This is a genomic window from Mucisphaera sp., assembly GCF_965279675.1.
Taxonomy (GTDB): domain Bacteria; phylum Planctomycetota; class Phycisphaerae; order Phycisphaerales; family Phycisphaeraceae; genus Mucisphaera.
Genome location: NZ_CBDIIJ010000002.1, coordinates 629246 through 684833 on the forward strand (window position 1 = coordinate 629246; position 55588 = coordinate 684833).

At 63.2% G+C, this 55588-nt stretch carries 57 protein-coding genes and 1 pseudogene (2 of these 58 cut by a window edge); 23 read left to right on the forward strand and 35 right to left on the reverse strand.

Annotated elements, in window-relative coordinates; translation table 11 throughout:
* From secA to ACQZAB_RS02795, 3 genes are all read left to right on the forward strand, one after another.
* On the forward strand, positions 1-803 hold the 3' end of the coding sequence (secA, locus tag ACQZAB_RS02785) for a preprotein translocase subunit SecA (RefSeq protein WP_428386884.1). The gene continues 3202 nt to the left of window position 1, outside the view; the window shows 803 of its 4005 coding nt (coding positions 3203-4005); the start codon falls outside the window, past its left edge; its stop codon occupies positions 801-803.
* Between the two features lie 88 nt (positions 804-891).
* Positions 892-1047: a hypothetical protein gene (locus ACQZAB_RS02790; RefSeq protein ID WP_428386886.1), complete on the forward strand. Its 156-nt coding sequence runs from the start codon at positions 892-894 to the stop codon at positions 1045-1047.
* A 64-nt stretch (positions 1048-1111) separates the two neighbouring features.
* Entirely contained in the window at positions 1112-1711 is a 600-nt protein-coding gene (locus tag ACQZAB_RS02795) for a hypothetical protein (protein ID WP_428386888.1), read from the forward strand.
* A gap of 52 nt (positions 1712-1763) precedes the next feature.
* On the opposite strand, the gene ACQZAB_RS02800 is transcribed toward ACQZAB_RS02795, so the two are convergent.
* Positions 1764-2126 carry an FHA domain-containing protein gene (locus tag ACQZAB_RS02800; protein ID WP_428386890.1) on the reverse strand — a complete coding sequence of 121 codons (363 nt, stop codon included), beginning with the start codon at positions 2124-2126 and terminating at the stop codon, positions 1764-1766.
* Positions 2127-2174: 48 nt separating this feature from the next.
* On the opposite strand from ACQZAB_RS02800, the gene hemW reads away from it, so the two are divergent.
* Positions 2175-3338, forward strand: coding sequence for a radical SAM family heme chaperone HemW (gene hemW, locus ACQZAB_RS02805; RefSeq protein WP_428386892.1), 1164 nt, complete (start codon positions 2175-2177; stop codon positions 3336-3338).
* Between the two features lie 20 nt (positions 3339-3358).
* On the opposite strand, the gene ACQZAB_RS02810 is transcribed toward hemW, so the two are convergent.
* From ACQZAB_RS02810 to ACQZAB_RS02820, 3 genes are all read right to left on the reverse strand, one after another.
* The gene (locus tag ACQZAB_RS02810) at positions 3359-3532 is read right to left on the reverse strand and encodes a hypothetical protein (RefSeq protein WP_428386894.1); all 174 of its coding nucleotides are present in this window, start codon (positions 3530-3532) and stop codon (positions 3359-3361) included.
* A 100-nt stretch (positions 3533-3632) separates the two neighbouring features.
* A complete protein-coding gene (locus ACQZAB_RS02815; RefSeq protein ID WP_428386896.1) occupies positions 3633-4280 on the reverse strand; it encodes a hypothetical protein in 648 nt (215 codons plus the stop codon).
* On the reverse strand, positions 4277-4660 hold the full coding sequence (locus ACQZAB_RS02820; protein WP_428386898.1) for a DciA family protein: 384 nt from the start codon (positions 4658-4660) through the stop codon (positions 4277-4279). The genes ACQZAB_RS02815 and ACQZAB_RS02820 overlap by 4 nt, the downstream gene beginning before the upstream one ends.
* 61 nt (positions 4661-4721) lie before the next feature.
* Between ACQZAB_RS02820 and ACQZAB_RS02825 the strand changes: the two genes are divergently transcribed.
* Positions 4722-5249, forward strand: coding sequence for a shikimate kinase (locus ACQZAB_RS02825; protein ID WP_428386900.1), 528 nt, complete (start codon positions 4722-4724; stop codon positions 5247-5249).
* A 60-nt stretch (positions 5250-5309) separates the two neighbouring features.
* Here ACQZAB_RS02825 and ACQZAB_RS02830 read toward each other — a convergent pair whose 3' ends face one another.
* Positions 5310-7304, reverse strand: coding sequence for an L-dopachrome tautomerase-related protein (locus ACQZAB_RS02830; protein WP_428386901.1), 1995 nt, complete (start codon positions 7302-7304; stop codon positions 5310-5312).
* 238 nt (positions 7305-7542) lie between these two features.
* Here ACQZAB_RS02830 and ACQZAB_RS02835 point away from each other — a divergent pair, with 238 nt between their 5' ends.
* Both ACQZAB_RS02835 and ACQZAB_RS02840 read left to right on the forward strand, forming a co-directional pair.
* On the forward strand, positions 7543-8205 hold the full coding sequence (locus ACQZAB_RS02835) for a carbohydrate-binding family 9-like protein (protein ID WP_428386902.1): 663 nt from the start codon (positions 7543-7545) through the stop codon (positions 8203-8205).
* Positions 8206-8207: 2 nt separating this feature from the next.
* A complete protein-coding gene (locus ACQZAB_RS02840; RefSeq protein ID WP_428386903.1) occupies positions 8208-9038 on the forward strand; it encodes a class I SAM-dependent methyltransferase in 831 nt (276 codons plus the stop codon).
* Here ACQZAB_RS02840 and ACQZAB_RS02845 read toward each other — a convergent pair.
* From ACQZAB_RS02845 to ACQZAB_RS02875, 7 genes are all read right to left on the reverse strand, one after another.
* On the reverse strand, positions 9035-9940 hold the full coding sequence (locus ACQZAB_RS02845; protein WP_428390125.1) for a pseudouridine synthase: 906 nt from the start codon (positions 9938-9940) through the stop codon (positions 9035-9037). The two genes, ACQZAB_RS02840 and ACQZAB_RS02845, sit on opposite strands and share 4 nt — an antisense overlap.
* Positions 9941-9943: 3 nt before the next feature.
* Positions 9944-11917 (reverse strand): glucosamine-6-phosphate deaminase, encoded by a 1974-nt coding sequence (nagB, locus tag ACQZAB_RS02850; RefSeq protein ID WP_428390126.1) that lies wholly within the window; start codon positions 11915-11917, stop codon positions 9944-9946.
* A gap of 152 nt (positions 11918-12069) precedes the next feature.
* Positions 12070-12414, reverse strand: coding sequence for a hypothetical protein (locus ACQZAB_RS02855; protein WP_428386904.1), 345 nt, complete (start codon positions 12412-12414; stop codon positions 12070-12072).
* A 119-nt stretch (positions 12415-12533) separates the two neighbouring features.
* On the reverse strand, positions 12534-13364 hold the full coding sequence (locus ACQZAB_RS02860) for a sugar phosphate isomerase/epimerase family protein (protein WP_428386905.1): 831 nt from the start codon (positions 13362-13364) through the stop codon (positions 12534-12536).
* Between the two features lie 13 nt (positions 13365-13377).
* Positions 13378-13881, reverse strand: coding sequence for a c-type cytochrome (locus ACQZAB_RS02865; protein ID WP_428386907.1), 504 nt, complete (start codon positions 13879-13881; stop codon positions 13378-13380).
* A 20-nt stretch (positions 13882-13901) separates the two neighbouring features.
* Positions 13902-15122: an MBL fold metallo-hydrolase gene (locus ACQZAB_RS02870; protein ID WP_428386909.1), complete on the reverse strand. Its 1221-nt coding sequence runs from the start codon at positions 15120-15122 to the stop codon at positions 13902-13904.
* Between the two features lie 23 nt (positions 15123-15145).
* Positions 15146-17233, reverse strand: coding sequence for a glycoside hydrolase family 10 protein (locus tag ACQZAB_RS02875; RefSeq protein ID WP_428386911.1), 2088 nt, complete (start codon positions 17231-17233; stop codon positions 15146-15148).
* A 319-nt stretch (positions 17234-17552) separates the two neighbouring features.
* Between ACQZAB_RS02875 and ACQZAB_RS02880 the strand changes: the two genes are divergently transcribed.
* The 6 genes from ACQZAB_RS02880 (at position 17553) to galE (ending at position 23458) form a co-directional block, all read left to right on the forward strand.
* Positions 17553-18488, forward strand: a complete 936-nt coding sequence (locus ACQZAB_RS02880; protein WP_428386913.1) for a type II secretion system protein — start codon at positions 17553-17555, stop codon at positions 18486-18488.
* Between the two features lie 113 nt (positions 18489-18601).
* A complete protein-coding gene (gcvH, locus tag ACQZAB_RS02885) occupies positions 18602-18976 on the forward strand; it encodes a glycine cleavage system protein GcvH (RefSeq protein ID WP_428386915.1) in 375 nt (124 codons plus the stop codon).
* Between the two features lie 90 nt (positions 18977-19066).
* Positions 19067-19684, forward strand: a complete 618-nt coding sequence (locus ACQZAB_RS02890; RefSeq protein WP_428386917.1) for a hypothetical protein — start codon at positions 19067-19069, stop codon at positions 19682-19684.
* Between the two features lie 57 nt (positions 19685-19741).
* Positions 19742-21412, forward strand: a complete 1671-nt coding sequence (locus ACQZAB_RS02895) for an alanine/glycine:cation symporter family protein (RefSeq protein ID WP_428386919.1) — start codon at positions 19742-19744, stop codon at positions 21410-21412.
* Entirely contained in the window at positions 21396-22472 is a 1077-nt protein-coding gene (locus ACQZAB_RS02900; protein WP_428386921.1) for a DUF368 domain-containing protein, read from the forward strand. Before ACQZAB_RS02895 ends, ACQZAB_RS02900 begins: the two co-directional genes overlap by 17 nt.
* Positions 22469-23458, forward strand: coding sequence for a UDP-glucose 4-epimerase GalE (gene galE, locus ACQZAB_RS02905; protein ID WP_428386922.1), 990 nt, complete (start codon positions 22469-22471; stop codon positions 23456-23458). The genes ACQZAB_RS02900 and galE overlap by 4 nt, the downstream gene beginning before the upstream one ends.
* A gap of 191 nt (positions 23459-23649) precedes the next feature.
* Here the strand turns inward: galE and ACQZAB_RS02910 are convergent, their stop codons facing one another.
* From ACQZAB_RS02910 to ACQZAB_RS02960, 11 genes are all read right to left on the reverse strand, one after another.
* The gene (locus tag ACQZAB_RS02910) at positions 23650-24189 is read right to left on the reverse strand and encodes a hypothetical protein (RefSeq protein WP_428386924.1); all 540 of its coding nucleotides are present in this window, start codon (positions 24187-24189) and stop codon (positions 23650-23652) included.
* The gene (locus ACQZAB_RS02915; protein WP_428390127.1) at positions 24186-25073 is read right to left on the reverse strand and encodes a rod shape-determining protein MreC; all 888 of its coding nucleotides are present in this window, start codon (positions 25071-25073) and stop codon (positions 24186-24188) included. The genes ACQZAB_RS02910 and ACQZAB_RS02915 overlap by 4 nt, the downstream gene beginning before the upstream one ends.
* 71 nt (positions 25074-25144) lie before the next feature.
* The gene (locus ACQZAB_RS02920; RefSeq protein ID WP_428386926.1) at positions 25145-26215 is read right to left on the reverse strand and encodes a rod shape-determining protein; all 1071 of its coding nucleotides are present in this window, start codon (positions 26213-26215) and stop codon (positions 25145-25147) included.
* Positions 26216-26331: 116 nt separating this feature from the next.
* Positions 26332-26478 carry a hypothetical protein gene (locus ACQZAB_RS02925; RefSeq protein WP_428386927.1) on the reverse strand — a complete coding sequence of 49 codons (147 nt, stop codon included), beginning with the start codon at positions 26476-26478 and terminating at the stop codon, positions 26332-26334.
* A gap of 106 nt (positions 26479-26584) precedes the next feature.
* Positions 26585-27472 carry a hypothetical protein gene (locus ACQZAB_RS02930; RefSeq protein WP_428386928.1) on the reverse strand — a complete coding sequence of 296 codons (888 nt, stop codon included), beginning with the start codon at positions 27470-27472 and terminating at the stop codon, positions 26585-26587.
* A gap of 109 nt (positions 27473-27581) precedes the next feature.
* Positions 27582-28613, reverse strand: coding sequence for a HEAT repeat domain-containing protein (locus tag ACQZAB_RS02935; protein WP_428386929.1), 1032 nt, complete (start codon positions 28611-28613; stop codon positions 27582-27584).
* A gap of 62 nt (positions 28614-28675) precedes the next feature.
* Positions 28676-30439 (reverse strand): apolipoprotein N-acyltransferase, encoded by a 1764-nt coding sequence (lnt, locus tag ACQZAB_RS02940; protein ID WP_428386930.1) that lies wholly within the window; start codon positions 30437-30439, stop codon positions 28676-28678.
* A gap of 193 nt (positions 30440-30632) precedes the next feature.
* Positions 30633-31592, reverse strand: a complete 960-nt coding sequence (gene xerC / locus ACQZAB_RS02945) for a tyrosine recombinase XerC (RefSeq protein ID WP_428386932.1) — start codon at positions 31590-31592, stop codon at positions 30633-30635.
* 64 nt (positions 31593-31656) lie between these two features.
* Complete coding sequence (locus ACQZAB_RS02950) at positions 31657-31962, reverse strand: hypothetical protein (RefSeq protein ID WP_428386934.1); 306 nt, start codon at positions 31960-31962, stop codon at positions 31657-31659.
* A gap of 44 nt (positions 31963-32006) precedes the next feature.
* Positions 32007-32789 carry a hypothetical protein gene (locus ACQZAB_RS02955; protein WP_428386935.1) on the reverse strand — a complete coding sequence of 261 codons (783 nt, stop codon included), beginning with the start codon at positions 32787-32789 and terminating at the stop codon, positions 32007-32009.
* A 66-nt stretch (positions 32790-32855) separates the two neighbouring features.
* Positions 32856-34187: a TolB family protein gene (locus tag ACQZAB_RS02960; protein WP_428386937.1), complete on the reverse strand. Its 1332-nt coding sequence runs from the start codon at positions 34185-34187 to the stop codon at positions 32856-32858.
* 304 nt (positions 34188-34491) lie between these two features.
* Here ACQZAB_RS02960 and ACQZAB_RS02965 point away from each other — a divergent pair, with 304 nt between their 5' ends.
* Positions 34492-36072, forward strand: coding sequence for a glycosyltransferase (locus ACQZAB_RS02965; RefSeq protein WP_428386938.1), 1581 nt, complete (start codon positions 34492-34494; stop codon positions 36070-36072).
* A gap of 4 nt (positions 36073-36076) precedes the next feature.
* Here the strand turns inward: ACQZAB_RS02965 and ACQZAB_RS02970 are convergent, their stop codons facing one another.
* Together ACQZAB_RS02970 and ACQZAB_RS02975 are read right to left on the reverse strand one after the other, a co-directional pair.
* Complete coding sequence (locus ACQZAB_RS02970) at positions 36077-36565, reverse strand: helix-turn-helix domain-containing protein (RefSeq protein WP_428386940.1); 489 nt, start codon at positions 36563-36565, stop codon at positions 36077-36079.
* Between the two features lie 54 nt (positions 36566-36619).
* Entirely contained in the window at positions 36620-37396 is a 777-nt protein-coding gene (locus ACQZAB_RS02975; RefSeq protein WP_428386941.1) for a glycosyltransferase, read from the reverse strand.
* Between the two features lie 50 nt (positions 37397-37446).
* On the opposite strand from ACQZAB_RS02975, the gene ACQZAB_RS02980 reads away from it, so the two are divergent.
* Positions 37447-37884, forward strand: a complete 438-nt coding sequence (locus ACQZAB_RS02980; RefSeq protein WP_428386943.1) for a VOC family protein — start codon at positions 37447-37449, stop codon at positions 37882-37884.
* A gap of 5 nt (positions 37885-37889) precedes the next feature.
* The gene (locus tag ACQZAB_RS02985; RefSeq protein WP_428386945.1) at positions 37890-38645 is read left to right on the forward strand and encodes a pyridoxine 5'-phosphate synthase; all 756 of its coding nucleotides are present in this window, start codon (positions 37890-37892) and stop codon (positions 38643-38645) included.
* Positions 38646-38660: 15 nt separating this feature from the next.
* On the opposite strand, the gene ACQZAB_RS02990 is transcribed toward ACQZAB_RS02985, so the two are convergent.
* Entirely contained in the window at positions 38661-39062 is a 402-nt protein-coding gene (locus tag ACQZAB_RS02990) for a hypothetical protein (RefSeq protein ID WP_428386947.1), read from the reverse strand.
* Positions 39063-39074: 12 nt separating this feature from the next.
* Here ACQZAB_RS02990 and ACQZAB_RS02995 point away from each other — a divergent pair, with 12 nt between their 5' ends.
* From ACQZAB_RS02995 to ACQZAB_RS03005, 3 genes are all read left to right on the forward strand, one after another.
* Positions 39075-39854 carry a YdjY domain-containing protein gene (locus tag ACQZAB_RS02995; protein WP_428386949.1) on the forward strand — a complete coding sequence of 260 codons (780 nt, stop codon included), beginning with the start codon at positions 39075-39077 and terminating at the stop codon, positions 39852-39854.
* Between the two features lie 50 nt (positions 39855-39904).
* Complete coding sequence (locus ACQZAB_RS03000; RefSeq protein WP_428386951.1) at positions 39905-40174, forward strand: hypothetical protein; 270 nt, start codon at positions 39905-39907, stop codon at positions 40172-40174.
* A 238-nt stretch (positions 40175-40412) separates the two neighbouring features.
* Complete coding sequence (locus ACQZAB_RS03005) at positions 40413-40865, forward strand: hypothetical protein (RefSeq protein ID WP_428386953.1); 453 nt, start codon at positions 40413-40415, stop codon at positions 40863-40865.
* A gap of 23 nt (positions 40866-40888) precedes the next feature.
* On the opposite strand, the gene carB is transcribed toward ACQZAB_RS03005, so the two are convergent.
* A complete protein-coding gene (carB, locus tag ACQZAB_RS03010) occupies positions 40889-44362 on the reverse strand; it encodes a carbamoyl-phosphate synthase large subunit (protein ID WP_428386955.1) in 3474 nt (1157 codons plus the stop codon).
* A 176-nt stretch (positions 44363-44538) separates the two neighbouring features.
* On the opposite strand from carB, the gene ACQZAB_RS03015 reads away from it, so the two are divergent.
* Positions 44539-45213, forward strand: coding sequence for a hypothetical protein (locus tag ACQZAB_RS03015; protein ID WP_428386957.1), 675 nt, complete (start codon positions 44539-44541; stop codon positions 45211-45213).
* A 4-nt stretch (positions 45214-45217) separates the two neighbouring features.
* Here the strand turns inward: ACQZAB_RS03015 and ACQZAB_RS03020 are convergent, their stop codons facing one another.
* The 3 genes from ACQZAB_RS03020 to ACQZAB_RS03030 all read right to left on the reverse strand — a co-directional run bounded on the left by ACQZAB_RS03020 (position 45218) and on the right by ACQZAB_RS03030 (position 48318).
* On the reverse strand, positions 45218-46468 hold the full coding sequence (locus ACQZAB_RS03020; protein WP_428386959.1) for an EAL and HDOD domain-containing protein: 1251 nt from the start codon (positions 46466-46468) through the stop codon (positions 45218-45220).
* Entirely contained in the window at positions 46465-47658 is a 1194-nt protein-coding gene (locus tag ACQZAB_RS03025; protein WP_428386961.1) for a response regulator, read from the reverse strand. The genes ACQZAB_RS03020 and ACQZAB_RS03025 overlap by 4 nt, the downstream gene beginning before the upstream one ends.
* A gap of 153 nt (positions 47659-47811) precedes the next feature.
* The gene (locus tag ACQZAB_RS03030; protein ID WP_428386963.1) at positions 47812-48318 is read right to left on the reverse strand and encodes a metallophosphoesterase; all 507 of its coding nucleotides are present in this window, start codon (positions 48316-48318) and stop codon (positions 47812-47814) included.
* A 205-nt stretch (positions 48319-48523) separates the two neighbouring features.
* On the opposite strand from ACQZAB_RS03030, the gene ACQZAB_RS03035 reads away from it, so the two are divergent.
* Positions 48524-48778 carry a hypothetical protein gene (locus ACQZAB_RS03035; RefSeq protein ID WP_428386965.1) on the forward strand — a complete coding sequence of 85 codons (255 nt, stop codon included), beginning with the start codon at positions 48524-48526 and terminating at the stop codon, positions 48776-48778.
* 9 nt (positions 48779-48787) lie between these two features.
* Entirely contained in the window at positions 48788-49108 is a 321-nt protein-coding gene (locus ACQZAB_RS03040; RefSeq protein WP_428386967.1) for a hypothetical protein, read from the forward strand.
* Between the two features lie 172 nt (positions 49109-49280).
* Here ACQZAB_RS03040 and ACQZAB_RS03045 read toward each other — a convergent pair whose 3' ends face one another.
* From ACQZAB_RS03045 to ACQZAB_RS03060, 4 genes and pseudogenes are all read right to left on the reverse strand, one after another.
* Positions 49281-49691, reverse strand: coding sequence for a very short patch repair endonuclease (locus ACQZAB_RS03045; protein WP_428386968.1), 411 nt, complete (start codon positions 49689-49691; stop codon positions 49281-49283).
* The gene (locus ACQZAB_RS03050) at positions 49688-50893 is read right to left on the reverse strand and encodes a type II restriction endonuclease (protein ID WP_428386969.1); all 1206 of its coding nucleotides are present in this window, start codon (positions 50891-50893) and stop codon (positions 49688-49690) included. Before ACQZAB_RS03050 ends, ACQZAB_RS03045 begins: the two co-directional genes overlap by 4 nt.
* An 18-nt stretch (positions 50894-50911) precedes the next feature.
* Positions 50912-52168 (reverse strand): DNA (cytosine-5-)-methyltransferase, encoded by a 1257-nt coding sequence (gene dcm / locus ACQZAB_RS03055; protein ID WP_428390128.1) that lies wholly within the window; start codon positions 52166-52168, stop codon positions 50912-50914.
* Positions 52169-52300: 132 nt separating this feature from the next.
* A pseudogene (locus ACQZAB_RS03060) lies at positions 52301-52483 on the reverse strand (helix-turn-helix domain-containing protein); the annotation flags it as partial.
* Positions 52484-52749: 266 nt separating this feature from the next.
* On the opposite strand from ACQZAB_RS03060, the gene ACQZAB_RS03065 reads away from it, so the two are divergent.
* On the forward strand, positions 52750-54930 hold the full coding sequence (locus ACQZAB_RS03065) for a DUF7453 family protein (protein ID WP_428386971.1): 2181 nt from the start codon (positions 52750-52752) through the stop codon (positions 54928-54930).
* A gap of 116 nt (positions 54931-55046) precedes the next feature.
* Here ACQZAB_RS03065 and ACQZAB_RS03070 read toward each other — a convergent pair whose 3' ends face one another.
* Positions 55047-55588, reverse strand: partial view of an AraC family transcriptional regulator gene (locus tag ACQZAB_RS03070; protein WP_428386973.1) — the 3' portion only. It continues 463 nt past the right edge of the window; only the last 542 of its 1005 coding nucleotides appear in the window; its start codon lies beyond the right edge, outside the window; the stop codon is at positions 55047-55049.

Sequence of the window (55588 nt, forward strand, 5' to 3'; positions counted from 1 at the left end):
TCGAAGCCGTTTACCAGGGCGCTCTGCAGGACCAGCGGTGGGCGCTTGATCGTCTGCTGAACTGGGCCAACCAGCGCTACGGGCTCGACTGGACCGATGAGTCCATCGGGCAGATGACGGCCCAGCAGATCTACGACACGCTGATGGATACGGCTCAGGCCTGGCTGCGTGACGGCAAGCTCGAGTCGTATCTCGAAGAGAACGTCTCCGAGCGGCAAGGCGACCTGCCCGGCATCTGCGCGTGGGTTCGTGAGCGGTTCGCCGTGGAGGTCGTGCCAGACGAACTGGAGAAAGCCGAGAGCATCGCCGAGTTCCTCAACCCGCGTTGTCGGGAGACGCTGCGTTCGGAGCTGACGCAGCTGGAGCGCTTCGTGTTGTTGCAGATTCTGGACCAGGCGTGGAAAGATCACCTCTACGGCATGGACCAGCTCAAGGACTCGATCGGTCTGCGTGGTTACGCCGAGAAGGACCCACGGATCGAGTACAAGCGCGAGGGCGCCCGTCAGTTCCGTGAGATGCAGGCCGGCGTCCGCGACCGTGTGACCGAGTTGATCTTCCGCGCGAAGCTGACGCCGAACGTGCAATTGAAGAACGTGTATGCCTCTCAGCAGGCCTCGCATCCGACGGCTCAGCCGGCGATGGCCGCTGCGGCACAGGGCCAGGCCCAGCCGGCTCCCGTGAGTGCGGAAACAGAGGCTCGGCTGAAGGAGCGTGCCGCACAGATGCGTGATCAGCCCGGCAACGCCGAGGCGACGCCGCTGAACCGCAAGCAGCGGCGGGCGCGGGGCAAGGGTCGGCGGTAAGCGCCAGACCCGATCAACCTGACGAAGCTCAGGAGCCCCGGACCCTTCCTCCGGGGCTCCTGTCGTTTAGAACCGTTACGCTGCTGGCATGCGCCGTCGCAAACGCATCCGCTTTCGCCTGATCGCCATCGTGGCTGGGCTTGTTCTTGGCACGTATGCCGCGGGCTGTTACGAGCAGGCCCGGTGGGACGCCGTGCTGTCGTCGGATGACGGGTCCACAGCGGGGGAAGTCAGCCCAGATTAACTGGCCGAGTTGCCTTTGCTGATGCATGATGTGGCAACACTCTAGAACCATCAGGAGAAGTCCCATGACCCGCCAGATGTGTCTCGCGCTCGCCGGAACCCTCGCTCTGACCGCTTCGGCCCGGGCTGCCATTGATTCGGGCACTGCGGGCCCTGGCGATACGTTTTTGCAGATCTCCCCGCCGACGAATGTCGGCAACAACAACCAGAACACCAATGACACGCTGTTTGCTTTCGACGAGAAGCAGAAGCAGGTGCTGACGAGCGGGCTGACGCTGGACCTTCCCGCGGCCACCTCACCGACGGTGCTGCCGGCAGGGACGATCATTTCCAGTCACTATGTTTTTGTGGATCCGTCAGGGTCCAGAAACAACGTGGTCGGGACGGTGACGTTCGACAACCCGATCCTCGGGATCATCTTCGAGGACATCAACCTGGACGCCTCCAATTTCCTCGGGGCTATCGGGACGACCTACGCCAGCCCCAGCCTCCTCGGGCTAGAGGGAGGCGACCTGGTGGCCATCTCGGGCACGAACACCGTCAGCATCGATTTCACCGCGGGATCGCCCGGCGACTACATCCGCGTGATCACCGAGGACATCCCAGAGCCGGCGACGGCGTCGCTGCTGGCACTCGGACTGTTGTCGATGAGCCGTCGTCGCTAGCGGAGACCGCTCGGTAAAACCGGCTAGACCGCAGGTTCAATCATCGGCTGGATCAGTCGCCCTCAACCCGTGCGCAGTCTGCTTTGGGCAGGACCGTGATTACGGGCTCGAGGTCGGCCGGTGCGCCATCGAACAGGACCCGGAAGACGACCGGGCCCACGGCGACCTGATCGCCGGCGGCCAGGGCCACCTCATCCACACGCTCGCCGTTATGGAAGGTGCCGTTGCTCGACCCGAGGTCTCTGAGCAGCACCCCGTCGGATTCCACCTCGAACACGCAGTGTTTGCGGGAAATGCTTGCCAGCGGGATCCGTAGGCCGCAGCCGTTGGCACGGCCGACGAACACGCGCCCCTGCTCCAGCGGGAACTCCCGCTTGGTGCCATCTGCCTTGAACATGAGAAGTGAGATCTGCATACCTAAAGTCACCACACGCTGGCATCCGTACGTGACATCATACCCGCCATGAGCCCTACGCCCTCACCCCATACCGAAAACAGGCCTGAGATCGCCGGGCTCTACCTGCATGTTCCCTTCTGCTTCCATAAGTGCCATTACTGCGATTTCTACAGCCTCGCCGAGCCAGAGAACAAGACCGACCGGCACCTCCCGCTGGCTCGTGCCATCGTGCGGGAGTTCGAAGCCGTTTCCGAGAGCCACCGCCTGCGGATCGAGACCATCTTCGTCGGCGGCGGCACGCCCACGCTGCTGACTGTCGAGGCGTGGGACCACTTGCTCTACGGCCTGGACCGTGTGCTGGATCGCCAAATCCTCAAAGAATGGACCGTCGAGGCCAACCCTGAGACGGTGACGCCCCAGCTTGCCCAGACCCTCGTGGCGGGCGGGGTCGATCGTGTCTCGATCGGTGCCCAGACGTTTCAGCCGCACCTGCTCAAGGCCCTCGAACGCTGGCATGATCCCGAGAACGTTGGCAAGTCTGTAAAAGTCTTCCGCGACGCCGGGCTGAAGCGCCTCAACCTCGATCTGATCTTCGCGATTCCGGGGCAGACGCTTGACGACCTTGAGCACGATCTCGATGCGCTGCTCGCCCTCGACCCGGATCACCTGGCCTGCTACGGGCTGACGTTTGAGCCCAACACGGCCCTGACGCAGAAGCTTCGCCTCGGCCGGGTCCGTCAGATCGATGAGGACCTCGAGCGTGCGATGTACGAACTTGTCCTCAAAAGGCTGGCCGACGCCGGCTATGAGCACTACGAAATAAGCAACTGGGCAAAGCCGGGACAGCGCTGCGAGCACAACCTCAACTACTGGCTGAACCGTAACTGGCTGGGGATCGGGCCGGCGGCGGCGTCCCATGTTGATGGTCGGCGGTGGAAGAACGAGCCCCATCTCACGCGTTACCTGGAGCAGAGCCCGCACCCACCGATCACGGACGAAGAAATGCTGGCCCCGCCTCAGCGGCGCGGTGAACTGCTGATGCTCCGGCTGCGTCTGCTCGAGGGAGCCCCGCTGGGCTGGCTTGAGAACCTGCTGCCTGCTGAAGACTGGCGCTACCCGGTCATTGATGAACTGATCGCCATCGGGCTGCTCGAAAAATCCCCGACTCACCTGCGTCTATCTGAACAAGGCCTTTTTCTGGGCGATGACGTGGTCGCGCGGCTGCTGTAGTCGTTCGTTGTCCGACGGGGCTATGCCTTGGCCGTCGCCTTCTCGCCATCGGTTTCTGAAGGGGCCGGCGGCGCGGGCACGCCGACGCGCATGTTGCAGGCTTTGCAGCGCACCTTCTTGCCGCGTGCCGATTCGGGCACGGCGAGCACCGATCGGCACTTGAGATTCGGACAGATGATGCGGATCGACTTCATTCAGAAACCCTTAACCCAGCGTGGGCATAAGGTGATTATCGATCCCTTCAGCCAAGCCCTTAAGCCAATTGCATGACGGGGATTAACCCTCGGTGAAGGCTCACTTCACACGTCGAAGTCCTCTGACCTCGACATCCGGCACGAGACCGAGGACACGCGTGGTGACGCGGGACTCACGCTCCTGCAAAAGCCCCCGACCGTCATAATCGCTCCAGACCTCCACATCGACAGAAGCCAACGTCAGCCCCATCGATCGACGCTCGATGACGGTCACGCCCTCGCCCGAGCGTTCTGCCGTGACCCGGGTCTCGTATTGGCCCGAGGCTCGCAGCGACCCATCGGCCAGTCGTCTTACCACGACATCCCCGGTGCTCACCACGGGCTCCGCGCCGGCTGCACGGTCTGGGAGCAGCAGCATCCCGGGGGTGTAGACGAGCTGGACCTCGTCCTTGACATCGACTTCCGACATCAGTCGCCAGCCGCGTTCATCCCTCTCCCACACCTGTTCGGACAAGCCCACGAGCCGAACGACCCGGCGGTCGGTCTCGGTCAGTACGGCTTCGCGCTCGGTTTCGACGATCCCCTCGCGAGCCGGCGTCACCTCGAACAACGCCGAGTCATGACCCGACGAAACGAGTTGGCTCAGCGACATGGTTTCGGTTGATGATGGCGCAGCGCTGTGGCCGCGGGTCGCCGCGCACCCACTGAGAACGCAGACCATCAACCCCAGCACACAGATGAACTTCATAGGTCTTCCTCGGGCGTCGCGTCGTGCCGACTGGCCAAGACATCGACTGAAAGCTTGATCTTGCGCACGACGGCAGCGCCCCCTCTCACTCGTGCGAGCAATTCTCGCTGCGCCCCGCTACGCAGCAGCCGATCCAGTTCGTAAAGCGTCGCGCTGTCGGCCACGCCGACGCGGAGCGTTCCCCGATCGAGGCCCTGGAGACGTGTGCGTTCGGCGACTTGCGTGGGCAACACCTCCCGCCAGGCCTCGACGACCTGCTCGAGTTTCTTCCAGGGCCGTTCGATCTCGGCCCGGAAGGCCTGCTTCATGAAGCCAAGGGAGAGGTCGCGCTCGGCGCGCTTGAGACGTGCCTGTGTCCGGTCCAGTATCAGCTTGTTCACTGAGGCTCGCCGATCCATGCTGTCACCCTAGTGCAGGCCCCGAGCCTCTACAATCTGTCTCATGAAAATCGTGCTCATCGGCTATCGCGGGTCCGGCAAGTCCACCGTCGCGGCTGCGCTGGCCCAGCAACTCGGCCTCAGCCTGATCGACACCGACACGCTCGTCCGGGCGTGTTTCAACCATGCCGAGGTCAGCGAGATCTTCGAGGAGTACGGCGAGGCGCGCTTCCGGCAGGTTGAGACCGAGATCGCTCTCAAAGCCCTTCAGGGCAACGACTTCGTTGCGGCTTTCGGCGGTGGAACCCCTATCCAGCCCGCAGTCACCCAAGCCCTGACCGACTGGGCCGACGGCACCTGCGTGTATCTGGCCGCCCCTGCGGAGCTTCTCGCCGAACGCATTGCCACGGACACTGGACCGGGTGCCGACCGTCCGAGCCTGACCGGCAGCTGGTCGGCCGCGGAGGAAGTGCACCAGCTTCTGGCTGAGCGTGAACCGACCTACCAGCGCGTCGCCGACCTCACGATTCAGACCGAGCACCTGACACCGGCCCAGATCGTCGAGGCGATCATCGCGTCGGTGCATGCCTAAAGAAAGAGCGACGAGCCGATGCCCGTCGCTCTGAGATGGATGGGTTATCGTTTGTTCGAGTCAGTCGACAGGGACGGAGGCCGTGCCGACACGCGGGATGAAGCCGGGCACTTCGGCGAACTCGGCCGCGAGGGCTTCCTGAGCCGCCTGCTCGGCCAGCCGGCGTGCGAGCTGCTCCGCGGCGTCGGCGCTGTAGACCTCCTGGCTGCGGAGCTTCGCGGCCTTGGTGGCCTGCTCGGCGGCGGCCCAGGCACGCACGGCGTTGAGGCCCTGCGATGCGAGGCTCTCTTCGGAGGCACGCAGCAATTTCTCGGATTCGCGGAACACCAACTCCGCCTCGCGAAGGGCATAGGTGGCGGCCTCGGCCTCGGCCTCGGCGAGGGCGACATCGACCTCGGCGTCGTAAGCCTTCTCACGCAAGGCCAGGGCCTCGCTGGCGCGAGCCTGCGCCAGCTTCATCAGACGACCTGCGATGTCGGTGGCCTCGCGAGCGGCTTCGGTGCGAGCCTCGGCGACACGGAGTGCGGCCTGTGCGTTCACAGCGGCCTGCTCCTTGGCGACGGCCACTTCGGCGACGGATCGTGAAGCCTGCGACCGTAGCAGGTGAGCCTGATAAACCGTCTCGGCCTCGAGTTCGACGCGCTGGGCGGCACGCTCGGCAGCGGCTCGCTTGGCTTCTGCCTCGCGGAGGGTCTGCTGCGCCGCACGGCGGACACGCTCGGCGTCCAGTCGTGCTTCAGCGGCACGTTCGCGGGCCTCATCAGCCCGTCGCTTCGCCTTGGCAGCGGCCTGCACCTTGTCGAGCGAAACTCTCAGCAAGGCATAGGGCTCGGTACGTTTGGTCTTGGTGCTGTAAGGCGACGCGAGGTCGCGCATCGACGTTGTGAAGTAGAGGTAGCCGTCCGGGCCGATCGCGATCGAGTCTGGCCACTGGAGCTCGGGGCCCGCCACGACGGTCTCTACCTGGCCGTGAGGCTCACGGGCGATGATGGCGTGGTTCTCCAGCCCGGCTGCGTACAGCCGGCCCTCGCCGTCCAGCCAGAGGCCGTCGACGGCGGTGCCGAGGTCGCCAAGCGACTCGACGCGGTGCGTCAGCTGAGCGTCACCCAGGTCGGCGTTGAGCAGATCATCGGTGGCAATGCGGTAGAGCTCACGCGAGCCGAGAGGCTGGTAGTAGAGCCACTCGCGATCCTCGGTGAGCGTGAGGCCCCAGACACCCAGGCGGCCGGCGCCTGCGGCCCGGGTCCGGTCGGCGGTGAACGCCGTGCCCGGCACGGGTGCCGTCGATGGATCCCCCAGCAGACGGCTGGCGGCCCAGCGCTGTGTCAGGTCGTAAACGATGATCGCACCCGACCCGGCGTCGGCCAGGTAGGCGACACGCTTCTCGAGATCGACGCGGAAATCACTGAGGAAGCTCTTCTCGCCGAGCTGCCTCTTGTGATCGATGTAGAAGACCTGCGCAACGCTGTTGTCGGTCAGGTCGATCCGGACGAGCTTCGGCCCGGCGGTGATGATGCCATCACCCGCCTGCGGGTTGCCGGAGTCGAGGACCCAGAGGTAGTTCAGTTCGTCCACCAGAATCGCTTCGGCGGACACCAGGCTGTTCAGTGCCGAGGGGCCCGATTCGCCATCCCAGCGATTCCAGCTCAGGCGTGGAAAGGGCCGCAGGGTGCCGTCGGCGAAGACCTCGGCGAGAGCCACGTCCGGCTGCTTCGACCAGTAGGGGAAGCTGACGAACACACGGCCGTGCTCCGACACCGCGACGCCCGAAGGCTGTGACTCGGTGAAGCTGGCCACGCGCACGACGAGCTTGTCGAGATGGCTCTCGACTTCTTCCTCCGGCGCAAACGCCGTACGATCCGAGATCGGCTTGGTGCTCGATTCGGAAGCCGCTTTGGGTGTCGGCGCCACTGTTTCCGAGGGACCGGCACTGAGGCTGCCAAAAGGCAGGCCCTTCTGGCCGGTCGACGAACACCCAGCGAGAGTCAACCCAGCGGCGAGCAGACCCGCCATCGTCAGACTCCGCACCACCGTTCGCTCGTTGCGTCGCTTCATCACTCGCTCCACCTTCTTCAGGCACTCGGACAGATCACACTTTGCCCGCCGCTCCGGCGGACCTCTTAGGGACGCATCGGACCGCGCCAGCCCGGGGTTGAGTCCGGAAAGCCCGGCAACCCCAAACCCCTGAGCCAGATGCGATGGGCCGTGACTTCTGTAACAATTGGACCGATTAGGACGCTTGGCGTCCGGCAGAAGCAGCCTCCCATGAGACCGAGTCAGGACGTGCCCACCGATGGATGATCGCCCCACCTACACCGTCCAACGAGCCCCGCGAGCCCCCGAGCTCGAAGGGCACGACGACCTCTGGCACCGCGCCGAGCCCGCCGAAGTGGCCCACGCCCATCCCGAGAGCTCCGAGCACCATCCCCAAACGACCGCGAGGCTGCTGTACGACGACACCCACCTGTATCTGCGTTTCGATGTCGATGACCGGTACGTGATCGCCCGGAACACCGAGCCGAACAGCCCGGTCTATGAGGACAGCTGCGTCGAGTTCTTCTTCCAGATCCACCCCAACCGTTACATCAACCTCGAGATGAACGCCATCGGTGCCATTCTGCTGGGCAGCTGGCAGGAAGAGCCCCGCGAGGGGGGGGTGGTCGATCCGAAACACATCGAAGCGATCAAACGATGGACCTCTTTGTCGGGACCGATCGAGGAAGAAATCATCGAGCCGATCACCTGGCACGCCGCGCTGGCCTTGCCGTTGTCGGTGATCGAGGACCTCGCCGGACCTCTGAAAGAGCGCAAGCCGGCGCCTGACATCAGGTGGACGGCCAACTTCTACAAGTGCGCTGACAAGAGCTCTCACCCGCATTGGCTGACCTGGTCGCCCATCGGCGAGCGACTGTGGTTCCACCAGCCGAAGTACTTCGGTCACCTGCACTTCGCCTGAGTATGCCAGCCAACGCCAAACGCCCGCATCGACTCGCGCTCTACACCGCCGCCGTGCAGAACCCGCTGGCCGAGGTGGCTCTGATTGAGAAGGTCTGTCGGCACCACCATCTCGACGATCCGTTGCTGCTCCGCGAAGACTTCGCCGGGACCGCAGCGCTGGCGACGGCCTGGGTGGCTTCCGACCCCGAGCGCCAGGCGATCGCCCTCGACCACCACGCCCCGACCACACGCTGGGCTGCGCGTGAGGCCGGTCGGATCCTCGGCCAGCGCGTCGATGATCTGCACCTCGTCTGCGCGGACGTTCACGAGCTCAGCGCCCCGCGCACGCAGGTTACCGCTGTCCTGAACTTCAGCATCTGCGAACTTCATACGCGACCCGCGCTGCTCGGCTACCTCCGCCACGCGAGGCGCTGTCTCCAGAAAGATGGCGTCCTGATCCTCGATATTTTCGGCGGGCCCGGCAGCCAGTTGATCCAGACGCAATCACAAGAGCACGCACATCCCGCCCACTGGGCCACCGGCGAGCCAACGCCACCCTTCACCTATCACTGGGAGCAGCGCGCTTTCGACCACGCCTCGCAGCGCATCGACTGCCGGATCCATTTCGGCTTCGACGATGGCAGCACCCTGAAATCTGCATTCCGGTACGACTGGCGGCTCTGGAGCCCGGCCGAACTCCCCGAGGCGCTCGAAGAAGCAGGCTTCAGGGAAGTCACGCTCTGGTGTGATCGCTACCACGCCGGCAGGAACGAGGCGGACAACCGATTCAGGCCGACCAACGCCATCCCCAGCAGACACGACTACATCGCCTACCTCACCGCCCAACGCTAGCGGGTTGCAAAGCCCAGGCGATCCATTACGTCGAGGTAGTCGGCTGGCAGCGACGCTTCGATCCGGACGCCATCCACCTCGACCACCGCTGCATGAAGCATCGGCCGGCCACGCGTCATCAGGCGCGCTCCGTACAACTTGTCTCCGACCACAGGATGACGCTTGGCCGACATCATCGCCCGGATCTGGTGGAGGAAGCCGGTCCCCAGGTCCACCTCCACCCGGGTCGTGTGCCGACCGACCTCCAGAGACCTGTAAACCAGATCACAACGTCGACTCTCTCGATGAGGTCGCTCGGAAACCGGCTCCGCCAGCACTCGGGCCGGCTGGTGACCGGCGACGCGCAGGTCCATCTCCCACCGTCCTTCACCCTCCAGCGCCCCCTCCACCAACGCCAGGTAGCGCTTCACGATCGCTCGGGTCTTAAACGCCTCGCGCAGGAGCTCCCAGGCCTGCTGCTTCCAGGCCACCAGCAGCACGCCCGAGGTGCCGACATCCAGCCGGTGAACGATGCCCGATCGCAGGCCCGACTCGCCCACGCCCTGGACCTCCGGCCGGAGCCCGACCACCGCGTTGAGGACCGTGCCGGTCTCTCCCTCGCGCAAGGGGTGCACCGGTTGGCCGGCGCGTTTGTTGATCGCCAGCCAGCCATCTCCCTCATGCAGAATCTCGATCTCGCCGTCGTCCGGCAGGACCGGCAGCGAAGCTGAGGCCACGGGGCCCGCCACTTCGACGACTGTCCCGGCCTGAATCAACTCAGCGTTCTTCGCGACCACGCGCCCATCAACCAGCACGCGTCCAGCGGTGATCGCTCGCCGGGCTTCACCGCGCGTCACCGAAAGCCGCTCAACCAAAAACCGATCGAGCCGGACCGGCTCGCCGTCATGCCTGAGAACGTCCAGCGTTCAGCTCTTTACGTGCTGAAGCGTGACCGCCCTGCCGGAACCCACGGTGCCACCTGTTCCCGTCTTATCCGGGACCCACTGCACAAACGCCTCGATGGCTTCGTACTCGGCAAGCCCCAGGTCGTCGTACAGCTTCGCCGTACCCTTGTTCCGATCCTCGGCACGCTGCCAGAACTCACGCGGGTCGCTGCCAGGGAAGAGGGCCCGGTCCTTCTGCGACTCGTGCTTGAAGATTGCCTGCCGTTTACGGAGCAACTCCTGCGGCGAAATGGGCACCGCCATCTCGATGTGCTCCGGCTCCCACTCCTGCCAGGCACCCCGATACAGCCAGACCTGGGTGTCCTTGAACCAGGACTGCGCCTTCACCCGGTGCACGGCCTCGAAAATCGCCATCAGACACACCCGGTGCGTGCCGTGCGGGTCGGAGAGATCCCCAGCGGCATAAATCTGATGGGGCCTTACCTTCTCCAAGAGATCGACAATGATCTGGATGTCTTCTTCACCCACCGGCTTCTTCCGGATCGTGCCCGTCTCGTAGAACGGCATGTCGAGGAAGTGCAGGTGCTCATCCTTCACCCCGCAGTAGCGGCCACCGGCACGCGCCTCACCCCGACGGATCAGGCCCTTGAGCTTCTGGATCTCCGGCGAGTCCACCTGCCCCGGCTGCTTGTTACGCAGGAACTCCTCGATGTGCGCTTCAATCTGGGCGGCCTTGTCATCCTGCACCCCGAAGAGCTTGTTGAACTCAGCGGCGAAGTCTGCGAAACGGAGCGCGTCCTCATCAAACACGGCGATGTTGCCGGACACCTGATAAGCGATGTGCACCTCGTGACCCTGATCGCAGAGACGGATCAGCGTCCCGCCCATCGAGATCACATCGTCATCCGGGTGCGGCGAGAACACGATACACCGTTTCGGGAACAGGTCATCCGTCGCACGCCGCTGATCGCCCGGCCGCTGGGCACTCGACGGCTTGCCGCCGGGCCAGCCGGTGATGGTCGCCTGGAGGTAACGAAACACGTTCCGGTTGATGTTGTAGGCCGGCCCGTGCTCGGCGATGAGGTCCTGAAGGCCGGACTCATTGTAATCCTCGTCCGTCAGCTTCAGCACCGGCTTGTCCTGAAGCTGTGCCAGCCAGATCACGGCCCGCCGGATCAGCTTAGTATCCCAGTCGCAGGGGCCGACCAGCCAGGGCTGATTGGTGCGCGTCAGGCTCGCCGCTGCGGCGCTGTCGAGCATGACCTGTGCGTTCGGATGATCCTGAAGGAACGACGCCGCGACCACGGGTGTGACTTCGCCCTCGATCGCTTCAGCCGAGATCTTCGACTTACCTTCGCCGAAAGCCATCATGATGATGCGCTTGGCCGCGAGGATGGTTCCGACCCCCATCGTGATGGCTTTGGTCGGGACGTTCTCGATGCCGAAGAAGTCGCTCGCGGCATCGATACGCGTTTTCCGGTCGAGCCAGATCAGTCGCGTCCGGCTGTCCTTGCCCGAACCCGGCTCGTTGAAACCGATGTGCCCGGTCCGGCCGATCCCGAGCAGCTGGATGTCGATCCCGCCCGCCTCCTCGATCGCCTTCTCGTAGGACTGGCAGTAGTGAGGCACCTCCTCGATCGTCAGCGTGCCATCGGGGATGTGCACGTTCTTCGGATCGATGTCGACGTGGTCGAACAGATGCTCGTGCATGAAGCGGAAATAGCTCTGCAGCTCATTCCGCTGCATCGGGAAGTATTCATCGAGGTTGAACGTCACCACGTTCTTGAACGACAGCCCCTCTTCCTGATGCATCCGAACCAGCTCGGCGTAGACACCCGTGGGTGTCGAACCCGTCGCCAGCCCCAGAACCGCTGTCTTGCCCTCCGCCGCGCGGGATCGGATCAGTTCCGCGATCTCCCCCGCCACCGCGACATTGACCTCCGACGGCTCCGAAAGCACGCGGGTCGGGATCTTCTCTCGGCTCGACAGCTGCATTTCAAAAGCGGATGACACCGGCAGGCTCCTGATTCAAAGGGATCGCTCATCAACACCCGCAGGCCACACCCGTGGCTCGCGGTAGCGACATCTTACCAAATCCGGAGCATAATATAAGACCGAAAGACTTGTCCGCCGCCCGCTTTCAGGCCCTAAGGCGTCGGCTCGATACCCGGGTGGAACGCCTCGCGGAGATCGGCCGCAGTCATCGGCTCCACCGCGTAGTAGTCCTCCAGCACCTTCGAGGCCACCGACTTCGCCGATGCCTCGAACGGAATCTCGCCGCTCAACTCAAGCGTCGCCACCACCTCGGGCTGCTGGAAGAACAGCCGCTCACCCAGCGCATCCCCCGATCCCAGATGCCCAGCGGGCTTGCTGGAGAAGAGCTGCGCCGACGGTCCGGGGTCGAACCGATAACGGCCTTCTGAATCGGCCGAGCAGCCCCCGAGCACCAACAGCAAGGATGCACACGTCGCCACTGCAGCTGTCCTGATCATGGTCGCCTCCTGGGTCCGATACCACAGAAGAATTTCGAACCAATCCCAGGCCCGGAACACCCCGCCCGCGCAGACTCACCGCAGTCATCGACGTCCCGTCCCTACAGCCGTCATAACCCCTACGCCTTCAACAGCCCAGTGATGTAAGCCGCCGCGTAGCCGATATCCGCCACCCGCTCGTCGCCCGCTTCCCGTTCGATGACCAGGTCCCCTCGATACCCGCCACGATCCAGAATCCCCAGAAACGCCTCCCAGTCCACCGCGCCGCTGCCGACCCGTTCCTCGCTGCCCCAGGTCTCGGGCTCCCTGGTGGGCAGGGCGTCCTTGATGTGCACCTGACGCACCCTTGGCAACAACAGCTCGACGGCTTTCAGCGGATCACCCTTGCCGTACAGGATCATGTTGGCCGGATCGAAGTTCACCCCCACTGCATCGTGATCCAGCTCAGCGAGAAATCCCTCCAGGTCCTCGGCCGTCTCCTGCCCGGTCTCCAGCAGCAAGCCGATGCCCGCGCCGCCGCAGAGATCGGCGAGCACCCTGAGCCTATCCCGAACCTTCACCCGCACCGGATCGCTCGGTACGTGCGGGATGAAGCCCGCGTGAAACGTGACCAGGTCCAGATCCAGCCCGGTGCAGATGCCGACCAGCCGTGCGAACTGCTTCTCGTTGTGCGCCCAGGTTTCGTCCGGCACGATCCCGCCGGTCTCGCGGATCCGCTCAAGCGTCGAATAGTCCTCGCCCAAGGGCGTGAACATCCCGGACACGATCTCGATGCCTGCCGCTTTGAGCTTCGCACCCGCATCACGCCAGGCCGCGTCCTCATCCAGGTCGTTGAGCCGCAGTTGCGTCCGCGCCAGCCCGGCCTCCTGCAGACAGCCGATCAGGCCTTCCACCGTCTGAGCCTGAAAGCTCCAGCTGCAAGCCGCCAACCGTTGATTCACCTCTGCCATCAGACCCTACCTTTCATCGCTGCACCGCCACCTCATCCTCGGTCACCAGCCCCGCCGCATTGCCCCACGAGGCCCGCACGTAACTCACGATCCCCGCCACCTCTTCATCCGAGAGATACCCGACACCCGGCATGATGTCCGCGTAATCGCCCGAAGCCGGCAACGCCTGCGGGCCGACACCAACCCCGTGAAGGGTCATCCGGATCAACCGCTCGGGATCGCCCGTCACCACCTCCGTCCCGACCAGCGACGGATAAGCCCCGCCCGCACCTTGGCCGTCCGCCCCGTGACAGCCTGCGCAGCTCGCCTGATACAACTCCGCCCCCCAGAGCAGGTCTTCACCCGCCAGCACGAGCACCTCGCCTTCCTCCACCGACACGAAGCCCCCATCCGCTTGCTGCTCCACCTCGCGGTCCCAACCCGTGAGCGCCCCGCCCCGGCTCGGATCCGGCTCGCCCTCCTCGTGGCAACCCACCAGAAGCGCACCCATCAGCAGCCATAACAACAAGGCTCTCATCCCCGGCATCCTACAAACCCTCACAACTGGATGGTCATCTCGGCCCGTGCGAGCTGCACACGCTCCGGCCGATTCGCGCACCAACGCAGCAACCCCTCATCGATCCGGTTCCGCTCGGCCCATCCCCGGTTCGGATCGTGGTGCCCGATCAGCGTCCGCGCGACGCCACAACGCACCGCCATCTCCTGCACGTCCTCCACGCAGGAGTGCCCCCAATCCATACGCGGCACCGCCGATGACGACCCGATCGCCGACACCCCGTCGTAGTCCGAGCGCAGATACTGACCGTCCCGATAGAGCAGGTCCGCCCCGTCCGCCTGATCCATCAGCCGCTCCTCTGCGGCCAGCGACCGCACCTGCCGGACATCCCCCGGATCCGAACCATGCCGAAGCTCGTGGTCTGTGCAGAACACGAACACCTTCGTCCCGTGCTCCACCCGATACCCCAGGCACGGCGCCGGGTGATAAAGCTCGAAGGCCGTGACTCGTGTCTCGCCGATCTCGATCGGCTCGCCCACCGTATACCGCGCCGTCCGCGGCAGCTCATCCTCCGCCAGGTCCGCCTCTACCTCCGACCCGGCCTCAAGACCGGTGATCTCCGCTGCAAGGAACGTCGCCGGCATCACGCTGTAGGAAATAGGCGTCTGCACGCCGTAAAGACTCGTCGTCGCCCGCCGGGAGAAGATCCCAAGGTAGCTGTCCAGCGCGTGCAGAAACTGCCGGTTGCCGTAGATCCGCAGCGTGTTGCGCGCATCGAAACAGACCGGCGCCTGATCGAACCCCGCTGTGTGATCGTTGTGCGAATGACTGCCAAACAGGTGCAGCTCGCGCTCCCCGCGATCGCCCCACTTCGACTGGAGGTCGCGCGCACAATTCCGAAAGCCCGACCCAGCGTCGAACACCAGGTCATGCCCGTCCGCCGTCTCGGCATGGATGCACGTCGTCCAGCCGTCGTAGACCCTAGGCGACCGCAAACCAAAGCCAGCCCGATACGCCAGCAATCGCTCGCGCGTGACCTCGCCCCCGAGCAACGCTTCCACCGTCACCGGCTCACCCGTGGCCTCGCGCTCGGCCAGATCGCGAAACACCGCTTCGAGCAGCCTCGCATCCGACACATCCTGCCAGGCCCGGCGTTCGGCCAGCGACGGGAACACCGAGCAGCTGCCCTGCGTCCCGTAAACCCTCACCCGAAGATGCTTGATCGGCTCCACCACGTTGTCCTGCTCCGTCCCGAATCCCATCTAACCGCATCACATCAGCAAGCTCAACCGCGGCGACGCATCAGCACCAGACCGCCCGCCAGACCCAGCGCCGTCACCGGCTCGGGCACCGCCTGCCCGAAGCCGAACGAACCCGCCATCAGACTCAGATCGATCAGATCGACACTGCCGTTACCATCGAAATCGCCATTGGCCCAGGTCTTGCCCGACTGCCCGAACGACGCCGCCAGCAGGGACAGGTCCAGCAGGTCCACCGAGCCGTCCAGATTCGTATCCCCCAACCGGCTGCCGAACAACTCCTCCACCCAGAACCGCAGGTCGTCCGCCGTCGTCGTGCCGTCGCCGGTCAGGTCGTAGTCCGGCGTGCCCATGCCGCTCGCGATCATGTTCAGGTCCACCAGTGAGTACCCGCCGTTGCCGTTGAAATCCCCCAGCCAGGGATCAAGCATCCCCTCGGGGTCGTGAGCAAACCGGTCGAACAACAGCCACGACACCCCCTCGCCCGTCACCCGCAGGCTCCGTAGCGACGCCTCCGACCCATCGATCTGGCCGGTGCCGCTCCGAGGCGACTGCGCGTACCAGCTGTCCGGATCATCCAGGTCCCACTGCACCAGCCGCCAGACCCCATCGCCGGTCAGCGCCTGCTCGACGCTCACCTCAAACCCGTTCGAATCATTCACCGTCAGCGCGACCGTCGCGTTCTCCGACGCCGTCTTGACCCAGAAACCGACCCAACCCGTCGCCGCGAACGGATCGGTCTCATCGGCCAGCAGATCAACCACCCAGCCGCCCTCCTCCTGCGTCCCGCCATCCACGTCCAGCCGGAGCGATTGCGTCCCATCGATCGCGCTCTGCGTGCTCGCCATGTTCGTCGAGTTGTTCACCTGCCAGGTGTAGATCGAATCCTCCGCATCCCCGCCAAACGGCGCGGCCCCGCCCTCAAAGTCGGCGATCACCCCGAACTCGGGTGCCGGCCCGAGGCTCGCCAGGTAATCCGCGATCGCCGTCCGCATCGGGCCAGCATTCCGAATGGTTGAGTACGCGTAAATCTGAAAACCGTGCGAACCGTTGTCGCGCGCCCGCTCGATCTGACTCATCGTCAGCGCCGTGTCAGTCCCGTGCAGGTACGGCCCCAACCCCGTCACCACCGCCGTGCTCCCGCCGATCCCCGCGTACATCTGCACGTTCGACTCCAGCAGATAATCGAACTGATCGCTCAGGTACGTCATCGGCAGCGCCAGGTCGAGGATCTCCTCCTCGATCCACCGCTCGGCGTGCTGCTGATGGCTGTTGAGCGCGATGTTGAAATCACGCCAGATCGCCGCCGAGAGAATCTGATCCTGATCGATCGCCTTGATCTGATCCCGCACCTTCACCACCAGCTCGGTGATGTGATCCGCGATCCACTGCTTATGCGCACTGCTGCCGCCGCTGAAAGCCAGCCCCGTGTCCGCCGTGAAGTGCGCCCGCGACGCCGGGTCCTGCACGTAGGTGCTCCCCGCGCCGCTGATCATCCGCACGTAGTCGAGATGAATCCCATCGACGTCGTAGTTCGCGACGATGTCCGCCGCCACATTCGCGATGTGATCCTGCGCCGCCTCGACCGTCGGATTGATCCCCACATACCCGTTGAAAAGCGGCTGGTCGTTCCCGTTGAAATCCTTGAGCCGCCACTCGGGATGCGCGTTCCACAGGTGATCCGGATTGACCGGCGCGCTGCTGCCGTTCCACATCGGGATCGTGTTCAGCCAGGCGTGCAGCCTCACGCCGTTCTTCTGCGCCTCGTCCACCGCCACCGCCAAAGGGTCCCAGCCCGGGTTGCTGCTGAAGTAAGGCGACTGCTGCGGCCAGACCTCGAAATTGCTCTCGTACCGCGCATCACCCTGACCCCGCACCTGGAACTGGATGTCCGTGAAGCCGAGCGACGCCGCGTCCGCGATGATCGACCGCACCTGCGCTTCACTCGAATAATCAAATCGTGTCACCCAGATCCCCGCGTAGTCCTCATACGCCATGCTCGAATTGATGACCGGGTGAGCCCCCGCCGCCATCCCGCCCCCCAGCCCGAGCGACCCCACCAGCAGACACCCCGCCACACACCAACCACCACGAGCAACACGCCAATCCGTCACAGCAGACTCCTTCGAGCTCAGAACAGGCAGGGGGCAGATCCAGCCAAAAAACGCGTAGACAAACACAGAGGCCCCCACCTATACCCCTCCCCTGCCTACAGCATGACACACAATAACCCCCCGAGGCGGCCCGAAAACCCGAAAATTCCAATTCTTATGCTCCCCCCAACCCCAGAACCCCGATGACTTCTCAGCCGTAAAGAAGCTGGGAATCCGGCACAGCCCGGGTAAAATACACTTGCGTCTCCTGAAAATCGATCTATAATTTCTAAAAGACTGTCTTATGCATCATCCCTTCACCCCGCACGGAGAGCCCACGATGACCCCCCACGCCGCCCCCAAGCGTCGAGCCTTCACCCTCATCGAACTCCTCGTCGTCATCTCCATCATCGCCCTGCTCATCGGCATCCTCCTGCCAGCCCTGGGTGCAGCCAGAGCCACCGCGCGGGATATCAGTTGCCTGAGCAGTACACGGCAGCTGTCGATTGCAAGCTACTCCTATGCCACCGACAACTCTGAATACTTCGTCAGGTTCTGTGACATGGCCGTGCAGCCCGGGCGAGCTGGGAAGCCGACCACGCTGGGCAGCACCGATCTAGGCGGCTTCCTCACAGGCAATGCTAGCCACGCATGGACTTGGACCTTCGTCAATGGAGGCTACGCCAGTAAAGAGTTGTACGAGTGCCCAAGCTTTACGGAAGCCGAAGAATTCAGCACTGGCGCTGGCTCCTTCAACATTCGCGATGCTTCCGTAGAAAAGGACACAAACGGCAGCATTGAACAAGGCTGGCGTAACGTTGATTACGGTGTCAACATCGCTTGGCTAACTGCGCTTCGTCGCACACCAAATATCAACAATTTGGTCCCTGGTGGCGGCCGAGGCACGTCGGGTAAGGAGTACGAAATCTCGTCTCGCATCTCGGATGTTCAGGCAGCTGGCGAAACCATTTTTGCCGCGGACACTTATTTCGCTGGCCTCGCAGCCGCAGGCGATCCTACCTATGGCGTCTTTTTTGCAAGTGCCACAAACGCAAACTCTGAAACAGTCCATGCTCGCCATGGCAGCGGAGCGGTCAATGTTGCCTGGGCCGATGGCCACTCAAGCTCAGAACCCATCCCGGTCAACCAAACGCTGACCAACAACAGCGCCGTGACAGTTTATGACTGGATCGAAGTTTTCGGTGCTTACTCAAACAGCACCCCCGTGGGCAACCCGGACAACAAATGGGACCTTCTGTCAGGCGACGCCTACTAAACCAAACCAACCCCGATCGCCCCCCGACCCCGCCACCTGGCGGGGTTTTTTCTTGCCCGCATCCACCCCCCTCCTTAGCATGGCCCGCTCACCCAACCTCCGAGGAAACCTACATGCCCTCCCCCGACGACCGCCGCTACCTCGACACTCACGAATGGCACAAAGCCGAAGGCGACCTCGTCGTCATCGGCCTCTCCAAGTTCGCCGTCGACGAACTCGCCGATGTGACCTACCTCGAATTCACCAAAGAGTCCGGCCCCATCGCCGCCGGCGACACCTTCGGCGAGATCGAGTCCGTCAAAGCCACCTCCGACCTCTACGCCGGCATCCCGGGCGACATCGTCGAAACCAACCCCGAGGTCATCGACAACCCCGCCCTCATCAACGAAGACCCCTACAACGCCTGGATGATCAAACTCAAACCCAACAACCCCGACGACCTCCAAAACCTCCTCTCCGCCACCGATTACGACAAAAACGCCCAGTAACCCCCCCACGACCCCTGTCCGGGTGCCACACACTTTCCAGGTGCGTGCCTAGCAGGCCTCCCTCTCCACCTCTCCGGCTAAACTGCCCTCATGCGATTCCCCCTCTTCTGCATCCTTCTAACCCTCACCCTCCTCCTCCCCGGCTGCGGCTTCTTCCGCATCGGCGAAGCCGGCTCCCTCACCGCCACCAGCCACGACAACCCCGACGTCCGCCTTGACGCCGGCTTCGACCGCGCCATCTACGCCCTCAACGACAACCAGTCCATCACCGCCCTGCTCATCGCCGGCCCGACCGCCCAACCCGAACGGGTTGTCACCCTCCGTGTCTTCTGGACCCCCCGCGCCGGCCGCACCCCCGTCTCCCGCCAGGCCACCAACACCGCCATCGAGGTGATGGTCTTCGCCGACCGCCCGGCCCCCGGCCCCCGCGAGCTCGGCCTCTACGCCGGCGCGGGCTACGTCTACCTCCGCGACCAGCCCGGCGAGCGCCTCATCCAGGGCGAAGTCTGGGACGCCGACCTCCTCCTCCGCGACCAGTCCCTCGGCTTCCGCGACCGTCTCGGCCGCACCAACCTCACCGGACGCATCCAACTCCAACGCGACGACCAGGCCGTCCGCGAAACCCTCACCAAACTCCGCCACACCATCTCCCAAACCCTCGAATACCCCCGACTCGTCATCGCCGACCAAACCCCACCCGCCATCTGATAACCTACGCCCCGCCAAGGTTCTGCGTCATCTCTGCACTCGTAGAAGGGTTCCTCCATGCGCTTCGGCCACCTCGCCACCCTCCTCCTCGCACTGATCACCCTCCTCCCTGCCCAAGCCCTCGCCCAGGAAACCGAACCGACCCTCGCCCCCGCTCCGGAACCCCAGCCCGCCCCCATTGGCGAACGCCTCGACGAGACCATCGGCCACGTCAACGGCGCCATCGCCACCGTGCTCTTCTTCGACGTCAGCTTCGGCAGTTTCCAGAAGATCAACCCCGATTCCGGCGAGCCCGAAGGCCCGACCATGCCCTTCCTCGTCGTCTGGCTGGCCCTCGGTGCCCTTTTCTTCACCTTCTACCACCGCTTCATGACCCTCCGCGGCTTCGGGCACGCCATCGCTGTCCTCCGCGGCAAGTACACCTCCTCCGACGACCACGGCGACGTCTCCCCGTTCCGCGCCCTCACCTCCGCCTTGTCGGCCACCGTCGGCCTCGGCAACATCGCCGGCGTCGCCATCGCCATGAAGATGGGCGGGGCCGGGGCTCTCTTCTGGATGATGTTCCTCGGCTTCTTCGGCATGGCCTCCAAGTTCCACTCCTCCACCCTCTCCCAGCTCTACCGCGTCCGCCACGCCGACGGCACCTACTCCGGCGGGCCCATGTACTACGTCAGCCGGGGCATCAAGGAGAACTACCCCTCCCTCGCGCCCGTCGGGGCCATCCTCGGCGCTTTCTTCGCCCTTGCCTGCATGTTCGGGGCCATCGGCGGCGGCAACATGTTCCAGGCCAACCAGTCCGCCCAGGCCTTCTTCGACACCTTCGTCCAGCCCGCCGTCTACTCGGCCAACCCCGAAACCACCGACGAACAGATCGCCTACATCCGCACCTGGGTCAACGCCGGCTTCGGTGCCCTCATGGCCACCGTCGTCGCCGTCGTCGTCCTCGGCGGCATCACCCGCATCGGTGCCGCCACCTCCAAGCTCGTTCCGGCGATGGCCGTCATCTATATCGCCGCCTGCCTGGCCATCATCCTCGCCAACATCAGCGAGGTGCCCGGCCTTGTCGGACGCATCATCGCCGAAGCCTTCGTCTGGGAATCGGCCTTCGGCGGCCTCGTCGGCGTCCTCATCGTCGGCTTCCAGCGAGCCGCCTTCTCCTCCGAAGCCGGCCTCGGTTCCTCCGCCATCGCCCACGCCGCCGCCCGAACCGATGAGCCAGCCCGCGAAGGCTTCGTCGCCTCCCTCGAACCCTTCATCGACACCGTCGTCATCTGCTTCATGACCGGCCTGGTCGTGCTCATCACCGGCGCCTACCTCTCCGATGGCGATGGCGTCACCATTACCCTCACCGCCTTCCAGTCCGTCAACATGCTCGCCAGCTGGTTCCCCTACGTCCTCACCGTCTCCATCATCCTCTTCGCCTTCTCGACGATGATCTCCTGGTGCTACTACGGCGAACGCGCCTGGGGCTACCTCTTCGGCATGCGCTACGTCTTCATCTTCCGCCTCCTCTTTGTGGTCTTCGTCTGGATCGGTTCTGTCATCAGCCTCGGCAACGTCCTCGACACCGCCGACCTCTCCATCCTCTCCATGGCCCTCCCCAACATCCTTGGCGGTATCCTTCTCGCAGCCGTCGTCCGCAGAGAAGTCACCCACTACTGGGAACGACTCCAGAACGGACACTTCAAGACCAGCGAAGATGAGACCGCCGATGGAGCCGACATCTAAAGCCGATCCACCCTTCAACAGCCTCACCGCCGTCCGCTGCGCGCTCGGCGGCACATTGATGGGCCTGGCCAACCTCGTGCCCGGCATCTCCGGCGGAACCATGCTTCTCGCCGCAGGCGTCTACCCGCGCTTCATCAACGCCATCGGCCGACTCTCCACCCTCAAACTCAAACGTGACCCCCTACTCACGGTCGCCGCCGTCGCCCTTGCCGCCATCCTCGCCATCGCCCTGCTCGCCGGACCCGTCAAAGACCTCGTGGTCCACCATCGCTGGATCATGTACAGCCTCTTCATCGGCCTCACCCTCGGCGGGGTGCCCGTCATCTGGAGACTCATCGGCAAAGCCAGCCCCGCCGTCTACATCGCCGCCGTGATCGGCTTCGTCGCCATGGCCGCCCTCGCCATGGCCCAGGCCAACAACCCGACTGCCGCCCAGAACGACGGCCCGCTCTTCATGCTCCTCGCAGGCGTCGCCGGTGCCTCGGCCATGATCCTCCCCGGCATCTCAGGCGGGTACCTCTTCCTCGTCCTCGGCGTCTACGTCCCCATCCTCGCCGCCATCTCCGCCTTCGTCGACGCCCTCAAGACCTTCGATACGGGCACCCTCCTCAGCATCGGCTTCGCCACCCTCCTTCCCGTCGCCATCGGCGTCCTCCTGGGTATCGCCGCCGTCTCCAACCTGCTCCGCTACCTCTTGAACCACTACGAGAAAGCCACGCTCGGCGTCCTCCTCGGCCTGCTGCTCGGAGCCGTCGTCGGCCTCTACCCCTTCGTCGAACCCGTCCCGCCCAAGCCAGGCGACAGGCTCAAGAACCAGACCGTCATCCTCGACCCCACCGCCGATGCCACCAACCAACTCATCTTCGAGCAGACCGGCCGCCCCGTTGAACCCGACGACTTCCCCACCGCCACCTTCACCCCAACACCCATCCAGATCTTCAGCAGCCTCGGCCTGATCCTTCTCGGACTCGCAGCCACCACCGCCATCGACCGCTTCGGCCGCGAAAAACCGATACCACCACAAAGCCGTTCAACCCCCAACCCAGAGACGCAGTCATGAACATCCTCGTCACAGGCGGAGCCGGCTACATCGGCTCGCACGCCGTGAAAAGACTCCACGCCGACGGCCACGACGTCGTCGCCCTCGACAACCTCTACCGCGGCCACCAGCCCGCCGTCCCCGATAACGTGACCCTCGCCGAGCTCGACCTCCGCGACACCGACGGCATCGAAACCCTCCTCAAAGACCGACAGATCGACTGCGTCATGAACTTCGCAGCCCTCGCCTACGTCGGCGAATCGGTCACCGAGCCCCTCGAGTACTACGCCAACAACACCGCAGGTGTCCTCAGCCTGATGACCGCGATGGACCGAGCAGGCGTCCGCAGGATGGTCCATAGCTCCACCTGCGCCACCTATGGCGAGCCCGAAACCGTCCCCATCACCGAAGACACACCCCAGTCACCCATCAACCCGTACGGCTGGTCCAAGCTCTTCGTCGAACGCATGCTCATCGACTACGCCAACGCCAACCCAGACTTCGCCTTCGCCGCCCTCCGCTACTTCAACGTCGCCGGCTCGGCCCGCGACGGCTCCATCGGCGAGGATCACACCCCCGAAACCCACCTCATCCCCGTCATGCTCCTCACCGCCCTCGGCCAACGCGAGAAGATGACCATCTTCGGCACCGACTACGACACCCCCGATGGCACCTGCATCCGCGACTACATCCACGTCGAGGACCTCATCGATGCCCACGCCACCGTGATGGACGCACTCGATCCCGGCGACCAGCGCTTCTACAACCTCGGCATCGGCAACGGCCTCTCCGTCAAGCAGCTCATCGACGCCGCCAAGAAAGTCACCGGCATCGACTTCAAGGTCGACACTGGCGACCGACGCCCGGGTGACCCCCCCATGCTCTACGCCGACGCCTCCAAGATCGAACGCGAACTCGGCTGGAAAGCCGCCATCACCGACGTCCACGACATGATCGAATCCGCCTGGAACTGGTTCAAAGACCACACCCACGGCTACCCGAAGTAAATCCTTCCCGCTGACCCAGGTAACCATGGGTGGCTGTGGTCCCGCCGTGGCGGGGCCACAGCCACCACGCATCTCTCCCAATCCAGATGGGCTAAGGCGCTTTCAACTCGAGTGCCACGGTTTCTTCCCGACGAACGTCGGGAAAAGCCGTGCTCGACCGCTAAGAAACTCCCTACGAAAAGTACCTCCCCCTACCCACGCCCCTCCCCAAACCGCATCCACCGCTCCAACGCCAGCAACCCCAGCCCCACCGGCACCGCGAACACCGCCGTATACAAGACTGACAGGAACCCACCAAACAACGCATCCGCCGCGCCCCACCCCACCAGCGCCTCACCGAGCGGCCACGGCAGCGTCCGCACCGCCACCAGCGACGTCGAAAACACCTCCGCAAACAGCCCGCAGATCACCGTCAGAATCACCACCGTCAACAGCGAATGCCGGAACACGACGTTCCGCAGCTGATGCACCACAAACGCCCCCACCAGCAACCCCAGCGCATACGGCCCCACCAGCACCACGCCTCCCGCATACGGATGCAGCAGGTCCAGACACAACCCCACCGACAACGCCGCCCAACCCGTCCGCCGCCAGTCCGCCATGAGCGCCACATACGCCACCAGCACCAGCACCGGCTCGGGACGCACCCCGCCCAACTCCAGCGCCGATCCCAACGCGAAGGTCAGCGCCAGCAGCACGTAAACCAGCAAGCTGAAAACCGGCCAGTTCATGAACCACCCCCGCTGCCAGTCTCCGCAGCACGCTCGGTCAACACCACCACCCGACGCAGCCGATCGACCGCGTACCCCGGTTCCACGATCACCCGCTTCAGCAGCAAGGGCTTGCTCGTCCGATCATCGATCGTCACCACCCGGCCCACCACCCGACCCCGCGCCAGCAGCGGCCACCGGTCATCCACCAGATGCGCCACGTCCTCGACCTGTACCGGCGCGTCCAGACTCAACTCCGCCACAAACGCCCCGAGGCCCTCGTCGTAATCAAACCACTCCACTGATTCCCGCTCCGGCCGCAGATCCGTTGCCGGCACCAGCCGCACCTGAACCCGCACCCCATCCCGGGCCACCAGGTCCACGTCACTCGTCAGCGGGGCCACCCCCGACAGGCTCCCCACCAGGTGCTCACCCACCACCACCACATCCCCGGCCCGCAGCCCGCTCCGCTCACCTGCACCGATCGCCAGCCCCGCATCATCCTCGTACACCGACAGCACCCGCGCCAGCACCTGCGTGGCCCCCGGCCGCGTCAGCATCGACGTCGAGACCGCCAGCTCATCCACCAGCGTCCGCAGCCGCGCATTCTCATCCTCGAGCGCCCGCAGGTAATCCAGCGCCGGCCCCTCCGCCAACGGCGCGCGCACACCGCCCAAACCGTCCCCGCCTTCCTCCCCTGCCAACAACCCGCTGCGTCCCACCAGCTGACTCACCGGAGCCAGCGACGACACCAACAGACCCCTCGGCCACGACGCCAACGCCGTCACCATCTCGCCCGGCACCAGAATCAAGACGGCGCAGGCAAACACCACCACGGCCTGCAGACTCGGAAGCAGAGAACCCGATCGTGCGATGCTCAGGCTCCATCGGGCCCGGCCCCGCACCAAGGCCCACACAGGTCAATCGGAAAAAGCTCAAAGGCCGGCACACACCACGCGCCCCGGCCACGGACAGCCTAGTAGTCGTCCGAGTCGCTCTCCATCGTCCCCTTCCACTCCTCGAGATGCTCGAGGTAGATCGCCGTACCCCGTGCGACACACGTCAACGGGTCCTCAGCCGTCCGACACTCCAGCCCCGTCGCGTTCGACACCACGATGTCGATGCCACGCAGCAGCGCCCCACCACCCGCCAGCACGATCCCATTGTCCACCAGATCCGCAGCAAGTTCCGGCTCGGCCCGCTCAAGCGTCCGCGTCACCGTCTCGATGATCGCCGACAAGGGCTCCTGCAGCGCTTCCCGAATCTCCTCCGAGGTGATGACCGTCTTCCTCGGCAACCCCGAAATCATATCCCGACCCCGAACCTCCATCGTCCGCTCGTCCCCCTCGGGCGCCGCCGAACCGATCTCGATCTTGATCCGCTCCGCCGTCTGCTCACCAATCATCAGGTTGTAAGCCTTCTTCATATGATTGATGATCGCCTCATCCATGTCGTCGCCCGCCACCCGCACCGACTCGCACTGCGCGATGTCCGCCAGCGACATGATCGCCACCTCGGTCGTCCCTCCGCCGATGTCCACGATCATCGAAGCCGTCGCCTCCACAATCGGCAGGCTCGCCCCGATCCCCGCCGCCATCGGCTCTTCGACCAGGTAGACCTTCCGAGCCCCCGCCTTCTCCGCCGAATCCAGCACCGCCCGCCGCTCGACCGCCGTGATCCCCGAAGGCACCGCGATCACCACCCGGGGACGCACCAGCGGGTGCCGCCCATTCACCTTCCGGATGAAATAGCTCAGCATCGCCTCGGTGATCTCAAAATCGCTGATCACCCCGTCCTTGAGCGGCCGGATCGCCGTGATCGAGCCGGGCGTCTTGCCCAGCATCTCCTTCGCCACCCAGCCCACCGCCAGCTCGCTGCCGTTACGCAGCACCTGCGTCGTGTTCTTCTTCACCGCCACCACCGACGGCTCGTTCAGCACGATCCCCTCGCCACGCACACAGACCAACGTGTTGCACGTGCCCAGGTCGATCCCCATATCGACGCTGAACCAGCTCAGAAAATGATCGTAGAGGCCGTCGAAGATCAAACCATTTCGCCTTCACACTGGAACAGGTCGCCACAGGCAGCCCGCATCATAACCACGGCGCAGAACATCCGCCCGCTAAGCAGGTTATCGGTCCACCCCGTCAGACAACTTGGGAATCAGCCGCCCACGATGAACACAGGCAGGAAACCACCCGTCAACTGAGCACTCCGGTACCAGACCACACCCACCCCAGCCAGCAGCATCAAGACCGCCACCAGCAGCAGCACCGAGTAAACGCCGTCGCCATCATCCTGCTGGGCCATCGTGCAAAACTCCTCAAAACCACCGGGCCATTACAACCCAGCCTTCATCACATGACGAAACAAACCTCGCCGAAATCGGGGAGCCAGGCGGGGTACCGGGGGGAGGTTACTGGGCCAGCCCGGCCAGGGCGCTGTCGCCCACCTCGATCACACCGGTCGCCAGATCGATGCTCCCCGCAGCGCTGTCGGTATCCACCGTCGTGATCCGCAGCTTGCCGAGGAAGCGACCATCCCGGTGCACCCGGAACAACATGTTCTTCTCAACGCCGTCCACCTCGCCCACGTTGACCTGCACCAGCGTCACCTGATCGACCTGCTGAATGCCCGTTACCGAACCCCGAATCAGCGTGTCCGGCTCGATATCAAGCGTCATGGCTTCCGCCGTCGACTCGCCCAGCACCACCGCACGCATCTCCTCAGGCAGACGCCCGATCGATGCCACCAGCTGCGTGTTGTCACGCTCGGCCTGAGCCAGACCCTCCTGCAGACGCCGAACCGTCCGCTCCAGGCTGTCCCGCAGACTCGCCAGCTCGGACACCTCGTCCTGCAGCTCAACCCGCTTGGCCTCCGCATCCACACGACGCTGCTCGGTGGTCGCGATCCGATTGGTCAGCTCCGTAATCAACTCGGCATTCTGACGAGCCGTCGCCGAGAGACTGGAGAAGTCCGCTTCCCGCTGCTGCAGCCGCGACTGGGCATCGATCAGCTCGGCACGGGCCTGGGCCAGCTCCGAGCGGGCATCCGCCACCTCGCCGGTCAACTGCTCGATGCTCGCCTGCAACGCAGCCGCCTTGGCACCCTCATCGGCCAACGCCGCGTTGATCTCGGCCTGAGCACTCCGAGCCTTGGCCTCAGCCACCTCCCGAGCACTCCGGGCTTCTTCGAGATCGCCCTGCACATCCTCCATCGTTGCCACAAAAGGCACCGTCAGAGCCACCAGCAGGATAGAAAGCAAGGCCACGAGGACCACAAACAACTTAGTGAGGAAGCTCAAGGCAGACCCTCTCGATACGAATCGTCCCGCTCACATAAGCGGCGAAAAATATCCAGAAACGGGTTATCGCAGAGCCCCCAACCCCTGTCAACAGCAGAGGCCCCACCCCCTACCGCTGCGCCACCGCCTCCACCGAGGCCTCCGTCGGCAGCCGACGCAGCACGCCCGCCGCCGCAGACAACCGAACCAACGCCGATTCGTCCGAAAGAGCCTCCGAAAGACCCACCAGACTCACCATATCGTCGCTGTCACCAAGGGCATACGCAGCCTGGGCCCGGACCGTCGGGATCGCCGAATCCAGCGCCCGAAGCACGATCGGCAGCCCGTCAGGCACATCCATCTGCAGCAGTGACCGCGCCGCCGCCAGCTGAAGCTCCACGGGCGGCTGCTCCAGCATCGCGATCAGCAACTTGATCATCCGCCGGTCCTCCAGCGGGCCCAGCATCCCCACCGCAAACACCCGGATCTCATCGCTCTGCGAGTACGCCGCCGCCCGAATCGGCCCTAACGCCTCATCGTCCCCCAGCTTCACCAGCGCCTCCGCGAACTGCAGCTTCACGATCTCCCGCTGAACCACCACCACCCGACGGTCATAGGGCACACTCGCCGCCTCACGCAGCATCTCGGCCGCCGTCGGATCGTCCATCATCCCCAGAATCAACGCAGCATTGCCCCGCACGCCAGGCTCAGGCGACCGCACCAGCCGAGCCAGCGGGCTCCGATCGATCTCCACCCCGTTCTCCGAAGCCGCAAAAATCGCCGCCATCCGCACCGATGGATCGGGATCGATCGCCAGGTCCGAAGCCGCCAACGCGTGCTCCTCCAGTTTCAGCTGCCCCACCGTCACCAGCGCCGCAAATCGAACCGGCACCACCTCGTCCAGCAAAAGCGGCCCGACCAGCTCCGACGACAACCCCGGCACCGCATGCGACGCCTCGATCGCGTTCATCCGCAGCGCCGGATTCTCCGACGCCGACGCCGCCCGAACCGCCGCGATCGCCCGCTCCCGAAGCTCGGCCACCTCCTCAGGCGCCAGCCGATTCACCCCTCCAAATAGCTGCCCGAACACCACACCAGGCAGCGCCGCCAACACGAGCACACCTAACAACACCACGCGACGACTCAGCTTGTTCATCTTCATCCAATCATTCTAAACCACCCAGCATGAATCTCGAAGCCCTACGCCAACCACCCCCACCCGATTCAACTTTCTGACGACGCTCCCCGCCGACCGCCGCTCCCCAGCCAACCCACCACCACCGCCAGCAGAACCAGCGGCGTCTCACCCCAAACCTCATAAAGCCCATGCCAGGTGGACACATGCGGCGGATTCAACCGCGGCCCAAGCGACATCGACGCATGCCCCTGAACCCCCTTACTCTCGCCATCCACCTCCACGATCGAGACGACCTCACCCAATGACGAGATGAATCCGCTCACCCCCGTGTTCGCCGCCTTGGCCATCGGCACCCGGTTCTCCACACACCGAAACGCCGCCACCTGCAGGTGCTGAAACCCCTGCGACGCCGAGCCAAACCACCCATCATTCGTCACATTCACCAGCAGCGCCGGCCGATCCAAAGCCTCCCTCGCCACCCGAACCATCTCCCGAACCACACGCCCCACTGTGTCCTCAAAACAAATTGGCGTCACCACCGACCACCCCGCCACCTCAAACACCACCGGCGCATCCCCCGCCTCGATCGTGTAGCTCGTCTCATAAGGCGTCAAATACTTCAGCACCAGCCCCTTCAGCCACGGCCAGCCATCCACCAAAGGCAGATACTCCCCAAACGGCACCCGATGCATCTTGTCATACCGCTCCGCCGCACGGCTCCCATCCGACCGGTAGTGAAACACCGAGTTCGCGCCCTCCCCAGGCAGCCAACGCGCAACCCCATCCAGATCCACGGTTTCCCAAGTCCCATATGAGGGGGCCCCGACCAGCAGATCGACGCCATAGCTCACAGCCAGATCCCGGATCTGCCCCTCGATAGCCGTGATCGCCGCCCACCCCTCCTGCTCCGCCATCGCCAGCGTCCCCGCATCAATCGGCATCGGCACCGCCGACTCCGGCCAGATCACCACCAGCCGCCCCGACTCATCCCGCTGCCCCTCCACCGCCAAACGCGTCTCATCCAGCAACGCATGCCAGTAACCGATCCGATCCTCCAGCGACGGACTCTGACGATTGCTCTGCGGCTCATTCGTCTGAATAACCACCACGCCCGTCGTTGACGCAAGCCCGTACCGCGCGTGATCCGTCCATAGCCAGCCGTGCCCCACCACCAACGCCACCACCACACCCACCGACACCACCCGCGCCACAAACCGCTTCCGCAGCCGCTCCTGAACCACCTCCGGATCCGGCGCCGTGAACGACCGCCGGATCACATCAGCCGCGAAACCATTCAACAACGCCACAAACGCCGTGACGGTCAACTCGCCAAACAGATCGGCCGTCTGAATCAGCACCGCCGAATGCTCCGGCAGCCACGGCCCCTGACTGTGACCGAGGAAGAACCAGGACAACCCGCCAAATGGCAGCCGCGACCGCAAAAACTCCACCAGCACCCACGCGATCGGTACCGCCCAAGTCAATGCGAGCCGACCCCCACCCCCCACCGACAACCGCCGAATGAGCAAAAACCCTACCGCCGGAAACACACTTAGCACAAGCCCCATCGCGATCGTCCCCCCCACCGTGACCGGCATCACCCAGTTGAGCATCACCACCCACCACACCCAGAACACCACCACCGACACCCACAGCACCCGCCAAAACGACGCCGACCGACTCACCACCAGCGCCCCAGGCACCAACGCCACATACGCCAGCCACCACCAGCCAAGCACCGGGTAGATCACGCCCAGCAGCACCGCCGACAACCCCAAACCCCAAAAATGTTCCAACAACGACGCCGGCCCCTCACCCTTCACCGGCGCTGCAACCTCTTTCTTGGCCATGCCCGAGCATACGCCACCCCGCCCCAGCACGCGCCCCACCCTTCAAAGAAACGACTGAAACCCATCACGAGCCCACAACGGAAGCCGTCGAGCACAGGCCGCCAGCAACAACCACAAAAAAGCCCGCGAACCTCCCCGGTTCGCGGGCAACAAGCCGATCGACGTCCGTGTCGATGGAATAAACCTGGTTCACTCACACCGCCCGGGGATGAGCCTCGTCATACGCCGTCCGCATCCGCTGACTCGACAGGTGCGTGTACACCTGCGTCGTCGACAGCGACTGATGCCCCAACAACTCCTGCACGCTCCGCAGGTCCGCCCCGTTGTCCAGCAGGTGCGTCGCAAAGCTGTGCCGCAGCGTGTGCGGGCTGATCGACGGGTCCAGCCCGATCTCCAGCAGGTACTTGTCCAGCTTCCGCCGAACCGAACGGCTCGACAGCCGACCACCGTTCTTGTTCACAAACAGTGGCGTCGTCGGCTCGCTCAGCGAGTCCTGACGCAGCTTCGCAAACCGGGGGTCCGGCTCCAGCAGCATCAGATAGTGACGGATGGCCGCCATCGCATGCGAGCCCAGCGGCACGATCCGCTCCTTCTTGCCCTTGCCCCGAACCAGCAGTGTCTGACTGTCCAGATCCAGATCATTCCGATTCAGGTCCACCAGCTCCGACACACGAACGCCGGTCGAGTAAAGCGTCTCTAGGATCGCACGATCCCGGGCGCCCAACGTCTCCCGATTGTCAGGCGCTGCCAGCAGCTTCTCGATCTGCTCCACCGTGATCGCACGCGGCAGCCGCTTGGTCTGCTTAGGCGTCCGGATCAGCAGCATCGGATTCGATTCCACCAGCTCCACCTTCAGCATCCACTTGTAGAAACTACGCAGCGTCGCGATCTTCCGCGCCATCGTCGCCGAGCTGTAACCAAACGTGTCCAGCTTCGCGAGGAAATCGCGGATCAACACCGGGTCCGCCGTACGCAGCTTTCCTTCCAGGTAACCCTCGCTCTGACCCGACGCTTCATCCGGAGCCGAGTCCGTCAGATGCTCGAGAAACTGACGAAGGTCCGCGCCGTAACACCGAGCCGTGTAAGGGCTGAAGTGCCGCTCGTGACGAAGGTAATTCGCGAAGCGTTCAAGCAGGGGGTGCAGAGCGGGCATCGTTGTTCATCCTTCTAAAAAAGGTTTCTAACGCCTTGAGAAACAGGCGTGCACAGCAACAAATTCAGGAGCCGGAAAGCCCCTGCATCCTCTGACGCAGACGAAGCCCCATGTGATGGGACAACACCGCCGCGTCAAACCAATCAAGATTGTTTCCCGGATCATCCACCACGACGGCCAGCTGATTCAGCAACGCCGACTCCTCCCCGGGCTCGCAGCGAAACACGTGACGCTGGCCACGCTTCACAAATACCAACTCGCGATCGTTGTCCCACACCGGACCGGCACCCTCGCCAGGTACACCCACCGCCGGCGCAGAAGCCTCGGCCGAGGAGGCGGGGTTCGGGTTGTCGGAGGGGGTCACGTTCATGTCGCTCCGGTCCGTGCGTCGGACCGAAACGGCCAGCGACGCGTCTAAGGGCGACCAGCTCCAAGTGCCGGCCATGCCTGTCTGCCAGATCCAGCCGCGGCGTCCGTCACGCCAAGGCGTTGTGCCTCAGCAGCCAGGAGCCGCCTTGCCATCTCATGGCATGCAAACTCGATGTACAGGTTCATGTTCCGCTGGTGGTGAAGCCACGCATCCGGGTCCGCATCCGCAGGCCCGCGGTCAACCGCATAAGCCTTCAACGCATCCCGAACACGAGGATCCGACGCATCGAGCACCGCACTCAGCGACACCGTCGCACCGTCATCCGCCGCCGGACCCGTCGACACGCTCCCCGCCGCCGTGCCCGTACCGGCACGCGTCAGATCACGAAGGTCAACCGGACCCACCGTCACCACCGGCTCCTCGTAAGACTCCAGCGCCAAACCGATCGTTGGCGGGTCGTAAGGATCGTAAGACGTGATCGTTCCCACAATCACCTGATCCGCACCCAGCCAACGCATCAACGCACGGGCCTCACCCGCCGACGTGATCCGCGACGTCTCTAACGCCACCAGACCCGCCAGCACACGATTCACCGGCAATGCCACCAGACCTTCGGCCCCATCCAGATGCTTGGTCAACGCATCAGCCACACGCTCGCCGTTCGCCACACCCGTGCCCGATTCATTCAGAAACGGAACCACCGCGACAATCCGCGGCTCGGCGTAAGGAGAGACCAGCACAGGCGACCGCTGCGGACCGAACAGCGAACAGCCACTCAGCACCAGCACCAGAGACACCAGGGTCAACTGAACCTGTTTACTTGTCATGGCATCCTGCCCGCTAGGCGGCGCGTCTCCGACGGCCGCGAACCAACTCGCTCAAACCAGCGCCAACTAAGGCGTGCCGGGTCCACCCGAGCCACCCTGGCTCGCGTCACCCAACTGGGTCTCCGGCACCGGAGCCAGACGAAGCGCCTGATCCGGACGAACACCCCAAATGTTCTGTGTGCCCAAGCCCGCACGGTCCGACACGAAATACACCAGACCATCACTGCCCCACGCCGGCAGCAGATTCTCATACTGCCCACCCGTCAGCTGCGTCCGACCACTGCCGTCCGCACGCATCAGCCAGATGTCCTTCGGACCCGTCTCGTCCACTTCGAGACCGCCCGGCTCGACGACCGTGCAGAACACGATGTGCTCACCATCCGGGCTCCAGTCGGGCGTGATCGCCGCGGCATTGCTGCTCGCCGCCAACTCCGTCGGCTGCGTCGCCTGATCACCCTCCACCGAAATCACCCAGATCCCGAACCGACGATCACCACGCTGACGGGCACGCTGATAAACGATCCGGTTATCCACAGGCGACCAGCTCGGGAACAAGCCAGGCCCCAGGAAAATCTTGTTCGCCGGGTTCTCAACATCAATCAGTACCAGCTCCCAGTCACCCGTCCGCTGGTTCAGACTCGAAAACACCACCCGACGGCCATCAGGCGAGAAACTCGGATGAATGTCCACCGCCGCGTCATCCGTCAGACGCATCGCCGTCTGACCCTTAATCTCCTTGATGTACAGATCCCAAGAGCCCGAACGATCCGACGTGAACACCACCTTCGTCCCGTCAGGACTGATGTCAGGCATCTCATCGTTCGCCGGATCCGTCGTCAGCTGCGTCACCGCGCTCGAACCCGACTCCATGTAGTACAGGTCCGGGTTCTGACTGTGACGCGTCGACGCAAACACCATCGCTTGGCCCGCCACATCGATGGCCGGGTCAAAATCCCCGCCCTCCGACGTGAACGTCACACGAACCAGATTCCCCGTTCCCGCCACCCCCGAACCCTGACCCGCCCCGCTGCTGCCAAGCTCACCAAAGAGCCGGGAAGCACGAACCGCAGGAGCCGTCTGGCCCCGATCACTGATCAATTCAAAGCCCGCCCCACCCTCCGACTCACCCGCCGAAGGCACCACCACCGGCCGCGAAACCGGCCGAATCGTCTGCTGCCGAGGGTTCTCCTCGAAGATCGCAGCCCGATCACCCCGCCGCGCCGGCGAACGCTCCTCCGCCAGCATGTTCCGGTGAGCCTGGCTGAACTCGTCGTAGTCGTTCTGAGCCCGATCGGGAACACCAAACGTCAGCGCACCGTTGTAATGCTGCGTGCATCCACCCATCGCCAGCATCGCGACGCATCCGGTGAGCACGGTCCAGCGGTTCAGTCGAGTCATGGTGCAACCTCATTCAACGGCATTCAGAGCCGGCCACTACGGCCTCGCCGTTGCACCGTTATCGGGAGGCCTCCGGCCAGACACTCGACGACGGCAACAAAAGGCTTTATCGGACGCCTTACGGAAAACGCTTGACACGCCCCAAACCATCAATCACCTACCTGCCACATGGAATCCAGTTCAGCCTTATGCCATGATGCCCCACCCAAACAGACAAGGCCCAACCCATCCACGCATGGGCACACCATGTCGCTGACAAACACACCACCACCGCAATATCTGGACCCAACCCCTGCGAGACCCCATGCCCCTCACCGCCCAGGCCGCCTCCGCCGCCGACGCCCCATCCACCCTCGTCGCCACCTCACTCATGACGATCTACCTCCTCGTCATCGCCGTGATCTGCTTCTACGGCCTGCACCGCTACTGGATGGTCATCCTCTTCGCCCGCCACCGAACCAAAAACAACCGCCCCGCCGGACGACTCCAAACCCTCCCACCCGTCACCATCCAGATCCCCCTCTTTAACGAAGGCGCCGTCGCCAAACGCATCATCGACGCCGCCTGCCAACTCAAACACCCCGCCGACCTCCTCCAGATCCAGGTCCTCGACGACTCCAACGACGGCTCCGAAGACCTCGTCGCCCAGATCGTCCAGCACCACCACGCCCAAGGCATCAACATCTCCCACATCCGACGACCGCAGCGCGTCGGCTTCAAAGCCGGAGCCCTCGAGTACGGCATGAAGACCGCCACCGGCGAACTCATCGCCATCTTCGACGCCGACTTCGTCCCCCATCCCTCCTTCCTCCAACGAACCATCCACTACTTCGCCGATCCCCAGATCGGCCTCGTCCAGACCCGCTGGGCCCACCTCAACCGCCAAGCCTCCCTCCTCACCCGCAGCCAGGCCGTCTTTATAGATGGCCACTTCGTCATCGAGCACACCGCCCGCAACCGTGGCGGGGCCTGGATCAACTTCAACGGCACCGCCGGCATCTGGCGCAGAGCCGCCATTGAGGAGGCCGGCGGCTGGGAGCACGACACCCTCACCGAAGACGTCGACCTCTCCTACCGAGCCCAATCCAAAGGCTGGAAGTTCCAGTACCTACCCGCCATCACCTGCCCAGCCGAACTCCCCCCCAACATCACCGCCTTCAAGAGCCAGCAGTTCCGCTGGACCAAGGGCTCCATCCAGGTCGCCATCAAACTCCTCCCCAGAATCTTCCGCTCCGACCTCCCCCTCCTCATCAAATCCGAGGCCTTCTTCCACCTCACCAGCCCCGTCGTCTACCTCTTCATCACCCTCTTCGCCCTGCTCATCTACCCCACCCTGCTCATCAACGTCAATCCCTTCGGCGACACCCCCCTCTCCGGAGCCCTCCTCGGCCTCTCCATGTTCGGCATGGGCACCGCCTCCGCCGGCCTCTTCTACCTCGCCTCCCAATGGGCCCAGCGGCGCTCCGTCATCCAGACCGCCCTCATGGTCCCCGTCCTCATGGCCGTCGGCGTCGGCATCTCCCTCTACAACGCCCTCGGCGTCCTCGAAGCCCTTGCCGGCAAAGATTCTCCCTTCGTCCGCACCAAAAAATACGGCGACAACCCCGACCAATCCCTCAACCTCGGCCTCGCCCTCCGCAACCTCCGCCCCGCCGACCTCCCGAGCTTCATCCCCGTGATGAGCCTCATCGAACTAGCGATGGCCCTCTACATGCTTGCCTGCATCACCAAACTCCTCACCCTCGAGAACGCCTGGATGGGCCTGCCCTTCCTCATCCTCTTCGCCGCCGGCTACTTCTACGTCGCCATCTCCGGCTTCCTCGTCACGGGCAAAGCCATCCTCGAACAAGCCGCCACCCGCCAGACCGAACCGGTCCCAGCCTGAACGATCACCCCCCAGGCCGCGACCTCGCCCGCTGGTCCGCAAGCTCCGTCAACACCCGCTGAGCAATCGTGCAGCTCCCCACCACCGCCTGCAGCCGCGCCACAACCGCCACCACTTCCTCATTAGGCGGCAACTCCGTCCCCGACGTGCTCAGCCTCGCCAGCGTGTCCGCCGCATCACGAACACTCGCGATCGCCGCATCCACCGCATCCTTTACATCCACCCGCCCATCCTGGTTGTAATCCAATTCCTGATCCACCCGCAGAAACTGCCACTGCGTCCCGCCAGCGAACACCGACAGCAACGCCTCCTGCGCATCCTTGCTCGGCAGATGCCGAAGCAGCAACCGGATCGAATCAAAATCCGGCCGACTCTGCCCGCCCAGCCAGCGATAGACCGTCGAAGGCGACACCCCCGCCAACTCACCAATCTCCGACACCGAGGTCCGCTGCCGGTCAATCAGATTCTGCAAGGTCTCTGCAAGCAACGACATCGCAAACCTCCTGCAAGAATCTCCAGCTTAGCCGATCCCAGCCCCCCACGACCATCACGACCGCTTCCGAATATGAAACCGTGGCACCAACTCTACGTCCAACGCATACCGATCCTCCAGACCCCGCCGCCGCAGAGCCTTCCGCACCGCCGTCGCCGACCCCTCGATCTGACCCAGCCGCATCCCCTGCGAAATACTGTCACCATGCACCCGATACGCATAGTGGTCCTCCGCCAGATGCACCACCTCCGCCACCTCCGACAACCGCAGGCACAGGTCGTAGTCCTCCGCGTAGTTAAAACTCGTATCGATCCCGCCCGCCGACTCGAAAGCCTCCCGCCGAATCAGCCGGAAATGAAACGTCATGAAATCCCGCAGAAGCCGATTCGCCGAATACGGAATCCCGCACCGCCGGCCCTTGCCCAGCACCGCCCCGGCCTCGTTGATCTCCACGTGATCCGTATAGACCATCCCCACCTCCGACCGCCCATCCAGCACCGCTGCCGTCCGCGCCAGCGCCTCAGGAAGCAACCGATCATCCGAGTCCACCCACCCCAGATAAGCACCCCTCGCCTCCGCCAACGCCCGCTCCAGCACGAAATACATCCCCCGATTCTCCCACCGCTCGTACCGCACCCGCTCATCCCGCTCCGCATACCCCCTCGCGATCTCGCTCGACCCATCCGTCGACCCGTCGTCCCAGACAATCAGCTCCCAATCCTCAAACGTCTGGGCCAGAATCGAATCCAGCGCCTCCGCCACATAGTCACGCCGGTTGTACACCGCCATCACCAGCGAAACCTTCGGCCGATCTCCAGCATCCTCTGACATACCGCCCAGTGTACGATCACCCTCCAACCCACGGAGCCATAGAGAATCCCATGCCCGAACACACCAACCCCACCATCAGCAACTGCGGCTTCCACCACGTCGCCATCTTCGCCCGCGACTTCGACAAGGCCGTCGATTTCTACACCGGCCTCCTCGGCATGAGCCTTCGCATCACCTGGCAGGACGCCCCCAACCGCGCCGCCATGCTCGACACCGGCGACGGCAACTACATCGAACTCTTCGAGAAAACCGACAAGCCCCAACCCGCCGAACCCACCAAGGACGCCTGGTTCCACATCGCCCTCCGCTGCGCCAACCTCGACGACGTCATCCAGAAAGTCCGCAACGCCGGATTCCCCATCACCATGGAACCACGCTCCCTCAACATCGAAGCCACCAACACCGACGAATCCGTACCCATCCGAATCGCCTTCTTCACCGGACCCGAAGGCGAGTCCATCGAACTCTTCCAGAACGAAACCCTCTGACCACCATGAGCCAGACCACCAGCCTCAGCGTCAACCTCAACCGCGTCGCCCTCCTCCGCAACCAACGCGACCGCAACGTCCCCGACCTCGCCGAGTTTGCCCGCATCGCCCTCGATGCCGGAGCCCATGGCGTCACCGTCCACCCAAGACCCGATCAACGGCACACCCGTCCCGTCGACGTCCACCTCCTCAAAGCCGTCTGCTCCGAAGATGCCTACCAGGGCAAGGAACTCAACGTCGAGGGCAACCCCTTCGAGGGCGACTTCCTCCAGCTCGTCCTCCAGGCCCGACCCCACCAGGCCACCCTTGTCCCCGACGAACCCGGCCAGAAAACCTCCGACCACGGCTGGGACCTCCGCAAGCAAGGCGAAAAACTCATCCCCATCGTCAAACAACTCAAGGAAGAAGGCATCCGCGTCAGCCTCTTCCTCGACCCGGTCGCCGCGCAGATCGAAGCCGCACCCGCCGTCGGCGCCGACCGCATCGAGCTCTACACCGAACCCTACGCCGATGGCTTCCTCAAAGGCGGATCCGAAAAAGAACGCATGCTCGCCAGCTACGCCGCCGCCGCCCACATCGCCGACGCCCTCGGCCTAGGCGTCAACGCCGGCCACGACCTCGACCTCAACAACCTCCCCGACCTCGCCAAACACGTCCGACCCCTCGCCGAAGTCTCCATCGGCCACGCGCTCACCGCCGACGCCCTCAAACACGGCATGACCCAAACCGTCAAACACTACCTCGCCGCCCTCAACCCCTGACCCACCAACAGCAAACTACCTCCCACCCCGAACCTCACCATCCCGCTCACGCCAAACGCCCTCCGCATCCGCCAACAGCTCCCTCATTCCCTCCGGCAAACCCTCCTCACCCCAGACCGCCACCAGCCGCTCACGATGCCTCGCAATCAACACCCCCGCCCGATCCACCCCCAGCGCCCGCTCATCCGCCGCCAGCCGATCCAACTGCCCCAGCGCAAACCACACCGCCTGCAACCCAATCACCTCCGGCACCGACGCCCGCCAACGCCCGCCCTCCGAATCATCAGGCAGCCCCACCGCCGCCTGCGCATAAGCCACCCACTCACCCAGCAAGACCGACCACGTCAGCCCATCCACCGGCAACGGCTCCGCCGATCCCTCCGGCACTGACTCCGATGATCCCGCCTGATCCGTCATACCATCCTCAACATGCACGCTTCAAAAACGCTCAGTCTCACCTGCATCCTCCTCACCGGAGCATACGCCAACCTCCACGCCGACTTCACCCCCCTCACCGATCACATCCGCATCGACCGTGAAGCCGCCATCGTCGAGTTCGACGCCGAAGTCGTCTTCGAGCAACGCCAGGTCACCAACGACGAAGGCGAGGTCCTCTACACCTTCGGCGAATGGCTCGAACTCCTCGCCTGCACCCACAACACCCGCGAGCACGAATCCCTCCTCGCCACCCACGTCAAACCCTCCGACCTCCACGCAGCCCTCCTCCTGCTCAACCTCGAACCCGGCCAGCCCGCCACCCTCACCCAGACCGATGCCGGCGAATGGACCACCACCCCGCCCTCCGGACCCGACCTCACCATCACCCTCCTGACCCCACCCGACCCCGACAACCCCGACGCCCAACCCACCCGAACCCCCGCCGGCCGCTGGATCATCCACGAACCCACCAGCCAGACCCTCGAACACACCCGCTGGCTCTTCACCGGCTCCCGAACCATCGAACACAACGGCGAAACCCTCTACCTCGCCAACCTCTCGGGCAGCCTCATCTCCCTCGTCAATTTCCGGGACGACCTCATCGTCCGCCCCACCGCCACCACCTCCGCCGACGACCAGCAGGCCTACCAGCCCAATCTCCCGCTGATCCCACCCCCAGGCACCCCCGTCAGGGTCCGGATAACCCCGGCCCAGCCAGCCCCGGCCGCCGGCCAGCCCCCAGCCTTGTCAGAACCGCCCCCAACCCGGTAGACTGCTCGCAAGAGGCGGTCGGCCTCGGCTTTACCATGTAAGGATCGATCATGCGTGCAATCCTCCTGGCCCTCGTCATCGCCACCACCGGACTCACCGTCGGCTGTGGCGGCCCCAAAACCCTCGAAGCCCCCGTCACCTCCGCCGACATCCGCCGGAACATCTCCCCCACCCTCGACTCCACCGCCACCACCGACGAGCAGGACTTCAACAACATCGTCCGCACCATGGATATGGACATCCGCATGCTCCGCGACGACTTCCTCCGAGCCTTCATGCTCACCAACCCCAGCGGGCTCACCGGCACCCCGGTCTATTAAACAGAACCGAATCTACATTGGTTCCAATAAAGGTCGACCTGGCAATAACACACACCCGACGCTCCGCGTCGGGTTTTTTTATGCGTACACGTTCGGCTGTAGGCCATGACCGCCAACAGATTAATCTGCCTCAACGTTTTTCCTGTTATTTGGCAGTGCACACTGCCTGTTGGAGCGCCTGTGTCGATAAAAAGACTAACTGAGATCCTTCCTCGTTAGTGAAAGAGGTTTGCACCCCATGGCAGCAGACAGCCGCTCCCAGAAGATCATCAACGCCCTGGAGAAGCTCGAGGCCAATCAGGGCGATCACGTCTTTTCCCGCCGCAGCTTCCAGAGAGTCGTTCTACGTGGCGACGCCCACCTCCTCCCCAATTGTCGGGTCCACACCAACCCCAATCCCATGGAGATCAAGTACCGGGATATCAGCCGCGGTGGGCTCGGATTCATCACAACCCACAAGCTCGAATCAGGCTCAGACTGGCGCGTCATCCTCTTCCACAACGGCTACGCCGTCTGTAAACAGGGCCTCATCATCCGCCACCAGCAGGAAGTACAGGATGGCCTCTATCTCACAGGCGGCCAGTTCGTCATCCATTCAGGGTTGTTATCGATCCTCGGCGTCGACCCCACAGGACTCGACTTCGGAGATGCCGAATACATAGAATCCCAAGGTGACTTCCAGCCCGAATAACCCGCATCTATCTCTACAACAAGTCAGGACGACTCCAACACCTTCTGAGCCCCGGCTCCCACCGCAAACCCGCCACCTTCAGGGAAGTAGTCCTGCAGCGCCGCCACCCCCCACTTCCCTTCCTTCATCGCGCCAATCGCCTGCACCGCCGACGCCCCCGCCGTCACCGTCGTGATCATCGGCACCCCGAAACGAACCGCCGTCGAACGCAGCTTCCCCTCATCCGTCTTCAAACCCTTGCGCGTCGGCGTATTGATAATCAGCGACAACTCCCCATTCTTAATCAGGTCCAGCGCATTCGGCCGCCCCTCCGAAATCTTATTCAGCACCTTCACCCCGATCCCCGCCTCCGCCAGATAACGCCCCGTCCCACTCGTCGAATAAACCTCGAACCCTAAGTCCACCAGCGCCCGCGCAATCGGGGCCGCCGCCGGACGATCACCCGCACGCACCGACAAAAACACCTTCCCTTCCGTCGGCAAAAACGTCCCCGCCCCCATCTGCCCCTTCGCAAATGCCAGCGGGAAGCTCCCGTCAATCCCCATCACCTCACCCGTCGAACGCATCTCCGGACCAAGAATCACATCCACACCCGGGAACTTCGCAAACGGGAAAACTGACTCCTTCACCGCCGTATGCGCCGGCTCCGGAATCTCCCTAACCCCGAGCTCATCCAGGCTCTTGCCCATCATCACCTTCGCCGCAATCCGCGCCCACGGAGCACCCGTCGCCTTCGACACAAAAGGCACCGTCCGCGACGCCCGCGGGTTTACCTCAAGGATGAACAACTCGTAATCATCCGAAGCCTCCACCGGCCGGCGAATCGCCCACTGAACATTCATCAGCCCACGCACCCGCAGCGCCTTCGCCAGCGCCCGCGACTTCGCCTTCAGCGCCTCCACCACCCGCTCAGGCAGCGAGTGAGGCGGAATCGCACAAGCCGAATCCCCCGAATGCACCCCCGCCTCCTCAATATGCTCCATCACCCCGCATACCACCGCTCGACCCGCATCGCTTTCACCCTCCGGCTCAAAATCCGCCACCACATCCACATCACACTCGATCGCATCCGCCAGGAAACGATCGATCAGAATCGGCTGACCCTCCACATCCGACGCCCCCATCGCGATCTGCATGTAGTAACGCAGCTGCTCGTCATCAAACACCGTCTCCATCGCTCGACCACCCAGCACAAAACTCGGCCGCACCAGCACCGGATACCCGATCCGATTGGCGATCTCCACCGCCTCCTTCGCATCAAACGCAATCCCGTTGTCCGGCTGCTTGATGTCCAACTCCCGGCACAACGCAGCAAAACGCTTCCGATCCTCCGCCAGATCAATCGAGTCCACCGACGTCCCGATGATCGGAACCCCCGACGCCCGCAAACCATTCGCCAGGTTCAGAGGCGTCTGCCCCCCAAACTGAACAATCACCCCCTTCACAAAATCACCCGCCGCCTCATCCCCACAGCGTCCCCCATTGATCCGCTCGATCACATTCAACACGTCCTCTAGCGTCAACGGCTCGAAGAACAACAAATCCGACGTGTCATAGTCCGTCGACACCGTCTCCGGGTTCGAATTCACCATCACCGCCTCAAACCCAAGCTCCCGCGCCGCGAACGCCGCCTGCACGCAGCAGTAATCAAACTCGATCCCCTGACCGATCCGGTTCGGCCCGCCACCCAGAATCACCACCTTCGGACGCTCAGTCACCCGAGCCTCATCCTCCGCCTCCGCCTCGCCATCCACATGCTTGATCGGCCGCTCATACGTCGAGTAGTAATAAGGCGTCACCGCCTCGAACTCCGCCGCACACGTATCCACCAGCTTGTAAACCGGCTTCACCCCGAGCACCTCCCGAACCCGACGCACCGCCGTGATGTTGCTCGTCGTGATCGCCCCGAAAAACAGGTTCGCCAGCTGCGCATCCGAATACCCCAGCCGCTTCGCCTCGAACATCACATCCTTCGATACATCCTCCAGCGCTTCATAACCCGCCAACACATCCTCAAACCGGACCAACTGCTCCAGCTGATCCAGGAACCACGGATCGATCTTCGACAGCTCGTGCACCTTCTCGATCCCCCAACCCAGCTTGAGCGCATACCGCACGTAATACAGCCGCCCCTGCGAAGGCACCGACAGCTTCCGCCGCAGCTTGCTCTCGCTGATCGGCCAGATCACATCCGACCCGTCCGCCGTTTCCTCGCTCCCACGACTCCCCGCCAGCCACTTGTCGTTCGCGTCCAGCCCGAAGCCGAATCGCTTCACCTCCATCGACCGGATGCCCTTCTGCAGGCTCTCCTTGAACGTCCGCCCGATCGACATCGCCTCGCCCACCGACTTCATCTGCGTCGTCAGCGTCTCATCCGACTCCGGGAACTTCTCGAACGTCCAGCGCGGAATCTTCGTCACCACGTAATCGATCGACGGCTCGAAACACGCCACCGTCTGACCCGTGATGTCGTTCGGCAACTCCCAAAGCGTGTAACCCACCGCCAGCTTCGCCGCCAGCTTCGCGATCGGGAACCCCGTCGCCTTCGACGCCAGCGCCGACGACCGCGACACCCGCGGGTTCATCTCGATCACCACCATCTCGCCATCCGCCGGGTTGATCCCGAACTGAATGTTCGACCCGCCCGTCTCCACGCCCACCGCCCGGATGATCGCCTGCGCCGCATCGCGCATCCGCTGATATTCCTTGTCCGACAGCGTCTGCGCCGGCGCCACCGTGATCGAATCCCCCGTGTGCACCCCCATCGGATCAAAGTTCTCGATCGAACACACGATCACCACGTTGTCATCCCGATCCCGCATCACCTCCAGCTCGTACTCTTTCCAGCCCAGCACGCTCTGGTCGATCAGGATCTGCGAGTTCATCGACGCATCCAACCCCCGCCGCGCGATGTCCTCAAACTCCTCCAGGTTGTAAGCAATCCCGCCACCCGACCCGCCAAGCGTGAACGCCGGCCGGATGATCGCCGGCAGCCCCGTCTCCTCCAGCACCGCCCGCGCCTCCGCCATCGTGTGCGCGATCCCCGCCTTCGGCATCTTCAGGCCGATCCCCTCCACAATCTCCTTGAACAGCTGCCGATCCTCCGCCCGGTAGATCACCTCCCGGTCAGCGCCGATCATCTCCACCCCCAGCCGCTTGAGCTCCCCCGAGTCGTGCAACTCGCACGCCACATTCAGCGCCGTCTGACCCCCAAGCGTCGGCAGCAACGCATCCACAGGTGTCCCCAGCGACGCCTCCTTCTCAATGATCCGAACCACCGCCTCCGCCGTGATCGGCTCGATGTACGTCCGATCCGAAAACTCCGGGTCCGTCATGATCGTCGCCGGATTCGAGTTCACCAGCACGATCCGGTACCCCTCCTCCCGAAGCGACTTGCACGCCTGCGTCCCCGAGTAATCAAACTCACACCCCTGACCGATCACAATCGGCCCCGAACCAATCAGCAGGGTGGTCTTCAAGTCTGTCCGCTTCGGCATGGCGGTCTAACGCTCTCTAAGGTGGAAAATCAGGGGTCATCCGCGCACCAGCCGCGCAAATCTGCCCCAAGGTAGCCATCCCGACCCTCACCCGCCACCGCACCACCCAAAAACCCTTGGCCCCACCGCATCACCCCCTACAATGAAAGTTTCCCACCCCCTTCCGGAACCCACCCATGACCCGCCTCACCCCCGCCCTGCTCACCACCCTCGCCCTCACCTCCTCCGCCCACGCCGCCTTCACCATTACCCTCAACTCCGACGACTTCACCACCACCCCCAGCTTCAGCGACGTCCAAACCTTCCAGATCGAGATCGTCGTAGACGCCCGCCTCGAAGCCAATCGCCTCTACGTCAACCCCACCCTCCAACGCGTCACCTACCTCGTCGAAGGCACCCTCGAACCCGGCACACCCTCCGGCCTCCCCGCCTTCCGCCTCGAACGCAACATCACCGGCGAGGAGTTCTATGCGCAAGGCAGTAGCTTTAGCATGCGGATTGGATCAGCTGACCTCACAGACGGTCTCCTGTTCGATGAGCTAACGCGTACTGGTGGGCAGAGAGGAAACTGGGGTCCACACTTACGGTTTGATGCACGAGAATTCAATACCGGTCGCTTTCATCCGCCAATTATTAGTTTCAGGGCTGGTTCCGGTACTATTCACAACGCTGATAACACCCCTGTCTACATTGACTCGGGCAACCCCAACAACATTTCCTTGGATGCCGGCGACGAATACAGCACCAACCTCACCTTCGACCCCTCAGCCATCACCATCGCCATCCCCGAACCCACCACCGCCGCCCTACTGAGCCTCACCAGCCTCGCACTGATCCGCCGAAGGGCTTAATCCCCTACGCCGCTCGACTCGCCTCCACCCCCGGATCCAACCCCTCACCCCACGCCAGACACGACCCATACAACGCCAGCGCCCGATCCGGGTCCACCCCCAGACGCTCCGCCAGCCCCGACGCCGCCACCCCATCCCCACGCTCACACGCCCGCGTCAGCGCCAGCACCTGACCCATGGGCTTCCGACTGCCCAGCAGCGCCAGCCGCACCGACCGCGACACCGGCAGCCCCATCATCAGCTCATCGATCGACTGATGCGTGATCACATCCAACAGCGACAACAAACCCACCAGATAGAAGTCCAGCTTCCGCTCACCCTCACCCAGCAACCCCGCCAGCCCCTCACAGAACCGACCCCGCACCAGCGACAACGTCGACAGATACTTCGGCCGCCCACTCGCCATCGTGTCCAGCACCAGCGACGACGCCCACTTCCGAACCTCCTTCTCACCCAGCAGCACCAGCGCCTGATGCAGCGACGCCACATGCTCCCGCAAACCCACCGCCGGCGAGTTCAGATACTTCAGCAGCTGCGTTGACAGACTCACATCACTCTTGATCACCGCCGCCAGCTCGTCGAAATCCAGCTCCTTCTCATTCAGCTTTGCAATCAGCTCCATGTAGCTGAACGTCACCGTCTCCACCTCGGCACGCGGCAGCAGCTTCGGCTTCAAAAAGAAATAGCCCTGGCAGAGCTCCACACCCGCACGCAGCGCCAGCGCCCGCTGCTTGTGATCCTCCACCCCGAGCGCAATCACCCGCACGCCCGACTTGCTCAAAGCACTCACGACCGAACTCAGCCGCTCCTCCTTCGTCGCCGTCCCCAGATCCAGACGCACAAAATCAGCCAGCTCCAACAGCTGCACCGTCTGTGCCGAAGCACTGTCGACAAACCCATCGAAACCCAGCCGATACCCCTTCGCCTTCAGCGTCTCACACGCCTCAAGCACCTCATCGCAGCCGCTGCCCGCACCCGGCAGACACACCGTCACACGATCCGCCGGCAGCTTCAGATGCATCCCCGCCAGCAGCTCGCGCCGACTCATACGCACAAAAATCGGACGCGAACCCCCACGGCCCGCGCCCTCAAACCACTTGACCAACGCCAGCGCTCGCGCCTCAACCCCCGACCCCTCCACGCGCACATCAACCTCATAACCCACCAGCCGATCGTGACCGTCCAGCACCGCCGTCCGCCCCGCCAGACCATCCGCCGCCAACTTCCGACCCACACTGGTGCCCTGCTCGCTCATGCCGCCACCGCCCCTTCGTCACCCGCCGCGCCCTCACCCCCGCCCTGAGCCTGCATAAACTGCTCCGCCAACCGAGCCAGCTGCTCTACCTCCATCCACGCACTCCGAAGCGCCTGGTCACTCGGCTCCCCATCCACCTGCAACACCTTGATCAGCTTGCCCAACGCCTCGCCAAGCGACGGGAACCCATACCCACCCGCCGCGTTCTTCACCCGCAAAGCCTCGGCCAGAAGCTCCTCCGGGTCCGGGTCCGACAACCCATCACGAATCAGATCCAGACTCTCAGGCAGCCGCTCCACAAACGCGGAGATGACCGGACGAAGCTGCGTGTCCGACCAGTACGTCGAACACAACGGCGCCCCCGAGTTGATGCTGTCCGCCGTCGGCAGAAACGTCGCCATCAACTGATACAGATCACCCTCCTGAACCGGCTTCTGGATCATCGCCTCACACCCAGGCGGCAACGCACTCCCAATCCCATCATCGTCATCCATCGTCATCGCCACGATCGTCGGCTTCGGCCTGATCTGCGACAGCCTCTCGATCACCGCCTCGCCCGGCAGGTCCGGCAGCTTCATCTCGACGAGCACCGCATCAAAATCGATCTGATCCACCATCTCCACGGCCTCTTCCCCCGACTCCGTGGTCGTGATGTTCACCCCCATCCTGGCACACTGAAAACGAAGCAGCTCCCGGAAATCCACCGACGGCTCCACGTACAGAACCTTCCCCACCAGTTCCCGACGAACCGAACCGCCATCGGCATCCGCCCGCAAAAAATCGTGGATCGGCACCGACATGTCGAACTTGATACCCAGCTCGTGCACCCGCGACTCGAAGTAGCTGCACCGGACCGCCACCCCCGAAAACCACTGCCGGTCTCCTTGGACGTTCAACAGCCCCACGTGAACCCTCGTTCCCGTGTGCAGAAAGCTCCCGTGCAGCACGCTCATCCCGCCCACACTCACGTCCCTCGGCAGCACCGTGCACTGCGCCGTCGATCCCCCGGGATGCACAATCCGCATCAGCACCGACCCGCAGTCGCGAAGCGGCTGACGCGAGTGACGCCGCTGCTCGTTCCCGGCGTGCATCTTCTCGCGCTCCTTGAGCTTCGCGAGAATCTTGTCCACCGTCACCGGCGGCAAGCGCAACGTATCCAGAAACTGTTCTTCTTCGGACGGACGCGTCACACGAAAAACCCTTCTTACCCACCACCAGACACTGCATCGACCAGATCCACCCCCACCTTCGCCACGACGCGATACCGGCCCGCAAAATCGGCACAAACCCTACAGACAAATCCGAAGCCCCCGGGACCCCTGCCAAACCGATCCTTCAGGAACCTAAGGATGAACCTCGACGATCTCCGCTTCGAGCTTCTCCGTGTCCAGCAGCGCGACCGTGCACCGATCGTTCACCCAGCCACAGCACTCGCCCGGATTCAGCATCAGACGCGGCCTGCCGTCCGCCGTCACCGTCTCGTTCACCACCTCGTGCGTATGCCCGGTGATCACGATATCGGCCCCCCGCACATCGGCCGGCTTGAGCCAGTCGACGAAGTGATGCATCACAATCACCCGCCCGCCGATCTCCACGCGCAGCGGCCCCTCCACCAGCTGCGGCAGCATCGCCTTGAGCCCCGCCACCTCGCCGTCATTGTTCCCCAGCACGCAATGAACCGGCACCCCGCCCAGCTGACTGTGCTCGGGCAACAGCAGCTTCGCCGCAAAAGGGGCCACAAAGTCCCCGGCGTGGAACACCGCATCGACCCGCAGCTGGCGAAACAGCGCCATCGCCCGCCGAAAGGTCGGCAGCCGGTCATGGGTATCGCTGATCACGCCAACACGCATGCTGCGGTTATCGGACCGCCCCGCCAGCGAGCATAAATCACGTTCACCGCACCAGGTAAAACCCACGTCCCTCAAACGACGTCGCCAACCCAACGCCTCCAAACCCGGGCTACGAGCGCAAAAGCTGCGCTTTCTCGCAAAAAACCTTCGCCAGAACCCCCGATCGCCGGTACAGTCAGACATGGTCTGCGACGAAGGAAGGACGATGAAGCGAAGTCTGCTGCCCGTTCCGAGCTATGTGGCGTTGCTGGCGCCGGGGCTGTTTCTGTTGTCGCTGGCGATTCTCTGGCGGGCGGAGGGGTTTGGATCGGCGGTGGATGTGTCGCTGAGCCTGGTTTCGGCGGGTCTGGGGGCGCTGTTGATCTGGGCGATCGCCGAGCCGCACCTGTCGTTCGTGACGGCGAAGCCGGCGGCAAACCCAACAAAATCAGGGACTTGTGGGATGTCGGCGGGTCGTTAAGCTGCGGGCATGAGCGACCGGATGGCCCAACTGCAGAAGCTCCACGAGTTGGACCCGTTTGACGCGTTTCTGACGTATGGGATCGCGTTGGAGCACGCGAAGGCGGACGAGCCGGCGGACGCGGTGATCTGGCTGGACAAGACGCTAGGTCTTGACCAGAACTACTTTTACGCCTACTTCCAGAAGGCCAAGGCGCTGAGTGAGCTGGGGGAGGAAGAGGAAGCCAAGGCGGCGGCGCGGGAGGGTTTCGAGCGGGCCCGGGCGGCGGGGGACGAGAAGGCGGCGGGCGAGCTGGGTGAGCTTCTGTCTAATCTTGAGGTGCTTGATTAGAGTCATTCGGGGGTAGTTGCGAGCCGTTATCGGCTCGAAACGCGCTGTTTTCGTGCGGTTTTGATCGGTTTCGGGGCGTTTTCGGCAGTTCTGGCGCGCGCACGAAGGTGACCAAGGTCGGTGTAGGGGCTTGTAATTTCGTTTAGCGGGAGATCACTGACCAGACGCGACATCAGGCTCGAAGAAAGCCTCGAAGTGTGTTCCTGAGCTGGTCCAGATTCTTTGTCTGACATTCCCATATCACGGCGACGTCCCACCCCAACTGGTGGAGTTCGCGGAGCACCTTTTGGTCACGCTCACGATTGCCGTCAAGCTTGGTGGCCCAGAACTCTGGCCGTGTGGCAGGTCGGGTGGCATAGCGGCAGCCGGGGTGTTGATGCCAGAAGCATCCGTGCACGAAGATCACCTTGCGCCGGCTTGGAAAAACAAGGTCAGGACGGCCTGGCAGATCACGGTGGTGGAGTCGGAACCGGTAGCCCATGCGGTGGACCAAAGAGCGGACCAACATCTCGGGCTTGGTATCTGCACTACGGATCGCCTGCATGTTTCGGCGACGCTGATTAGGGGTCAGTACGTCTGTCACGGCTGTTGCAGATCGCGTATGTGTGCGATGAATCCCTTTACCGTCCAGAGCCAGGACTGCTGATTTTTTGAATAAGAGCTGTGGATCCCGGCTGGCAATACCAACTGCACATTGCGGCTCTTCATCTCTTCGGTCTGCGTGACGGAGATGCTCGGCTCTAAGGTCACCAAGTGTTTGACATGAATGCGATCAGCTTCGCCAAGGACCTGACGCCAACGATCCTTACAGGAGGCCTTGGCTCCAAGAATCGCAAGCCGATTGGCCGCGAAGCTTGCGTCTAGGTATGCAGCCCTGCTGGGAAACAAAAAATCTGGTTTGGCCTTCCCTTCGGTCGTGGCACCACGGTCGAAACGAAGCTGCCAAGCCTCGAATACATGTTCGAGATGATTCTCCAAGGCGTAGCCAGCCCTAGATTTACGCCTGTTCTGTACGCTGAGAGAGAACGCGATAAACCCGTCTACATCAACCTGATCCTCGTCGGTAATAAAACCGTTACGCAGGCGCTCTTCCAATAGCAGCCGTTCGAAGGCGCGAAAGTACCGCTCCTCGCTCTCCAGCCATGTGATCAGAGCGTGGTCAGGATCATCGAGCGGGTTACAGGCAACGGCTTGCTCTCTAGCGAAATCCGAGAACACGCGTGTGTTGGGCATCGAACGGCCGAACTGTTCGAGAAGCAAATTCGTATCTGTCTCGGGCGTGGGTGGCTCTATGCCGATGGATTCGAGCACCCACCGGACAACGTAATCAACCTCGCGATCGATTTCAGCTGCATGACGGACTTCAGACGAACCGTTGGGGGACTCGAGACCAAAAAGCCAAAGAAGCTGGTCTCCAACGCTGGAACCCGCCGGGGCAGCAATGATCAGCAGTGTGTCATCGGGACGTTGCGCGACGATGAGCAAATCGCCTGGCGTGTAGAGCGAGGAGACCTCTGTCGAAGGGAAGTAAAGCCGATACTCCGCCGAGCGGCGGGGCTGGTTTCGGCGGGAGTCGTACCAAGTCGTGTGACCGTGGGACGACAGGGGCTCGCCCTCGTCGTCTAGATAAAGAAACACTGTCTCAAAAGAGCGGTCCCGGTCACCGAGAATCTGGCGGAACAGGTTGATGCCGTTGAATTCGTGCTGGTTGGAGGTATTGGTATCTGCCTCGACCGCGCGCAGTTGTTTGGCGGCTACACCCGTGAAGAACTGAGTCAGGCGCATCGGGGCTTCTCCGGCAGATCAGGCCGACCTGCGGCCGCGTGAGGTAGTCTTGATCAGGCAGCCATTGGGGCGGCGGGTCAGATGCTCGCCGATGACCTTGATGATCTGTCGGCCGATGGCTTCGACTACCAGCGGCACGACGGCGTTGCCGAACTGCTTGTAGGCCTGGGTGTCGGAGACCACGATCGGCAGATCGTCTGGGAATCCCATCAGCCTGGCAGCCTCGCGCGGGGAAAGCCGTCTTGGGTTCTGGCCTTTCTTCTGCGGAATCAGTACTTCCGAGCCATCTTTATAATAACGTGCGCTTAATGTGCGACTGACCCCGTCCAGATCGGTCATGCCGAAGCCAAACCCGTTACCCGCAGCTTTATGCTTGGCGGCATAGGCTTGAAGGTAGGACCAGAGATGGTCAGTCAGTGTGTATTTCGCAGGGGTGTCGGGATCGAGAATATCTCGGAATCGTGGGGACTTGTTGGCGGGTGGCTCGGGGAACTTAAAGCCCGGCGAGGAGCCGAAAACTGTGGTGTCGAAGCAGACGATAAAGATCCGCTCGCGATGCTGGGGTACCCAAGGAGCCGCGTCGATAATCCGGTCGTGGACCACGTAGCCCAGGTTTTCGAGGGTCTGGCGTATCACGCCCCAAGTCTTGCCTTTGTCGTGAGAGCGCAGGTTCTTGACGTTCTCCAGCAGCACCACTGGGGGGCGCTTAGCCTCGATGATCTCAGCCACGTGAAAGAATAGCGTTCCCTGGGTCACATCCTTGAAGCCGTGCTCGCGGCCAAGGCTATTCTTCTTCGATACCCCAGCGATCGAAAACGGCTGGCACGGGAAGCCAGCAGCCAGCACATCGTGATCGGGGATAGCTTCAGGATCAATCGTCCGGATATCGCCTTCGGGCATGTCCCCGTGCCATGCATGGTAGGTTTTCTGGGCATACTTGTCCCATTCACTCGTAAAGAGACAGCGGCCGCCGTTTCGTTCCAAGCCGATGCGCATGCCGCCAACACCTGCGAATAAATCAATGAACGTGAAGGGGATCGAAGGCGGATCAATTACGCGCTTATCCACAACACCGTCAAAGAGCGGAAGTTTTGTGTTTCCAGACTTCCATGCATCCAGAAGGACCGACAGGACAAACTCCTTCTGAGAAGTTCGCAGCCCGTGGCTGCGATTATCGATCCAATCTTTGAGATCTTCGGGGATGTCGCGGAGCAACAGTTGTGGCATTGATGACCTCTGGGAATTATTGATATCACTGATATCAGATTGTCCCATATTGACATGCAGTAACTTTGACGTCAAGGCTTGATTCGCGAGGGTCTGCTTTGGGTGACCAAGGCACTCGGTCGTGAGCTTAGTCTCAGGGAGTTTGGGTTTGCTTGGCTTTGCGCCATTGGCCGGGGGTGGTTTTAAGACGCGTTTGAAGGCTCGGTTGAAGGCGTCTTCAGAGGTGTAGCCGAGTTGGTGGGCGCATTGGAAGACGGTGATATCGGTGTCGTGGAGCCAGCCGGAGGCGAGGTGCATGCGCCAGCGGGTGAGGTGGTGCATGGGGGTTTCGCCGACGATCTGGTTGAAGCGGGCGGCGAAGGCTGAGCGGGATTTTTCAGCGGAGAAGTGAAGGCCGAGATGCCGTTGTTTTCTCGAAAGGTTGTTTTAGGGCGTTGGGGCATGAACTTGTTTGGGTCAGGTCCCTTGAGGAGCGATCCAGTCGCGTCGTATTGGGTTCGCCTGGCGGGATCGATGGGCGTTTGTGTGAGATTTTGCTTGCAGGCCGCGGCTCCTTGGCTTTAAAGTGTTTATCGAATCGATAACGCAGATGCGAGTTGGTCGGACGCTATTGGAGAAGGAGAGGACTGTTGGCTTTATCACGTGCTTTCGTGCTGGGTTTCGCCGTTTGTGTGGTGGCGTCGGGGGGGTCGGCTCACGCTTTAACTTTTGAGCACCAGGTTGTCGTAGATACCGCGGACCCGGCGAGTGGGGTTTCGCCTTCGGGCGACTTTGTGGGGTTTGGTTTCACGACGATCAATGCTGGTGGCGATGTGGTCTTCCCCAGCGCGAGCACGCCTGTTGGTGCTGGGTCGGGTCTGTGGTCGGCTTCGCCCGGGAGTGCCGGTTACAGCTACGGTCCGGCGATCGCGGCGGGTCAGCAGCCTGCGCCCAACGTGGGCTCAACTCAGCCGGCGGGGCTGTTCCGGGGGTTCAACATTCCGGCTGTTTTGAACGATGGGGGCGATCTGGTTTTTTACCAGCAGCTTCAGGGACCGGGCATCAACGGTGGGAATTTCGATGGCGTTTGGAAGTATGACTCGGCCAGTGGTCTTGAATTGATCGCGCGGAAGTCGGATCCGGCAATTGGTGGGGATGCTTATCGAGTGACGACCGCCGTGCCGCGGCTGAACAACGCTGGTGATGTTTTGTTCACGGGTGTGCTTGATTCGGCGGACGCCCTGGCGGTGTTTACTTCCGGTGGTGGTGGCACGGGTGTGAAGCACCTGCAGGTTGGACAGCAGGCGCCCAACTTCGTACCGATCCTTAATGAGGATCATCGCGTGACCTCCATCGATCCGGTGCAGAACTACATTAATGATGCGGGTCAGATCGCGGTGCGTACGATCGTCCAGGACATCATTCCGACCGGTGGCGCCTTTAATGGGAGCGTGATTTATGTGGGGCAGTCGGGATCGTTCCAGATTGCTGCAAAGGCCCTTGACCCGGTGATCCCGGGTGTTGGGGTGCGTGGCGTCGACTATCTCGGTGGGGTGAACAACAGTGGGCAGGTTGCTTTTTATGGTGGGCTGCTGCCTTACAACGGGCCGAGCACGATGCCGATCTTCACGGGGACGCTGCCGGCTGATCGGAACGAGGCGTTGATTTCGTCGGCTAGTCCGAACGGCTTGGCGGATACTGACCTGGGCATTGTGGTGCGTGAGGGAGACCCGGTGCCGGGTATGCCCGGGGTGATTTTTGGCAATGATTTCAATGGTTTGAATGTGCGTTTCCCGGTGATCAACGACCGAGGGACGACGGCCTTCGTGGCGGATGATCTTCGCGGGCCTGGGATCATCACGGCGGGCAATGAGAACGCCGCGAGCTTGTGGATGGATGATTCGTCGGGTGCGCTGCACCAGATTGTCCGGGCTGGGACGCCAGCAGTGGGTCTGCCTGCGGGTGCGACGATTTCGGCAGCGGGTATTGGTGTCGGTGGTCGCTCGGCGGTTTTGAACAACAAGGATAACGTGGCATTTGTGGCGACGGTTGCAGCGGGAGGCGGGCAGGCGACGAATACCGAGGCGCTCTATTTTTATGACGGGCAGAACAATCGGAATCTGACGCTGGTTGCTTACGTCGGGATGCCGTTTGAGTTAAATGGCGTGACGAGCCCGATCACTGAGATCTTCTTCCAGGGTGGTGACGTTCCGTTTGTCTCGAATAGTGACGGTCGTCGGTCTGGTTTCAACGACAATGATCAGATTGTTTATGCGATCGCGTTGGCGGATGGGCGTGAGGCGGTGGTTGTCTCGGAGCCGAAGACGCCTACGTTGATTCCGATTCCGCTTTGCAATTCGTTTTTCTTTAATGCGTTGACTCAGCAGTGGGAGCAGAACTGCTGGACGATCAGCGGCAAGGGTGGAGCGACGCAGCGGCCGAGCGGTTCGCCGGTGGATCCGACGATGTTGCTGGTGACCTCTTCGCCTTCATCGATGTCTCAGAGTCTTGTGGTGCCCGACGAACCGTTTCTGCTTGAGTACGAATATCTGTTTGGGCAGGAAGACGGGGTTCTTACGGTAACCCTTGGGGACATCGTCTTGGATTATCTGCAGGCTTCGGATCTCACCGATGTGTTTCAGGTGCGTCAGGTTGTGGTCAATCATCCTTCTCTGCTCGGCGGCGAGCACGAGCTGACGTTCACGTTTGATAGCTTCAGCGGTGATGTTGCGGGGCTTGAGTTGTATCTCGCGAATGTTGCTATTCCTGAGCCGAGTTCGCTGGTGCTTGGTTGTATCGGGGCTTTGGCCGTGTTGCGGCGGGGTGTGTGATTCAAGATTTTGTTTGCTGCGTCGCGTGCACTTCAGGAAGCTCAGCATCCTCCGTTGGACCAATTTTCCTGAGGGATTGATGCTGTGGCTGAGATTTCGGCTAGTCGTTATGAATTTCAGGTGATTGCCTGTTGTCTTGATGTCTTGCGGTAGTTGCCCGGGGTGGTTTTGAGGATGCGTTTGAAGGCTCGGTTGAAGGCGGCTTCGGAGGTGTAGCCGAGTTGTTGGGCGCATTGGGAGATGGTGATGTCGGTGTCGTGGAGCCAGCCGGAGGCGAGGTGCATGCGCCAGCGGGTAAGGTGGTGCATGGGGGTTTCGCCGACGATCTGGTTGAAGCGTGCGGCGAAGGCTGAGCGGGACATGCAGGCGGCGTCGGCGAGGGAGGCGAGGGTCCAGGGGTGGGTGGGGTCTTTGTGGATGGCGCGGATGGCGGGGCCGATTTTGTCGTCGTGGAGTCCGGCGAGCCAGCCGGTGTGGGCGTGGCAGTTGTTCTCGATCCATGAGCGGATGGCCTGGATGACGAGGATGTCGGCGAGTCGAGTGACGATGGTTTCGCCGCCTGGCTTTTCGGACTGGAGTTCGGCGGCCATGAGTCGGAGGGTGTTGTGCATCCAGTCGGTTTGGTGGTTGCCCCAGGTCTGGAGGTGGAGGAGGGGCG

Excerpts from the sequence above, each read along its gene's own strand:
- dcm (WP_428390128.1), bottom strand. The coding sequence starts at position 52,168 with ATGGGACAATCTGATATCAGTGATATCAATAATTCCCAGAGGTCATCA.
- hemW (WP_428386892.1), top strand. The coding sequence starts at position 2,175 with ATGAGCCCTACGCCCTCACCCCATACCGAAAACAGGCCTGAGATCGCC.
- ACQZAB_RS02995 (WP_428386949.1), top strand. The coding sequence starts at position 39,075 with ATGCACGCTTCAAAAACGCTCAGTCTCACCTGCATCCTCCTCACCGGA.
- ACQZAB_RS02860 (WP_428386905.1), bottom strand. The coding sequence starts at position 13,364 with ATGGCAGAGGTGAATCAACGGTTGGCGGCTTGCAGCTGGAGCTTTCAG.
- ACQZAB_RS02960 (WP_428386937.1), bottom strand. The coding sequence starts at position 34,187 with ATGACTCGACTGAACCGCTGGACCGTGCTCACCGGATGCGTCGCGATG.
- ACQZAB_RS02865 (WP_428386907.1), bottom strand. The coding sequence starts at position 13,881 with ATGAGAGCCTTGTTGTTATGGCTGCTGATGGGTGCGCTTCTGGTGGGT.
- ACQZAB_RS03040 (WP_428386967.1), top strand. The coding sequence starts at position 48,788 with ATGAGCGACCGGATGGCCCAACTGCAGAAGCTCCACGAGTTGGACCCG.
- ACQZAB_RS02990 (WP_428386947.1), bottom strand. The coding sequence starts at position 39,062 with ATGACGGATCAGGCGGGATCATCGGAGTCAGTGCCGGAGGGATCGGCG.
- ACQZAB_RS02835 (WP_428386902.1), top strand. The coding sequence starts at position 7,543 with ATGGATGATCGCCCCACCTACACCGTCCAACGAGCCCCGCGAGCCCCC.
- nagB (WP_428390126.1), bottom strand. The coding sequence starts at position 11,917 with ATGCAGCTGTCGAGCCGAGAGAAGATCCCGACCCGCGTGCTTTCGGAG.
- ACQZAB_RS02910 (WP_428386924.1), bottom strand. The coding sequence starts at position 24,189 with ATGAACTGGCCGGTTTTCAGCTTGCTGGTTTACGTGCTGCTGGCGCTG.
- ACQZAB_RS02880 (WP_428386913.1), top strand. The coding sequence starts at position 17,553 with ATGACCCCCCACGCCGCCCCCAAGCGTCGAGCCTTCACCCTCATCGAA.
- gcvH (WP_428386915.1), top strand. The coding sequence starts at position 18,602 with ATGCCCTCCCCCGACGACCGCCGCTACCTCGACACTCACGAATGGCAC.
- ACQZAB_RS02900 (WP_428386921.1), top strand. The coding sequence starts at position 21,396 with ATGGAGCCGACATCTAAAGCCGATCCACCCTTCAACAGCCTCACCGCC.
- ACQZAB_RS03000 (WP_428386951.1), top strand. The coding sequence starts at position 39,905 with ATGCGTGCAATCCTCCTGGCCCTCGTCATCGCCACCACCGGACTCACC.
- ACQZAB_RS02870 (WP_428386909.1), bottom strand. The coding sequence starts at position 15,122 with ATGGGATTCGGGACGGAGCAGGACAACGTGGTGGAGCCGATCAAGCAT.
- ACQZAB_RS02825 (WP_428386900.1), top strand. The coding sequence starts at position 4,722 with ATGAAAATCGTGCTCATCGGCTATCGCGGGTCCGGCAAGTCCACCGTC.
- ACQZAB_RS02790 (WP_428386886.1), top strand. The coding sequence starts at position 892 with ATGCGCCGTCGCAAACGCATCCGCTTTCGCCTGATCGCCATCGTGGCT.
- ACQZAB_RS02810 (WP_428386894.1), bottom strand. The coding sequence starts at position 3,532 with ATGAAGTCGATCCGCATCATCTGTCCGAATCTCAAGTGCCGATCGGTG.
- ACQZAB_RS02855 (WP_428386904.1), bottom strand. The coding sequence starts at position 12,414 with ATGATCAGGACAGCTGCAGTGGCGACGTGTGCATCCTTGCTGTTGGTG.
- lnt (WP_428386930.1), bottom strand. The coding sequence starts at position 30,439 with ATGGCCAAGAAAGAGGTTGCAGCGCCGGTGAAGGGTGAGGGGCCGGCG.
- ACQZAB_RS02965 (WP_428386938.1), top strand. The coding sequence starts at position 34,492 with ATGCCCCTCACCGCCCAGGCCGCCTCCGCCGCCGACGCCCCATCCACC.
- ACQZAB_RS03030 (WP_428386963.1), bottom strand. The coding sequence starts at position 48,318 with ATGCGTGTTGGCGTGATCAGCGATACCCATGACCGGCTGCCGACCTTT.
- ACQZAB_RS03035 (WP_428386965.1), top strand. The coding sequence starts at position 48,524 with ATGAAGCGAAGTCTGCTGCCCGTTCCGAGCTATGTGGCGTTGCTGGCG.
- ACQZAB_RS03050 (WP_428386969.1), bottom strand. The coding sequence starts at position 50,893 with ATGCGCCTGACTCAGTTCTTCACGGGTGTAGCCGCCAAACAACTGCGC.
- ACQZAB_RS02840 (WP_428386903.1), top strand. The coding sequence starts at position 8,208 with ATGCCAGCCAACGCCAAACGCCCGCATCGACTCGCGCTCTACACCGCC.
- ACQZAB_RS02795 (WP_428386888.1), top strand. The coding sequence starts at position 1,112 with ATGACCCGCCAGATGTGTCTCGCGCTCGCCGGAACCCTCGCTCTGACC.
- ACQZAB_RS02925 (WP_428386927.1), bottom strand. The coding sequence starts at position 26,478 with ATGGCCCAGCAGGATGATGGCGACGGCGTTTACTCGGTGCTGCTGCTG.
- ACQZAB_RS03005 (WP_428386953.1), top strand. The coding sequence starts at position 40,413 with ATGGCAGCAGACAGCCGCTCCCAGAAGATCATCAACGCCCTGGAGAAG.
- ACQZAB_RS02970 (WP_428386940.1), bottom strand. The coding sequence starts at position 36,565 with ATGTCGTTGCTTGCAGAGACCTTGCAGAATCTGATTGACCGGCAGCGG.
- ACQZAB_RS02890 (WP_428386917.1), top strand. The coding sequence starts at position 19,067 with ATGCGATTCCCCCTCTTCTGCATCCTTCTAACCCTCACCCTCCTCCTC.
- ACQZAB_RS02980 (WP_428386943.1), top strand. The coding sequence starts at position 37,447 with ATGCCCGAACACACCAACCCCACCATCAGCAACTGCGGCTTCCACCAC.
- ACQZAB_RS03020 (WP_428386959.1), bottom strand. The coding sequence starts at position 46,468 with ATGAGCGAGCAGGGCACCAGTGTGGGTCGGAAGTTGGCGGCGGATGGT.
- galE (WP_428386922.1), top strand. The coding sequence starts at position 22,469 with ATGAACATCCTCGTCACAGGCGGAGCCGGCTACATCGGCTCGCACGCC.
- xerC (WP_428386932.1), bottom strand. The coding sequence starts at position 31,592 with ATGCCCGCTCTGCACCCCCTGCTTGAACGCTTCGCGAATTACCTTCGT.
- ACQZAB_RS02975 (WP_428386941.1), bottom strand. The coding sequence starts at position 37,396 with ATGTCAGAGGATGCTGGAGATCGGCCGAAGGTTTCGCTGGTGATGGCG.
- ACQZAB_RS02800 (WP_428386890.1), bottom strand. The coding sequence starts at position 2,126 with ATGCAGATCTCACTTCTCATGTTCAAGGCAGATGGCACCAAGCGGGAG.
- ACQZAB_RS02950 (WP_428386934.1), bottom strand. The coding sequence starts at position 31,962 with ATGAACGTGACCCCCTCCGACAACCCGAACCCCGCCTCCTCGGCCGAG.
- ACQZAB_RS02830 (WP_428386901.1), bottom strand. The coding sequence starts at position 7,304 with ATGAAGCGACGCAACGAGCGAACGGTGGTGCGGAGTCTGACGATGGCG.
- ACQZAB_RS02895 (WP_428386919.1), top strand. The coding sequence starts at position 19,742 with ATGCGCTTCGGCCACCTCGCCACCCTCCTCCTCGCACTGATCACCCTC.
- ACQZAB_RS02935 (WP_428386929.1), bottom strand. The coding sequence starts at position 28,613 with ATGAAGATGAACAAGCTGAGTCGTCGCGTGGTGTTGTTAGGTGTGCTC.
- ACQZAB_RS03015 (WP_428386957.1), top strand. The coding sequence starts at position 44,539 with ATGACCCGCCTCACCCCCGCCCTGCTCACCACCCTCGCCCTCACCTCC.
- ACQZAB_RS02955 (WP_428386935.1), bottom strand. The coding sequence starts at position 32,789 with ATGACAAGTAAACAGGTTCAGTTGACCCTGGTGTCTCTGGTGCTGGTG.
- carB (WP_428386955.1), bottom strand. The coding sequence starts at position 44,362 with ATGCCGAAGCGGACAGACTTGAAGACCACCCTGCTGATTGGTTCGGGG.
- ACQZAB_RS02985 (WP_428386945.1), top strand. The coding sequence starts at position 37,890 with ATGAGCCAGACCACCAGCCTCAGCGTCAACCTCAACCGCGTCGCCCTC.
- ACQZAB_RS02815 (WP_428386896.1), bottom strand. The coding sequence starts at position 4,280 with ATGAAGTTCATCTGTGTGCTGGGGTTGATGGTCTGCGTTCTCAGTGGG.